This window comes from Kribbella sp. NPDC050124, from assembly GCF_044460355.1.
Classification (GTDB): domain Bacteria; phylum Actinomycetota; class Actinomycetes; order Propionibacteriales; family Kribbellaceae; genus Kribbella.
Genome location: NZ_JBITJU010000010.1, coordinates 166,170 through 222,786 on the forward strand (window position 1 = coordinate 166,170; position 56,617 = coordinate 222,786).

Genomic DNA, 56,617 nt, shown 5'->3' on the forward strand with positions numbered 1-56,617 from the left:
TTCAAGACCTGGACCTTCAAGCTGAAGGACGGCCTCAAGTACGAGGACGGCACGCCGGTCAAGGCGGCCGACATCAAGTACAACGCCGAGCGCTCGTTCTCGGCCGACATGGCCGAGGGTGCGCCGTACGCGCACGAGTACCTCGACTGCCCGGGCTACAAGGGTCCGTACGTCGCCGGCAACAACGGCGGCAAGGGCTGCACCGCGATGGAGGTGCCGGACGACAAGACCATCATCTTCAAGCTGAACCGCCCGGTCGCGTCGTTCGACGGTACCGCGAGCATGAAGGTCTTCTCGCCGGTCCCGGCGGCCAAGGACACCAAGACCGCGTACGACAACCACCCGGTTTCGACCGGTCCGTACAAGATCGAGACCTACACCCGCAAGAAGCAGCTCGTGCTGGTCCGCAACGACCAGTGGGACCAGAAGACGGACCCGCTGCGCAACGCGCTGCCGGACAAGTTCATCTTCAAGTTCGGTGACGCCGAGGCGACCGTCGACCAGCGGCTGATCGCGGACGGCACCGCCGACAAGAGCTCGGTGAGCTTCGCCGGTGTGCAGCCGGAGAACATCGCCAAGACGAACCAGGCGAACGTCAAGGACCGCGTGGTCGAGGGCACCGACATCTGCCGCCGCTACATCGCGTTCAACGAGCAGAAGCCGCTGCTGAAGAACCAGAAGCTGCGCGAGGCGCTGTACTACGGCCTCGACCGCACCAGCTACCGCGACGGTCGCGGTGGCGAGCGGCTCGCCGCGGTGGTCGACTCGATCATTCCGCAGGACATGGAGGGCTACAAGGCGGAGGAGCACTTCAAGGCTCCGCCGGAGGGTGACCCGGCGAAGGCCAAGCAGCTGCTGACCGAGTCCGGTTACAAGGGCGAGAAGCTGGTTCTGGGTACGGCGGACTCCGGTCTGGCCGTCAAGGCTGCCGAGGCCGCGCAGGCGTCCTGGAAGGCCGTCGGGATCAACGTCGACATCCGGAAGATCCCGGGTGACAACTACTACTCGACCCAGCAGCAGGACTCCGGCGCGACCGATCTGATCACCGCGGGCTGGTGCTACGACTGGGCGAGCCTGACGACGATCGTTCCGTCCGTCCTCGGCGCGGACACGACCGCTCCGAACAAGGCCGCGCAGAACAACTACGCGCGTAGCAACGCCGGTTGGGACAAGCTGGCCGAGCTGGCCAAGGAGAGCGACAAGACCAAGATCGAGTCCGGTCTGTCCGACCTGTACGTGGAGATCATGAAGACGGCGCCGCTGGTGCCGACCGTTCAGGACCTCAACGTCTACGTCGTCGGCTCGAACGTCTCCAACGCAGTCGCCGACCCGAACACCGGTGGTCTGCCGGACCTGACCCAGATCGGCCTCAAGCAGGCCGGCTGATCTGAGTCGATCCACAACTGAACAGCAAACCGGAGAGGGCGGTGCCTGGTGGCGCCGCCCTCTTCTGCTGTCCCCGGCCAGCCGCACGGGTCAGTTGTATGGGTCATCTGTATGGGTTGTACCTGGTGACGGACCGTGCCGGGCGAAACAATTTTCTCCTCGAATCCTTGGTGAGGAGTGCGCGATGCCGGTCTACCAGGTCGTCCCGGCGGTGGTCGGGGACGACGCCGCCCCGGAGCTCGTCTGCGACGTCTACGAGCTGGGTGAGCGGCGCCGTACGCCGGTGGCCGTCAAGGAGCTCACCAGCCGTCAGATCGCGATCGGCCGGATGATGTCGACCGGCGCCAAGGACGCGGCGATCGCCCGCGAGCTGGGTCTGTCGCTGCGCACCGTCCGGGCCGAGATCAGCGCGCTGATCGCCGGTCTCGGGGCCAAGTCCCGGTTCCAGGCCGGCTGCCTGCTGGTCCGCCGCTTCGGCTGAGCCCGCGCTCCTGCGCCGGGCTTTCTGTCGGCGGCCCGACGTAGGCTTTCGGCATGAGTGAGCTTCCTGATCGCCGGCTGCTGCTGGTGCACGCCCACCCCGACGACGAGACGATCAACAACGGTGTGACGATGGCGCGGTACGTCGCCGAGGGCGCCGGTGTCACGTTGATCACCTGCACGCTCGGCGAGGAGGGTGAGGTGCTCGTCCCGGAGCTCACCCACCTGGCCTCGGACCAGAGCGACCAGCTCGGTGAGCACCGGATCGGCGAGCTCGCGAGCGCGATGGCCGAGCTCGGCGTCACCGACCACCGGTTCCTCGGCGCGCCCGGGAAGTACCGCGATACCGGGATGATCTACAACTCCGAAGGTAACGCCGACGTCCCGCCGCAGACCCGGTCGGACAGCTTCTGGCAAGCCGACCTGCTCTCGGCGGCGAACGATCTGATCCCGGTGATCCGGGAGATCCGGCCCCAGGTGCTGGTGACCTACGACCAGTACGGGAACTACGGCCACCCCGACCACATCCAGGCCCACCGCGTCGCGACGTACGCGGCGGCGCTGGCCGGTGCTTCGTCATACCGGGAGGACCTGGGGGAGGCCTGGGACATTCCGAAGATCTACTGGAACGCGATGGCCGAGTCGAGCCTGCGGGACAGCCTGCGGAAGCTGCGCGAGTCCGGTGACACCACGACCTTCGAGGGGATGGATCCGGAGGGCCCGCTGGGGCCGTTCGTCACCCCGGACCGGTTCCTGGACTGCGTGATCGACGCCGGGCAGTACATCGACCAGAAGATGAACGCGATGAAGGCGCACGCCACCCAGATCACCGTCGACGGCCCGTTCTTCGCACTGTCGAACAACAACGGCAACGAGATCTGGGGCTCGGAGGCCTACCGCCTGGTCAAGGGCACCGCCGCACCGGGTCCGGACGGCCTCGAGCACGACCTGTTCGCCGGCCTCTGACCCACCGCAGGCACGGCGGCCCGGCGCGGGCCACAGTAGGCTGCTGGGGTGTCGGGTTCGGAGGCGAGTGGGAGCGTGGCGCCTGCGGAGTTCCGTGCGGCGCTGGGCCGGTTCGCGTCCGGCATCACGATCATGAGCACGCTGCAGGACGGCGTCGCGCACGCGATGACCGCGAACGCGTTCACCTCGGTCTCGCTCGACCCGCCGCTGGTGCTGGTCTGCGTCGACAAGGGCGTCCGGATGCACGCCGCCGTACTGGAGTGCGGCTACTGGGCGGTGTCGGTGCTCGCCGGGGACCAGCAGCCGATCGCCGACCGGTTCGCCCGCTCCGGGCGCGACCTTTACACCCAGTTCGACGGCATCGGCACCACGCCCGGCCCGAAGACCGGCTGTCCGGTGATCGAACGCTCGCTCTCCTGGCTGGAGTGCCGGACCTGGGCGACGTACGACGGCGGCGATCACACGATCGTGGTCGGCGAGGTGCTGAGTCTCGGCGTACCAGCATCAGGTGATCACGGAGCGTTGATCTACTACATCGGCGGTTACCGAGAGCTACCGCACGAGTGAGGGCCGGGGCTGCCCCGTGGGTCGGACTGGGCTTCCCCGTCCCGTAGGATGTGCCCTTGTGCCCCGTGCGGGCGCGGCCCGACAACGGCTCGAGCAGGAGGACTTCGTCCGGTGGGGAGACAGCAGCTCGCGGGGATCATCGCCGCGGCGGGGCTTGGTGTGCTCGTGGTGGGCTACGGAGCAGCCTTCGCGTTCGCCGGTGACAGGATCCCGGGTGACACCACCGTGCTCGGCGTCCCGGTCGGCGGGTTGTCCGAGGCTGACGCGAAGACCAAGCTCGAGGCCGGCCTGAAGGACCGGCTGGCCCAGCCGATCACACTGAAGGCGGGCGAGTCGTCGTACAAGGTCGATCCCGTCGAGGCTGGGCTCAGCGTGGACGTGGACGCCACCGTCGACGCCGCGGGCGCGGGGCGCAGCCTGGCCCCGGGCCACATCTGGCATAACCTGACCGGCGGCGACGAGATCCAGCCGGTGATCAAGAAGGACGACGCGAAGCTGCAGGCGGCCGTCGCCAAGCTCGCGACCCAGGTGAACCGGCAGGCCACCGACGGCACGATCACCTTCAAGGGCGCCAAGCCGGTCCAGCACGCGCCGGCCGACGGCCTGCAGCTGGACAACGCGAAGGCGACCAGCACGCTGCTCGCCGCGTACCCCGCCGACAGCACTCCGGCCGAGCTCGCGGTCACCGTGACCAAGCCGCAGGCCGACGCGGAGGCGATGGCGCGGGCGATGACCGAGTTCGCCGAGCCGGCCATGTCCGGCCCGATCCGGCTGACCGTCGGGTCGAAGTCGGTCGAGCTGACGCCGCGCGAGCTCGCACCCGCGCTCGCGGTGAGCGTCAAGGACGGCCAGATCACCCCGTCGCTGAACGCGAAGACCCTCGAGCCGTTGTTCCAGGAGCGGTTCAAGGCGCTGGAGACGCTGCCGAAAGACGCCACGGTGCAAATCGTCGGCGCCGGACCGAAGGTGATCCCCGCTGTGGAGGGCTTGGTCGTGGACCGGGCCAAGGTCGGCCCGGCCATCCTGTCGGTGCTGCCCAAGCCGGTCGGCGAGCGCCGGGCCCAGGTCGGCCTGGCCCCGACCAAGGCCAAGCTGACCACCGAGGCGGCGACCGCGCTCGGGATCAAGGAGAAGATGGGGGACTTCACCACCCAGTTCCCGCACGCGCCGTACCGCAACGTCAACATCGGCACCGCGGCGCGCAAGATCAACGGCACGCTGCTGAAGCCGGGTGACACGTTCAGCCTGAACAAGATCGTCGGCGAACGGACCAAGGAGAACGGGTTCACCGAGGGCAACATCATCAATGGCGGCAAGTTCGTCCTCGACCTCGGCGGTGGCGTGTCGCAGTCGGCCACCACGACCTTCAACGCCGCGTTCTTCGCCGGCCTGAAGGATGTCGAGCACAAGGCGCACAGTGTCTACATTCCGCGCTACCCGGTCGGCCGGGAGGCGACGGTCGCCTGGCCGTCGGTGGATCTGAAGTTCCTGAACGACTCCGGGCACGGGCTCCTGGTGCAGACGATCTTCAGGGCATCCACGCCGGGTAGCCCGGGCAGCATCCGAGTGGTCATCTGGGGCACAAAGGTGTGGGACATCACGGCTGGGCAGTCGGCGCGGTCCAACCCGCGTGCTCCGAAGATTGTGTACAGCACCGAGGCGAACTGCCGCCCGCAGGCTCCGACCCCCGGTTTCGACATCACGATCTACCGGTACTTCTCGAAGAACGGCGTCCGGGCGAAGACCGAGTCGTTCACCACGAAGTACAACGCGGCCGATGACATCCGCTGCGGCCCGAAGCCGGGTACGACGCCACCGCCGGCGTCCACCACCCCGCCGGGCACGGGCAACCCGACCACGACCACCCGCCCGCCCGGTTAACCCCCCAGTTTGTGGAGCTCGGCGGCGACCTGGTTGAACAGGTCCTCGCCGATCACCGCGCCTTCGCGCCGTACCTCGGCCGGGTCGATCCGGAGCACCCGGTCCAGGCGCACCTCGCTGCGGCGACCGTCGCGGTCCCACGCGCCGCCCCCGATGTCCAGCCAGACCCGGCCCCAGCGGGCTTCGTCGGCGGCGTCCCGGTCGTGGTCCTTGCTGGTCAGGATCAGCGCCAGCAGCCACGGCCCGTCCGACCCGACGACCAGCACCGGCCGGTCCTTGCCCCGGTTGTGGTCCTCCTCGAACGGCACCCAGGTCCAGACGATCTCGCCCGGGTCCGCCACCCCGTCGTCCGGGTGCGGCGTGTACTCGACGTGCACCGTCCCCTCAAAGTCCCCCGCGTACTCAGGCCGCTCCGCCACATGATCCGCCATGGGATCCGAGGTTAGCGGTTGGTCAGATAGCGGTAGCGGTAGGCGGGCTGGTAGCCGAGGTGCTGGTAGGCCGTCACGGCGGGTGTGTTCTTCTCCAGGACCTCGAGGTAGGTACGGCGGCCACCGAGCGGCCCTGACCACCGCGCCAGGCCCTGCAGGAGCGCCGTACCGAGGCCACGGCGCCGGTACGACGGGTCCACCCGGATCGCGTCCACACCGAGCCAGTGACCGGTCATCGAGCCCCGCCCGACGGCCACCGCCTTGCCGTCCACCGTGATCGAGGCGAACACGGCCTTCGGTGCGCCCTCCATCACGGTCGGGGCGGGCTCGGGCACCGGCCCGTCGAAGGCGGCCGCGTACCAGGCCGGATCGGGTTGCTCCGCGACCAGTACGTCGTACGCCGGAGCAGCGTTCACGTGGTCGAGCGTGGTGTGCATGACCAGTACGTCGGACTGGCCGGGGCGGGCGTCGATCCACCCGCAGGACCGGAACTCCGCCTCCTCGGGGCTGCCGAGCCGGACCAGCGCCAGCGGCGGCAGTCCGCGCTCGTCGTAGAAGGCTTCAGCGTGCTTGAGCGCCTCGGCCACCGGCATCCCGGGGTCGCCCGCGGGCAGCAGCGAGTTGGCCCGGCCGGTCCAGCCTGACGATGCCCGCAGCAACCACTCCCCGAGGTACGTCGTCTCGACCGCAGGCCGGCCGAGGGCGGTGGTCAGGAACAGCTGCTCCACGTCGACCGGCCGCAGCGGCAGCTCCGGGATCGTTTTCGCCGCCGTCACATCGCTGACACGAATCTCGTGCAGACTGCTGTCAGCGTGCCGAACGACAAGGCCCTCCGGGTCCCCGGACTGGAGGACACCGATCACGTCGGTCAGGCCACCGGGGATCCGGTGCCGGACGACGACACGGTGGCCGATATCACGGGCCCTGAAGCCTGACACGATGCGGACTCCTGGCAGAGTGGGCGAAGTATTACCGTGATACTAGATACCTGCATCACAGCATCGCAGCACCCCAAGACCAGCGCTGCGCTTGCCTGTCATAGGAGGAGTAGCAGTGACCTACGTCATCGCGCAGCCGTGTGTTGACCTGAAGGACCTCGCCTGTGTCGAGGAATGCCCTGTCGACTGCATCTACGAGGGCAACCGGATGCTGTACATCCACCCCGACGAATGCGTCGACTGCGGAGCTTGCGAGCCGGTCTGCCCGGTCGAGGCGATCTACTACGAAGACGACACGCCGGAGCAGTGGAAGGACTACTACACGGCGAACGTCGACTTCTTCAACGACCTCGGCTCCCCGGGTGGCGCGTCCAAGCTCGGCAAGATCGACAAGGACCACCCGTTCATCGCAGCCCTGCCGCCGCAGGAGCACGACGAGTAAGTAATCAGCTACAGAGCGAGGCGGGGCGCCGGTGGTGCCCCGCCTCGCGCCTGTTGGCGGGCGGCTACTGCTCGACGACGTCCACGTGGACGTGGTCGAGGTGGCGGAGGATCGTGGGGTCTCCGGAGCGGGCGGGTGGGGTGTAGTCGCGCCAGCCGCTGTCGGAGCGACGGCCGGCGGTCCAGATCTTGTCGCTGAAGATGACGGTGCGGATGTTCAGCAGCTCCGCGCGGGCGACCAGGTACTGCGCCATCGCCCAGCCCTTGGTCGTGTTCGCCGCCGAGATCGGCCGCACGAACACGTCCACCGCCCGGCCCTCGTAGTGCGCCGAGCCCTCCATGTGCCCGGACCGGATCCCGCCCGGCGCGTACCCGCCGGTCGACAGCTTCCCGAACGTCTCCAGCAGATCCCGCCGTACGGCGTCCGCCCGCGGCGTCAGCCCGTTCCGGCCCAACGTCTCCGCAGCGACCGTGTCGGGGTCGACGGTGCAGCTGAACACAGCCTTCGACTGCCCGGTCAACGCCGAGGCGAGGATCCGCGCATCGGCCTCGTGATCCGCGTATGCGTTCGGGAACGCGCTGCGCTGGACCCGGTCCGCCGCCACCGTCACGGAGAGCGTCTGGTAGTTCCTGATCTTCACCAGCGCGTCGTAGAACTTCCCCGCTGCGTAATGCGGGTCCCGCACCTGGGCCGCCGTACCCCAGCCCTGGGAGGGCCGCTGCTGGAACAGCCCAAGTGAGTCCCGGTCGCCGTGGGCCAGGTTCCGCAGGCCCGACTCCTGGTACGCCGTCGCCAGCGCGATCGTCGCCGCCCGCGCCGGCAGCCCCCGCCGTACGGCGACTCCCGCGATGAGCGCGGCGTTCTCAGCCTGCTCCAGGTCTAGTACGACGGTCGCGCCGCTGACCGTGGCCTCGCACTGCTCCTTCGGCGGCAGCAGCGACGGGAGGTCCTGGTCACCGACCCAGTTGATCGCGGCGCCGACGGCCAGCGCGAGCGCACCAATGGCGCCCACGGCGATGACGGCACCCCGCTTTATCGGCATACCGCTCCCAACGTTCGGGAGCGGGGCCGGGGTTCCTGACGATGGGTCACGAAGTGGTTGACGCGCTGGACCTGCCGCTGGTTCACGCGTTGGCGTGCAGAGCCTCGTTCAGCGTGATGCCCTCACCTGTGCGCGGCCGGGCCTCGACGGCGCCGGTGACCGAGTTGCGCAGGTACAGCAGGCCCGGCTGGCCGGACAGCTCCCGCGCCTTCACCACGCTGCCGTCCGGCAGGGTGACCTTGGTGCCGGCCGTCACGTACAGTCCGGCCTCGACCACGCAGTCGTCGCCGAGCGAGATCCCGGTGCCGCCGTTCGCGCCGAGCAGGCAGCGCTTGCCGATCGACACGACCTGCGTGCCGCCGCCGGACAGCGTGCCCATGATCGAGGAACCCGCGCCGATGTCGCTGCCGTCGTCCACCACGACCCCGGCCACGATCCGGCCTTCGACCATCGACGTACCGAGGGTGCCGGCGTTGAAGTTGATGAAGCCCTCGTGCATCACGGTCGTCCCGGCGGCCACGTGCGCGCCGAGCCGGACCCGGTCCGCGTCGCCGATCCGGACCCCGCTCGGTACGACGTAGTCCGTCATCCGGGGGAATTTGTCGACACTCGTGACGGTCAGGTACTGCCCGGCCGCCCGCGCCCGCAGCCGGACCTGCTCGATCTGGTCGACCGGGACTGGGCCGAGCGACGTCCACGCGTTGTTCGGCAGGGCGCCGAAGATGCCGTCCAGGTTCACGCCGTGTGGGCGAACCAGCCGGTGCGACAGCAGGTGCAGGCGCAGGTAAGCGTCGGCGGTGCTGCCGTCCGGGGCCTCGTCGAGCGTGACCTCGGCCGACACGACCTCACGCCGTACCTGCCGCAGCTCGTCGTTGCCCTCGGCGGCGATCAACTCAGCCGGCGCCTTCGCGTCCGCCGGCTTGGTGCCGAGCTCAGGAGCCGGGAACCAGACATCGAGCACAGACCCGGCAGCAGTGACGGTCGCGAGGCCAAAGCCCCAAGCATGCGTGGCGTTCATACCCCAAAGCCTGCCAGACCCCGCGAAGTACCTGCCAACCAGGCCATTCTGTGGTCCTCCGTTGCCGCCTGGTTAATCGCGGGCGGTGGTGCTGCTGCGTGTGGTCTACTCGGCGGATGCTTCCGAGGTGGCTTGAGGTGGTTGCTGGTCCTTTGGTGGAGGCGACCGAGGCGCCCGCGGTTGGGGCGTTGCATGGGGAGCTGCTCAGGCAGTGGGGGTCGTCGGAGGTTTGGCGGCTGTCTTTCGGGCTGCGGAGTGTGATTGCGAAGCGGGGGACGGACGGGCAAGCCGACGAGGCGCGTGCCTACGAGCGGTTCGTCGTACCGCTTGGTCTGCCGGCGCCTCGGTTGATCCACGAGCATCGCGACGGCGACGCGGGCGTGATGATCCTGGCGGATGTCGGGCGGGTGACGCTGGAGCAGGAGCCGAGTGCCGACGGGTTCGCCGCCGCGGCCGAGCTCCTCGCGACGATCCGCCGGCAACCGGTGGACGGCGCGAGCGAGTTTCCGGCGGAGCGGGTGAAGGAGCTCGCGGACCGGATCGGCCGGATCGAGTTCGACCTCGCGCCGCTGGCCGAGGCGTTGGCCGCGTTGCACCGGGACGCGCCGACAGCGGTCGTGCACGGCGACTTCGTGCCGAAGAACCTGGTGACGGACGGCACGCGCTGGACCGCGATCGACTGGCCGGGCGCCTACCTGGCGCCGCACCTCAGCGACCTCTACACGCTGATCCGCGATGCCGTTGCCCTCGGCCACGACCGCGGACCGATCGTCGCCCGCTACCTCGGAGCCACCGGTGCCGATCCGGCGCTGGTCGACCGGCAGCTGCTCGTCGGCGGCGGCTGCTTCTACCTCATCGCGCTGCGCTTCATCGTCGAGGAGGGCCTGCGAACGATCCCCGAGTCCAAGAACTGGATCGACGGCCTGCTCACCGAGCTGGAAGACGTGGTGGCGCAACTGTCATGAAGCTCCTCGTGCTCGGCGGCACCAAGAACCTCGGCCGCCACGTGGTCGAGACCGCACTCCGCGACGGTCACGACGTCACCCTCTTCAACCGCGGCCTCACCAACCCGTCGCTGTTTCCGGAAGTCCGTCGACTGAGCGGCTCGCGGTCCCAGCCGGGCGCACTGGCGGCGGGGGAGTGGGACGGCGTGATCGACATGTCCGGCTTCCTGGTTCATGACGTACGGCGCTCCGCCGAGCTGCTCCGGGACCGCGCCGGCCACTACACGTACATGTCGTCGATCGCGGTCTACGCCAGCAAGATCACCCCCGGGATGACGGAGGACTCCGCGTTGCTCCCGTGGCCGGACGGCGCGCCAGAGGACCGCTTCACCATGGACCTCTACGGCCCCTCCAAGGTCCGCTGCGAGTCCTTGCTCAACGCCCAGTTCGGCGACCACACCTCAGCGGTCCGCTCCGGGTTCGTCGTCGGCCCCTACAACCCCGACTTCGGCAACTGGGGCGAGGCGCTCGCTCACGGCAAGCCCCTCGGGTGCGCCGCCCGCCCCAACCAGCCCATCCAGTACGTCGACGCCCGCGACCTGGCCGCCTTCCTGCTGCACATCACGGTCAACCGCATCCCGGGCCCGTTCAACGCGGTCGGCCGCTCCACCACCATGGCGGACTTGGCCGACGCCTGGCGTTCCGTCGTACCCGATCCACCCGCGATCGACTGGTCACCGGCCGAGGACCGCTTCCACCTGCCACACGACGGCTCCAACGACGGCACCTTCCAGCTCGACAACTCCCGTGCCCTCGCCGCCGGCCTGACCCTCCGCGCCGACACCGAGATCGCCCGGGACTACGTCGCCTGGGTCCAAGCAGGGAACACGCCGCCCCCACCCCCACACTGATACGTAGCATTGCGCAGGTGATCATCGAGACAGGTGGAGGTCCGGTCGGCGGCCGGACGAGCCCGAGCGGCGTCGGTTTCAGCAGCGTCAACGCGACCCGGTACTCCGGTACGACGGGCGGTCGCCAGGAGGCTGCGCTCCAGGCAGGTGACCACGTGGTGCGGCCGGGGGACCGGCTGCGGTACCTCATCTACCCGGAGCTCGACGTGCAGCTCGAGTACTCCGCGACGTACGCCGCTGTGGACCTGGTCTTCACCGACGGCGGCCGCCTGTCGGAGCTCGGCGTACTGGACCAGTACGGGATGCCGTTCGACGCCGCCGGTCAGGGCACGGCCAAGATCCTGTACGCGAACCAGTGGAACGACGTCCAGGTCGACCTCACCGCGGCCGCCGGGCGCACCGTCGACCAGGTGGTCCTGACTGTCGACGCGCCGGACTCCGGCACGGAGTTCGAGGGCTGGATCGACGACCTGGAGCTGGGCCCGGCGCCGGCGCGACTGGACGGCTCGGACCTGACGGCGTACGTCGACACCCGGCGCGGCACCAACGCCAGCCACGACTTCTCCCGCGGCAACACGCTGCCGATCACCGCCTGGCCGAACGGCTTCAACTTCCTCACCCCGGTGACGGACGCCTCGACCCACCGCTGGCCGTACGAGTACCACCGGGCCAACAACGCCGACAACCGCCCCGAGCTCCAGGGCCTGAGCTTCTCGCACCAGCCGAGCCCGTGGATGGGCGACCGCGACCAGCTGTCGATCATGCCCGTGGCAGCCGCCGAACCGCTCGGCGACCCGGCCGCCCGCGCCGCCGCCTTCAGCCACGATGACGAGATCGCCCGCCCGGATCTCTACTCGGTCCGGCTCGCGAACGGCGTCAGCGCCGAACTCGCGCCGACCGACCACGGCGCGATCTTCCGCTTCACCTTCCCTGCGGACGCCGCCGGACGGCACCTGATCTTCGTCACCATCGACGAGCACGGCTTCTTCGAGTACGACGGAACCGCGCTGACCGGCTGGGTCGAAAACGGCTCGGAGTTCGGGCGCACCCGGATGTACTGCTACGGCGTCTTCTCGCATGCGCCCGCTGATTTCGGTCCGACGGTCGGCGGCCGAGACAACGCCCGTGCGGTCAGCTTCGAGGCGATCGACGAGGTCACCCTGCGGATCGCGACGTCCTTCATCGGCGTCGACCAGGCCGCGCACAACCTCGAGCTCGAACTCGCCGACCGCTCCTTCGACGACATCCGGCAGGCCGCCAACGCCGCCTGGAACGAGCGCCTGCAGGTGATCCGGCCCGAGGGTGCGACCGAGCCGCAGCTGCGCACGGTCTACGGCAGCCTCTACCGCCTCAACCTCTACCCGAACTCCCATTTCGAGAACGCGGGCACTTCCGACCAGCCCTCATATCGCTACGCGAGCCCTGTGGTTCCGGTAGAAGGTACGGCGACCAACCGCGAGACCAACGCGGTCGTCAAGCCCGGCAAGATGTACGTGAACAGCGGCTTCTGGGACACCTACCGCACCGCCTGGCCCGCCTACGCGTTCCTGTACCCGGAGCTGGCGGCCGAACTGGTCGACGGCTTCGTCCAGCAGTACCGCGACGGCGGCTGGATCGCCCGCTGGTCCTCCCCGGGGTACGCCGACTGCATGACGGGCACCAGCTCCGACGTCGCCTTCGCCGACGCATACCTGCGCGGTGTGCCGCTGCCTGACCCACTGGCGACGTACGACGCCGGTCTGCGGAACGCGACTGTCGCCTCCCCAGCGACCGAGGTGGGGCGCAAGGGTGCGGAGACCGGCTTCTTCGCCGGCTACGTCAGCACCGACACCGAGGAAAGCGTGTCGTGGGCGCTCGAGGCGTACCTCAACGACTTCGGTCTGGCCGCGATGGCCTCGCGGCTGGCGGACGACCCGTCCGTGCCCGACGAACGACGGGCCCGCTTGCGCGAGGAAGCGTCGTACCTGCGTCGTCGCTCGCTGAACTACGTGCTGCTGTTCGACCCGGCGATTGACTTCTTCCAGGGGCGGCGGCCGGACGGGCAGTTCGCCAAGACGCCGGACGAGTTCGACCCGTGTGAGTGGGGCGGCGACTTCACCGAGACCTGCGGCTGGAACTTCGCGTTCCACGTCGCCCACGACCCTCGGGGCCTGGCCAACCTGTACGGCGGGCCGCGTGGGCTGGAGGCGAAGCTCGACGAGTTCTTCGCCACGCCGGAGCTCGCGGTGAAGAAGGGCACCTACTCGATCGTCATCCACGAGATGCTCGAGGCGCAGGCCGTCCGGATGGGGCAGTTCGGCTTCAGCAACCAGCCGGCGCACCACATCGCGTGGATGTACAACTACGCCGGTACGCCGCACAAGACGCAGGCGATCGTCCGTGAGGTGCTGCAGCGGCTGTTCGTGGGGGAGCAGATCGGGCAGGGGTACCCGGGAGACGAGGACAACGGCGAGATGTCGGCGTGGTACCTGTTCGGTGCCCTCGGCATCTATCCGCTCCGGGTCGGGGCGCCGGAGTACGCGATCGGCTCGCCGCTGTTCGCCCGTGTAGTGGTGACGCCTCTCGGTGGGAGTCCGATCGAGATCACTGCGGAGAACCACGAACACCCTTACGTGCAGGACGTTCTGGTCGACGGCAAGCAGTTGCCGGTAGCATCAATCAGTGATCTTGAGCTCCGGTCGGCCCGCCGCATCGAGTTCATCCTCGGCCCGGCCCCATCGGACTGGGCCACCTTGGACACCCCGCCGTCCCTGACTACCGACGACGCGATCCCGACCCCATTGGTCGACCTCATCCCACGCCAGGACCACCCGCTGTTCGACGACACCTCCACTACCTCCATGGTCGTGGACAGCCCTGTCACCTGGTCCCTCCCCGAACCCGGCCTGGCCACCTTCTACACCCTCACCTCCGGCGAGACCACGTCCTCACCTCTCGCATGGCGCCTGGAAGCCTCCACGGACGGCACGACCTGGACCCTCCTAGACGAACGCCACAACGAAACCTTCCCCTGGCCCCACCAAACCCGCCCCTTCCAAATCCCCACCCCCGCCCCCTTCACCCACTACCGCCTAACCACCACCCCCACCCCCCTCACCCAACTAGAACTCCTCCACTAACCCCACCGCCAAACAAGCCAGCCGCCACAAGGACACTGCCACGCGGCGGCTGTCCTTGGCCGCCTGCGGCGGGTATGCGCGCACTGGTGTCCCGCGTCGACGTCGTTGGCGCCGGCCACTGTCTGGGGGTTGGCTAGAAGTACATGAGACCGCTGCGCGGCTGCCTCGGTGACTGTGCTCGCGGCAGCGGTTGTCCTTCCCCGCCGTCGCCGCTGGCGGGCTCACGTCAAGCGCGCCCACCAGATCGGTTGTGACAGTTGAACCGCATCGCGGCGGAACCGCACCGCCGCGTGACAGCAGTTCCTCGGACCACCACCGGCCGCGTGTGCACGCACCGGCGCAGTACGCGAACCCACTGAGCAGGCAGGCCCGGGATATGCACGGACACCACTCCGCGGCAGCTATCACCAGCCAGCGTGGTCGGCATCCCATCGACCGAAGGCGAACCCAACGAAGCCTCCGCTCGATGGCACGATGCGCGTATGACACCAGTACTCCGTCAGCGCTGTCCCACCGTTGCATTCAGCAACGACTCCCACGAGCTTGCCGATGAGAGAGCCACATGCCGCGCCACGCCGCACCGGACTAATGCCGCCTCAGCCAAATCGCGCAGAACCAACGGAACTGCTCACATGTGATCTTTCCCCTTGTGGATAAGGAAAAATGAGCCTCGCTGAGTTTGTGTGGCCGCGAGCAGCACGATAAGATCGAACACATGTTCGAAGGAGATCTCACCACCCTCGCGACCGCCGACCTGCTGGCATCGGCCGCCGCGCACCGCGCCGAGGCCAACCGCCTCGACGCCCGCCTCCTCGAACACGCCCAGCTCTACGCCGACCACCACCACCCCGACGCCTGCACACCCCGCCCGACCCGGCACCCCCGCGACGGCCGCGAACGCGCCGTCGTCCTGGGCGGCGACGGCTGCCCGGAGATCGCCGAGTTCGCCCCGGCCGAGTTCGGCGCGGTGCTCGGCATCTCGCCGGGCGCGGCCGCCGACTTCATCGGCCAGGCGCTGGCCCTGCGGCACCGCCTCCCCTTCACCTGGGCTCGCGTCCAGGCCGGCGCGGCGACCCCGTGGCGAGCCCGCAAGATCGCCACCGCCTGCCTCGACCTGCCACTCGAGGCCGCCGGCGCCGTGGACCGCCGCGTCGCTCGCGTCGTCGACTCGCTCACTCCTGGCCGGCTGGACAAGATCGTCGAGGCCGCGAAGAAGCACGCCGACCCCGAGGCCGCCCGGGCCAAGGCCGAGGAGAAGGCCCGCGAACGCGGCGTCTATCTGGGCCGTAGCGACGAGCACGGCACCAAGAAGATCTACATCCGCACCGCCACCGGCGCCGCAATCCGGTTCGATGCCCGCCTCACCAGCATCGCCGAAGCCCTCAAAATCCTCGGCGACACCGCCTCCCTGCAGCGTCGCCGCGCCGACGCGGTCGGCATCATCGCCGACCCCCGCTACACCGAAGAACTCCTCCGCCAAGCCCACCAACTACTCGCCAACACCCCGGCCGCCGCCCCTTCAACGGCCGGCACGACCCCACCCGAACCACCGCCGCCCACCCACACCAACCCACCAGCCGCACCCACCACCCCGACCACCACCCACCGAAGCCCCGACAGCCCCAGGCCGCCCAGCGCCCAGACAACTGGCGCCTCGACTGGTCCGGGCACCGTCCCAGACGCTGGCGCGGGCACGAACCAAAGCACCGCGTCGGGCACCACCCAAACCCCCGGAACCTCGTCCGCCTGGGGTGCCGCCTCGACGGCCGCACTGGCCACTGATCAACGCAGCGCCCCATCTTCCGGCCGCGGCAGCGCGCCCGCCGCTGGCTCGGTGATGGACAGCGAGGTGACGGCCACCGACCAACGCCGAGCCCCGACTACCGGTCGCGGCAGCGCGCAGGCGGCCGACCCGGCGATCGACAGCGAGACGACGACCGCCGACCATCGCGGAGCTCCGACTACCGGCCGCGGCATTGCATCGGCGGTTGGCTCGGTGATCGACGGCGAGGCGACGACCGTCGGCCTGGCTCCTGCTCCGACCATCGCGCCGCCAGCCGAGCCGCCAGCCGAGCCGCCAGCCGAGCCGCCAGCGGCGTCGGCCGCGGCGCCGGCACGCACTGCCGAGCGCCGTGCTGGGCGCAGTGGGCGTGGTGGGCGTGGTGGTTGTGGACGGAGTGGTGACGGCCGGGGTGGCTGGTCGGGTGATGACGGGCTGCTGGTGGACTGGGGTGAGCCGGGGCTGGAGGACGAGGCCGATCGCGATGCGCCGTACCCCGGCGACAGCGACCTGCCTGATCCGCTGGACGTGCCGTTTGGTGAGGTGGTGGAGCCGTTCGAGCCGGGGCTGCGCCTCGACGACGCCGTGGATGGGGAGCCGATGGATGCCGCGGCGCGGCGGGTGCTGGAGGCCCGGCTCACACAGATCCGGCGGGATGCGTATGCCGACCCGGGCTCGGGCCGGGCGACGCGGCCGGGGCAGACCGAGGTCTACGTGCACCTCACCGACCACACCCTCGCCACCGGGACCGGGGTGCTGCGCGCCGAGGGCATTGGCCCGCTGCTCGCGACCCAGCTCGCCGGGCTGGTCGGGCACGGCCCGTACACCGTCAAGCCGGTCATCGATCTCAACGACGCGGTCAGTGTCGACGCCTACGAGATCCCCGACCGGATCCGTGAACGGGTCCGGCTCACCCACCCGGTCGAGCTGTTCCCGTACGGTTCGCGCGAGACGCACCCGGCCATGGACCTGGATCACATCCAGCCCTACGACCCGCTCGGGCCGCCGGGGCAGACCAGTACCACCAATCTTGTTCCGCTGCGCCGGTTCCCACACCGGATCAAGACCCACGGCCGCTGGCAGGTCCGCCGTCTCGATCGCAGAACGCTGGAATGGACGAGCCCGAACGGGTTCGCCTTCCACGTCGACCCGACCGGCACCCACCGAGCACCAGAACCAGGTTCTGAGGCCTGCTAGGCATCAGAACCTGCACGGGAATGACAGCCTCGCCGGTTTCCAGATGGCAACGCTGACGAGATGGATTGGTCCGCTCGCGGTGGCTCGACATCTGAAGCGTTCGTACGCTCGCTGGATCGGAGGGGCTGGTGCCGGCGTGCGTTCTGGGGGCGGGGTGCAGTGGGGACGGCGGCGATGTTTGGCGTTGACGTCGCATGCGCGCGGGGGTTGTCACATTGCAGCAGTCGGTGCATCGGGTGCGGCTACGCGTTGAACGAACAGGATTCGCGGCGTTGCAACGAGGTGGAGCCCGGGAGCCTGTCAGGGCTGATCGAGTACCTGGCCGAATGCAAGAGCATTCGCGGTGAAGGTGGCGCGCACTGTCAACCTGTACGACGATCCGCCGGTCGGCGGCCAGGTGATCTGTGCTGACGTGTGCGGTCTGTTGAACCTGCAACGCCTTCGCGGACGGGGATGGTTACCAACCGCTTGTCCGGCTCGGTGTTCCTGCCGTCCTCGAGGAGATCCGGACCAGCGGGAACTACGGCCGATTGAAGCCGGCCGAAGTTGCCAGCTGGCCGCCGCCCCAAGTGCTCAACGGCAGCGACTACCGCAGCCGCGCTGGCGTGCGGACGGTGATTATTCGGGCGGTGAGATTTGGCCGCCGATGCCGGTTTCGTTGCCGTCGGGGTCGTGGAAGACGTATTTCCAGACGGAGTCGTGCTTCTCGATGTCGACTGGCTCCAGGCCCTGGCCAGAGATTCGGGCCACCTCGGCGGCCGGGTCGTCAACCCAGATCATGCCGACGGCTCCGCCGGCGCGGTCGGTGTCCTGGATGATGTACACGTACTGGTTCTCGGCCACCTGCCACACGGCCTCGATGTCGTTCGGGTAGAAGGCGGGTTCAGCACCGAGCAACCGCTTGTACCACTCCAGGGCGCTGGCATAGTCGCGCACCGGGATGCCCGCAAACAGTTGTACCGCCATGTCCGTCTCCTCGGTCGTAGTCGGCCCATCGGGTCGCCGCCCACGGTAACCCGGGTCCGGTTCTACTTCCGGCGGGCTTTGCGCGGGGCCGAGGTGGCGCGGATGTGGAGCTCGGTGCGGAGGGTGACGGTGGACGGCGGGCGGCCGGGGGAGGCGATGCGGTCTTTCAGGAGCAACCCGGCGGTGCGGCCGAGTTCGTACGTCGGTTGGGCGACCGTGGTGAGGCTGGGTACGACGAGGTCGGCCCACGGGATGTCGTCGAAGCCGACGACGGCGATGTCGGCGGGGGCGCGGACGCCCTTCTTGGCCAGGCACTCGAGGGCGCCGACCGTCATCAGGTTGTTGGTGACGAACAAGGCCTCGGGTGGTTCCGCGAGCTCGAGCAGGCTCTCCATCGCGGCGTACCCGCCGGCCTCGCGGAAGTCCGCGTGCCGGACCAGATCCTTGTCGTACCGGATCCCGCCGGCCCGCAGCGCCGACCGATAGCCCGCCAATCGATCCATCGCCGTGCTGACCTTGCGCGGACCGGTGATGCACGCGATCCGCCGGTAGCCGCCGTCGATCAGATGTTTCACGCCCTCGTGCGCACCGTGCTCGTTGTCGACCAGCACGGTGTCGGCCTCGACCCCGTCGACGCGGCGGTCGATCAGCACCATCGGGAGTTTCGCGTCCGCGAGTTGCAGTACGCCGTCCGCCGTACTGGTCGGCGAGATCACCACGCCGGCCATCTGTTCGGTCAGTACGGCGGAAGCGTAAGCGGCCTCCTTGGCCGGGTCCTCATCGGAGTTGCACAAGACGACGTGATAGCCCTCGGTCTGCGCGACGTCCTCGAGACCGCGGACCAGTGAGGTGAAGAACGGGTTCTCGATGTCGGAGATGACAACGGCCAACAGGTTCGTTCTGGATTTGCGAAGGTTTCTGGCCACGCCGTTCGGCCGGTAGCCGAGCTCGGCCACCGCAGCCCGCACCTTCTCCGACAGCTCCGGGTCCACGTTGCGCCGACCGCTCAGCACCCGCGAGACGGTGGCCGGAGACACGCCGGATCTACGCGCGACGTCGTAGATCGTCGTCATGCCCGCTCCCCGCTGGAGTCCAGTAGATCGTCTGGATCGCACTCTAACTCCGATCCGGGGAAAAGGATCTCACGGACCGACTGGAAAGGCCGCGCCATCCAGCAGGGCGAGGGCGGCGGCGCGGTCCGGGGCCGAGTCGGCGGCTCCGTTGACTGTGGTCGACAAAGCACCCGCTGCATTCGCCAGTCGTACGGCGTCCACCAGCTCAGCACCCGCGGCGAGTGAAGCGGCCAAGGACCCGCAGAACGCATCGCCGGCGCCGACCGTGTCGACTGTCGCCACCTGATGCGGCTCGATCCATACCGCCGCAGAGGACGAGGAGCGGTCGACCACGAAGGCGCCACGCGACCCGAGCGTGACCACGCAACCACGCAGATTCCACTCGTCCGCGAGCTTGCGGGCGATGATCGGCACCTGCGACTCGTCGTCGCAGTCCAGCCCGGTCAATGCGGCTGCCTCGACCTCGTTCGGCACCAGGATGTCGACGTACGACGCCAGCAGCCGATCGACCGGACTGACCGGAGCCGGGGTGAGGATCGTGGTGACACCCGCGGTCGAGGCGAGCCGGAGGGCAGCTCGGCTCGCCTCGACCGGGAGCTCCAGTTGGACGCTGAGTACGGCGCTGTCCGTCAGCACGTCCGCCGCAGCCTCGACGTCGGCAGCCGTGATCGCCGCGTTCGCGCGGGACACGATGATGATCGAGTTGCCGCCGTCCGGCAGGACCAGCGGCAGTCCGACACCGGTTCCGAGCGAAGGGTGCCGGACGACCCACGAGGTGTCGACGCCGTCGGACTCGAGCAGCTCGAGGAACTCCTCGCCGTACCGGTCCTCGCCGATCGTCCCGACGATCGCCGTCCGCGCACCCATCCGCGCCGCCGCGATCGCCTGGTTGACGCCCTTCCCGCCAAGGAACTCGGCGAACCCGGTGCCGTGCAAGGTCTCCCCGGGCAACGGCCGCCGTTCGGCCGAGGCGACCAGGTCCTTCATGAACGATCCGAGCACGCACACGTCGTACGAGCTCATGCGTCTTCCCCCTGCAGTCGCCGGCCGAGTGCTCCCGATGGATGAAACCGGGCGAAGTCGTGGTGACTGAAGTCCCGCAGTACGACGAGCGCGCAGGCCAGCGCGTCACCCATCGCGAGCGCCGCGGTGGTCGACGCGGTCGGGGCAAGATTCAACGGATCCGCCTCGCGCAACACCATCGTGTCCAGTGTGTACGTCGAGATCCGGGCCAGCGTGGACTCCTCGTTGCCCGTCATCGCGATCACCGGGATCTCCCGCTCACGCAGCATCCGGCCGAACGCGCACACCTCCGCCGTCTCGCCGGACGCGGACAGGGCGAGAACGAGATCGCGAGAAGTCACCGCGCCCGAGTCGCCGTGCAGCGCGTCGCCGGAGTGGATGAAGGTCGCCGGCGTACCCGTGCTCGCCAGCGTGGCGGCGATCTTGCGGCCGACCAGCCCGGACTTGCCGAGACCGGTCACCACCAGGTGACCCTCGCAGCCGGCGACCGCGATCAGCACGTCCAGGAAGACCCCGTCCAGCCGGTCCGCCAGCGCGGACACGGCCGCGGCCTCGGTCTCGATCGCGTTCCGCGCCGCCTGCAGCCCCAACGCGACCAGATCCCGTGGCGCCTCGACATCGCCACGGTTCGGCACAACTGGCATCCCGAAGCCCTCTCGTCTCAGAAATCGATTTCCGCAGAGTAGGCAGCGGGATCGGGCAGTGTCAACGTCTGCACCCAGGTCGAAACCCTCACCTGCACGAGGAAAACGGCCGGTTCGATCACATCGAGACCGGCTCGGCCCTTGACCGGCCAGGTCGTCACTCGTAGATTGCGAGAAATCGATTGCCCCGAAAAACCGTTTCACACGGTCGGCCGTACGACACACCCCCTGGAGCACTGATGGCCGCAACATCCTTCCCTGCCACGCCGGTCAGCCGGCGCACGATCCTGCGCGGCGGACTCGGCGCCCTGGCTGCCTCGGCGGCCGGCGTACCGCTGCTGACCGCCTGCGGTGGTGACGAGTCCGGCGGCAACGCCAAGGAGATGTCGTTCTGGAACTTCTACGGACCGTCCGACGATCAGGGTCCGCAGAGCAAATGGTTCGTCTCCGTCGTCGAGGAGTGGAACAAGAACAACGACGTCAAGGTCAAGCTGCGCTACATCCCCGGCAAGGACTACCTGAACGGGACCACGCTGCAGACCGCCTTCCAGTCGGGGCAGGGCCCGGACATCTTCCTGATCAGCCCGGGTGACTTCTTGCGCTACTACAACGGCGGCGTCCTGCAGGACCTCGGATCCGCCTTGTCGGACGAGTCCAAGGCGGACTACCTGCCCGGTCTGCTCGAGGCGCGCAGCGTCGACGGCAAGGTGTACGGCCTGCCGATGGAGATCGAGCCGCTCGCGATGTACTACAGCGAGACCGCGTTCGAGAAGGCCGGGCTGTCCGAGGCGGACCTGCCGAAGACCTGGGACCAGACCCTCGCGGTCGCCCAGAAACTGACCGGCAAGGACCGGTACGGCGTGATGTTCGAGACGCTGCCCGGTTACTACCAGAACTTCACCTGGTACCCGTTCCTCTGGCAGGGCGACGGCACTCCGATCAAGGACGGCAAGGTCGCGTTCGACTCGCCGGCCGCCGTACAGGCGCTGAAGTTCTGGCAGGACACCATCAAGAACAAGGTGGCGCCGCGCAAGGCGCTCGGTGACGGTGGTGGCGACGTGGTGTCGAACCTCGGATCCGGCGCGGCCGCGATGCAGCAGAGCGGCATCTGGGCGGTCGCGGACATGCGCGCGAAGGCGAAGAACTTCAAGTACGGCATCATCCCGCACCCGACGCCGGACGGCGGGAAGCCGGCCACGGACCTCGGCGGCTGGGCGTTCGTCGCCAACGCCAAGGGCAAGAACCCGGAGGCGGCGGCCAAGTTCATCGCCTGGGCGCTCGGCTCGACCGATGCCGCGGGCATCGAACGGCAGCGGCAGTGGAACACCGTGGTGAAGACGAACGTGCCGCCGCGCAAGTCGGTGCAGGAGGCCGCGGACGCCAAGGGCGCCTTCGCCGAGGGTGTGCTGAAGAAGTTCGTCAGCGAGATCGCGCCGACCGGCAAGCCGGAGCCGCGGTTCCCACCGGAGGTGTACCAGCCGATCGCCGACGCCATCCAGGCCTGCCAGCTGAACGCGGCCGACCCGGGGAAGGCGGCGGCCGACGCGGCGTCCCGGATCGACACGTTCCTGAAGACCTACCAGGGCGCGCCCATCAGCTGATGGTCACCACAACTGCTCCGCCCGAGAAGCCCCTGGTGAAGGCTTCGGCAGCGCGCGGCAAGACCGGGATGTCCAGGAAACGGCGCGAGGCGCTGGCGGCGTACGCCTTCCTCGCGCCGGACACCCTCGGTCTGCTGGTCTTCGTCGCGCTGCCGATGGTGCTCGCCTTCGGGGTCGCGTTCTTCAAGGTCGACGGCTTCGGCAACTACCAGTACGTCGGTCTGGCCAACTACAAGCTGATGGCCGGTGACGACCAGCTCTGGGCGTCGCTCAAGGTCACTGCGACGTACGTCGTCACGTTCGTGCCGATCGCGTTCGTGGTGAGCTTCGCGCTGGCGATGCTGGTCCGCAACCACTTCCGCGGGATCGGCTGGGTGCGGTCGGCGTTCTTCCTGCCGCACGTGGTCAGCCTGGTCGTGGTCGGCCTGATCTGGCAGTTCCTGCTGGTCGACAAGCGTGGTGCGCTCTCGAAGCTGCTGGCGCCGTTCGGCTTGAGTGACGTGTCCTTCCTCGGGACCCCGTCGCTTGCGCTCGGCACCTACGTGGTGATCAGCGTCTGGTTCGTGATGGGCTACCAGATGCTGGTGCTGCTGGCCGGGCTCAAGGACGTGCCGAGGGAGCTCGAGGACGCCGCCGAGATCGACGGCGCGAGCACCTGGCAACGGTTCCGGTTCGTGATCTGGCCGTTGATGCGGCCGACCAGCTTCTTCGTCGTGGTGAACTCGACGATCGGCGCGGTCACCGGCCTGCAGGCGTTCGATCTGGTCTTCGTCCTCACCAAGGGCGGTCCGGCCCGGGCCACCAGCACGGTCGTGCTCTACATCTACGAGCAGGCCTTCACCTTCAACAACATGGGGTACGCCGCCGCGCTGACCACCGTCGTGGTCGCGATCCTGGTGGCCTGCACCGGCCTGATGTTCGCGTTCACGAAGGGAGGCCGGTTCGATGAGGAGTAGGTTCGTACTCCCGGCCCTGGCTCACGTCCTGGCGATCATCGCGGTGGCGCCGCTGCTGTGGATCGTGATCAGCGCGCTGAAACCGGTCGAGGACGTGTTCAGCTTCGGCTGGCCGACCCGGTGGACGCTGGACAACCTGCAGTACGTCCTGTTCAAGATCCCGATGCCGACGTTCCTGATGAACAGCGCGATCGTGTCGATCGTGGTGACCGTGGTGGCGCTGTTCTTCCACTCGATGGCGGCGTACGCGCTGGCCCGGCTGCGGTTCCCCGGCCGCGGGATCATCTTCTCCGGCATCATGTCGACGCTGCTGGTGTCGCTGCCGGTGATCCTGGTGCCGCTGTTCCTGGTCGCCAAGCAACTCGGCCTGCTGGACAGCTACGCCGGCCTGATCGTGCCGAGTATCTTCCACGCGTTCGGCATCTTCCTGCTTCGCCAGTACTACCTGAACATCCCGCGTGAGCTGGAGGAGGCCGCCGACCTGGACGGCTGCGGCTACTGGCGGCGGTACTGGAGCGTCATCCTGCCGCTCAGTCGACCGGTGCTCGCCTCGCTGTCGGTGCTGTTCTTCCTGGCCAACTGGAACGCCTTCCTGTGGCCGCTGACCATCACCCGGAACCCGGACCTGCGGGTCATCCAGCTCGGCGTCTCCGGCATGCAGGGGCAGTACGCCTCGGCGTGGAACCTCATCCTCGCGGCCGCCGTGATCGCGGCCATCCCGACCGTCGTGGTGTTCGTCGCGGGCCAGCGCCGTCTGGTCGACGCGATGAAGACAACCGGTCTCAAGTGAAGGCCGGTCTCAAATGAAGGGCTGCGCGATGAAACGTGGGGCTTTGCTTGCCGTGCTGCCGCTCGTCTTCGGCTCGGCGGCGCTCGTGACGGACTCCTCCTCGGAATCCGCCTCTGTGGTTGCTTCGAGCAATTACATTGGTACGGCGCAGGTCGAGTCGAAGGGCACGCCCAGCGCGAGCGACGGCGATCTGTGGCCGTCGTGCTGGGCGGGTAACGACAAGCTGTACACCGCGAACGGTGACGGCAAGGGGTTCAGTCTCGACCAGGACTTCTCCGACATCGCGGTCAGTGAGGTGAGCGGATCGCCGGGGAATCTGGCCGGCGCGACGATCTCGCGCGGTGACCAGGTGGGGTCGATCTGGAGCGGTGGCGGGTACAACCGGAAGCCGACCGGGATGGTCTGCGTCGGCGACACGCTGTACCTGGCGGTCCAGGATCTGGCTCTCGACTTCAACGACGTACCGGCGGCGACGATCCTGAAGTCGACCGACCACGGGCGGACGTGGACGTGGGACAAGCGGCGGCCGATGTTCGCCGACCACGTGTTCACCACGATCTGGTTCGCCGACTTCGGGAAGGGCGGCGCGCTGGCGCCGGACGGGTACGTGTACGCGTACGGTCTGGACGGGAACTGGCGGGACTCGTTCGACGACACCGTCCCGGATCCGCAGAGCGTGTTCCTGGCGCGGGTGCCGAAGGGCAAGGTCCAGGACCGGGACGCGTGGAGGTTCTACACCGGATCCGGGTGGAGCTCGGAGATCGCGGACCGCAAGCCGGTGCTGACCGACCAGCGGCGGCTGTATGCGCAGACGTACGGGACGAACGCGTCGAACCTGAGCGTGATCAGCCAGGGTGGCGTCACGTACCTGGAGAAGCAGAAGCGGTACGTGTACACGTCCTGGACGGAGTACACCTTCGAGTTCTACGAGGCGCCGACGCCGTGGGGACCGTGGAAACACTTCCTCAGCAAGGACTTCGGCGGGTACCCGTGGTCGACCTCGAAGTACGGCGGGTACGGCGTGACCATCCCGTCCAAGTTCGTCCAGCCGGACGGAAAGACGATGTACGTGCAGGCGAACGTCTGCCCGTGTGGTGGCGGCGGGATCGGTACCTCGGTCTACAACTTCAACCTGCGCAAGCTGGTGCTGACGCCGTCCGTGCCGGGTTCAGCCGGCAACTTGCCTGGTGACGCCAACCTGGCGGCGCCGTCGACCGGGGCTGTGGCGATCTCGAAGTCTTCGCAGTCGGGGTCGCTCGCCTTGATGAACGACGGGGCGGTCACCGGAAGCGAGACCGACTTCGACGACGAGGTGAAGGGTGCGTCGTGGTGGGGGTACACGTGGCCTTCTCGTCAGCGGGTCAACCGGGTTGAGTTCACGTCGGGGGCGGTGTCGGCTGAGGGTGGGTACTTCACCGGTCGGCCGCGGGTGCAGGTGAAGGTCGACGGCTCGTGGGTCGAGGTCGGGGCGCAGACGGTCTCACCGGCGTATCCGGGTGACGCGTCCGCGGGGGCCAACAAGACGTACACGATCACCTTCCCGGTGCAGGAGACCGATGGCGTGCGGGTGATCGGTCTGCCTGGTGGGACGCGCAGCTACACCTCGGTGTCCGAGTTGGCGGTTCGGTACGTCGCCCAGCTCGCGGACGGTGGCTTCGAGGGAACAGGTGGTGGGAAACCGGCCTGGCTCTTCGAGGGTACGGCGGCGAACGGCGTCGACCGTGGACTCGGCTTCGCCCACTCCGGCGCCAACAACGGCTGGATCCGCTGCACCTGCAGCGGCTGGAGCGCCCTGTACCAAACCATCCCCGTCAACCCGGGAACGACGTACACCCTCGGCGCCTGGATCAACGCCTCCGCCGCCCTCCCAGCCGACCAGGGCCGCTTCGGCGTCCGCCAAGGCACCCAGGACCTGGCGACGAAGACCTTCGGAGCCGGCACCGGCTACGTCCACCACGAGGTAACTGTCACAGTCCCACCGAACGTCCACGAACTGACCGTCTACGCCAGCTTCAACGCCCCCAACGTAGACACCTGGATCCAGGTCGACGACTTCACCGTGAGCTAGGGCCAGGGGAGGAGTTCAGGCATCGGGCCCTCGATGGGGCCCGGTGCCGTGCGGCCGGCGTACCAGGCGGTTAGGTCCGTCAGTTTGCCGGTCAGGGCTACCTCTTGGCCGGTGCCGTTGGTCCAGGTGGGGCCGTCGGTGGGTTGGAGGGTGAGGTGGACGCCCTCGGGAGTGCGGGGGCGGAGGAAGTCGAGGAGGTGGAGGCAGAACGCCTCCGACCAGCCGGCTGCGGTCGGTCCGAGATCCAGGTCGACGGTGTGTACGGCGAGCTCGCGCCAGGTCGCGTAGATCCCGGCGGCGAGGTTGCTGTTGCGGTGCAGGATCGGGCGTTCCCAGTCGTCGGCGCCGACCTTGTCCCACGCGGTGATCAGCGCGGCGGTGGCCACCCGGAGATGCTCGACGAGCCCGGCCGCTGGGCGGCCCGCGCCGGCCTCGATCCCGGCATCGCGGGCCGGCCGTCCACCGTCGTACACCTCGATCAGGCGGCCCTGAAGCGCCTCGTCGACCTGCCGCGTCATCGCCTCGGAGAAGTTCGCGATGTGCGTGACGACGTGGCCGCGGGACCACCCGGGCAGCCCTGACGGGCCGCGGACGACCGCCTCGTCCGCCGTCGCCACCGTGTCGTTGACGAGTTGAGCAGCCGCCTGCACCTCGGGCCGGATGTCTCGCATGTCGTCACCCTAACCAAACAGGTGTTTGTCGGTCGTCCGGATTAGGGTTGGCGCCATGAGCGTGGCCCAGTTCAAGGACTTGTGCGTGGACGTGTCGTGCCCCAGCGCGATGGTCGCGTTCTGGGGCCGCGTGCTCGGGCTGACCTCACCGGCCGACAATCCGAACGTGCTGGTCGGCGACGTACCGCAGAAGACCATCTGGATGTGCCAGGTCCCCGAGACGAAGGCGGTCAAGAACCGGGTCCACCTGGACGTGCAGACCGGCGCGATCGCGGACCTGCTGCGGGAGGGCGCGACCGTTCAGGAGCCGGCCACGGACGAGCAGCACTGGACGGTGATGGAGGACCCGGAGGGCGGTGAGTTCTGCGGCTTCGTTCGCGATACCGTCCCGGCGTACCGGCTGCTGGAGCTGGTGGTCGACTCGGTCGACCCGGAGGCGCAGGCGCGCTGGTGGTCCGGCGTGGCCGGCGGCGACTTCTCCAGCCGACCGGGCCGGCCGTACTACTGGCTGGAGAACGTCCCCGGGCTGCCGTTCCCGTACTGGGTGTTCGTGCCGGTGCCGGAGCCGAAGTCGGTGAAGAACCGGATCCACTGGGACGTCACCGCGCCCGCGCTGCAGCCGGTCCTGGACGCGGGTGCGACACTGCTGCGGCCCAAGGACGACGAGATCGGCTGGCACGTCTGCGCCGACCCCGAGGGCAACGAATTCTGCGTGTTCCTACCACCGGCAGAGGAATCCTGATGAAGCTCGACCTGTCCGTGCCCGGCCCCGACCTGTGCGAGGCGCTGGTCAACCTGCCGTCGGTCAGCGGCACCGAGGAGAAGCTCGCGGACAAGATCGAGAAGGCGCTGTCGGCGTACCCGCACCTGAAGGTGTTCCGGCACGGCAACACCGTGGTCGCCCGGACCGACCTCGGCCGGGACGAGCGGATCGTGGTCGCCGGGCACATCGACACCGTGCCGCTCAACGACAACCTCCCGGCGCGCCGCGCCGACGGCCTGATCCACGGGCTCGGCGCGTGCGACATGAAGGGCGGTCTCGCGGTCGGGCTGCGGCTGGCGGCGACCCTGCCCGAGCCGAACCGGGACGTCAGCTACATCTTCTACGACTGCGAGGAGGTCGAGTCCGAGCGGAACGGCCTGTTCAAGCTGACCCGGTCGAACCCGGAGCTGCTCGAGGGCGTCTTCGCGGTCGTGATGGAGCCGTCGAACGCGGTCGTCGAGGCCGGCTGCCAGGGCACCATGCGGGTCGAGATCACCACCCGGGGCGAGCGGGCGCACTCGGCCCGATCCTGGATGGGGTCGAACGCGATCCACGCCGCGGGCGAGATCCTGGCGCGACTGGCGGCGTACGAGCCACGCCGGGTGCCGATCGACGGTCTGGAGTACCGCGAGGGGCTGAACGCGGTCGGCATCCGCGGTGGGGTCGCGGGCAACGTCGTACCGGATCTGTGCACGGTGGAGATCAACTACCGGTTCGCGCCGAGCCGGTCGGAGGCGGAGGCCGAGGCGCACCTGCGGGAGGTGTTCGAGGGGTTCGACCTGGTCGTGACGGACTCGGCGCCGGGCGGGTTGCCGGGGCTGGAGCGACCGGCCGCGTCGGCGTTCCTGGAGGTCGTCGGAGGAGAGCCGCAGCCGAAGTTCGGGTGGACCGATGTGGCCCGGTTCTCGCTGCTCGGCGTGCCGGCGGTGAACTACGGGCCCGGTGACCCGCTGTATGCGCACAAGCAGGACGAATTCGTGCCCGAGGCGGACATCGAGCAGTGTGAACAGCGGCTGAGAGCCTGGTTGACGGCGTAGGTACACCTCGTGGCAGGCCTCGCGTCGGCGGGCCTGTTGTCACTGTCCGCACTAATCTGGGAGGCATGGAACAACCCTCGATCCACCCCGACCGTCCGATCGGCCAGCAGCAACGCGGGCCGGTGGTGATGCGCCGCAACCAGGTGCAGCAGTCGACCTCGGAGCAGCGGCTGCTGGACAGCCGCGGGCCGTCCGACTGGGTGCACACCGACCCCTGGCGGGTGCTGCGGATCCAGTCGGAGTTCATCGAGGGGTTCGGCATGCTGGCCGAGCTCGGGGCCGCGATCAGCGTGTTCGGATCGGCCCGGACCAAGCCGGACGACCCCATGTACGTCGCCGCGGAGGAGCTCGGCGGGAAGCTGGTCGGCGCCGGCTACGCGGTGATCACCGGTGGCGGACCGGGCGTGATGGAGGCGGCGAACAAGGGCGCCTCCGAGGCCGGAGGGGTGTCGGTCGGGCTCGGCATCGAGCTGCCCTTCGAGAACGGCCTGAACGAGTGGGTCGACATCGGGATGAACTTCCGCTACTTCTTCACCCGCAAGACCATGTTCGTGAAGTACGCCCAGGGGTTCGTGGTGATGCCGGGCGGGTTCGGCACGCTGGACGAGCTGTTCGAGGCGCTCACGCTGGCCCAGACGCGGAAGGTCACGTCGTTCCCGGTCGTGCTGTTCGGTACGTCGTACTGGAGCGGGCTGGTCGACTGGTTGCGCGAGACGATGCTCGCGGACGGGAAGATCTCGGCGGCCGACCTGGACATGTTCGTGGTCACCGACGACGTGGACGAGGCGATCAGCTACATCGTCAAGGCCGGTGAGCTCGCGGACGCGGCCGCCGAGGAAGCTGCTGCGGCGGCTGCCCGGGACGTGGCGGAGGCGGACAGCCCGGAGGCGCGCGAGCGGCGTGAGGCGCACCGGTTGGGCTCTGACGGGAGCTGAGACTCCGGTTCCCGCTGTTTCTTGCTTACGCCGAGGGCCGAATCGGTGTCCGATTGTGCGGGTGACTTCGTCGGCATGGCACGATCGGTCCCGTGATGTGGTTCTTCGGGCTGATCGTGGTGCTGTTGATCGGGGCTGTCGCAGTCGTGGCCTCGGGTCGTTGGGGTGCCATGAGTACGGCGTACGACGACCGGCCCGACCTCAGCGTCCCGGCCCGGCAGGCGCTCACCGCCACGGACATCGAGGCGGCCCGGTTCGGCGTCGGCCTGCGCGGCTATCGGATGGACGAGGTCGACACCCTCCTCGAACGCGTCGCCCGCGAGGTCGCCGAACGCGACCGCCGCATCGCCGACCTCGAGCGTGCCGTCTCGCCGATCGTCGACGGCCCCGGCTTCGCCTCGGACCCCGACTACGACGCAACCGACTTCGACGACACCGGCACCCAGAAGCCGATCTTGGTCGGCGGCAACTTCCCCGACCCATCCACCGAGTCCCCGACCGACTCCCCGGCCAACTCCCAGCCGTCCGCCCCCGAACCCGCCAGGCCCGAAGCCAGCGGCGCACCTTCCGGGGCTGCCACGCACGAGCCGACCGACGACGACCCGGAGCCAGACACCCAGGAAGTCCCGGTAGCCGAACCCTCCGCCGCGGCCGACGAGTACGAACGCCTCCAAGCAGAGGCCCGAGCCCTCCTAGAAGCCCAATCCCCACCCACTCCACCCCACACACCCCCCGCCCCCCAAGAGCCCCCATCAGCCCCCGAAGCCAACGCCCCGCAACCCCACCCAGCGCCCACTCAGCCCGAGCCCCCGCAGCCACACTCCACGCCCACCCAGGACGACGCACCACACGCGCAGTCCGGCCCCGCGCAGGACGAGCCCCCACAGGCGCACTCCGCGTCTGGGCCGGAGGCTCGTGCGATTACGCCGCAACCGCCGGAGTCGCCGTACGGCGCGCAGGAGCCCGAGTCTTACTCCTCGCAGGAGGCGTACGAATCTCCGGTCTACGCGCAGCCGCAGTCGGACCCGTACATCGCGCAGCAGCCCGAGCCGTGGTTTCCCAACGAGCGTCCAGCAACACCGGCCGACTCCGTAGACCAGCAGCGTGCGGCGGGTCCCGGCGACGGTGAGCGTGCCGCAGGGCAGGCTGAGGCGGCACCCTCGGCCGAGGTGACGCAGGAGTTCCCGGCGGCGCCATCGCAGGACGTGCAGCCGGAAGCTGAGCAGCAGAGCGCGCAGGCATCCGCGCCCCAGTGGGTGCTCCCGGAGCCGGTGCCCCAGTGGCAGCAGCCAGCCGCGCAGGAACCGCCCGCCCAGGCGTACGACGACCACGAGACCACCCCGCAGTGGCAGCCTCAGAGCTCGTCCAGCGAGCAGACGTACACCCCCCTCCCGCCCATCCAGCACCAGCCCGAGCAGTCCTCGACACCGGACCAGCAGGACTCGCAGCAGGAAGAGGACTACCCAACCCGAGAGCAGCAGTACCCGCAACAGATGCAGGAGTACGAGCACCAGCTGCACCAGCACCCGTCGCAGCAGCAGGAGTGGCCTCAGGAGCACCCGCAACAAGTGCAGGAGTACGAGCGGCAGACGCAGGAGCACCCGTCGCAGCAGAACCCTGCTCAGCAGCAGCCGCAGCAGGACCCGGCTCAGGAGGCTTGGCAGTTCTGGCCGCCGGCGGATCAGCAGCCGGTTACGCCTCAGTGGCCGGTCCAGGGCCAGTCGCCGCAGTACGGCGGCTACGCCAACCCTGAGCAGTCAAGCCAGCATCCCCAGCAGGGCGGCTACCCGGCGCAGCAGCAAGGCGGTTACCAGGCTGAGCAGGGTCCGCAGCAGGTTGGGGAGCAGCCCGGCCAGGGTGGCTCTGGGGGGTCTGCGCAGGGGGACTCGGTGCCTCAGCAAGGTGGGGGGCAGCAGGGTGGGCAGGCGGCGGCTGGTCCAGGGGGACAGGGTGGGGCTCCGGAGGCGGGGTACGAGCAGGGGTCGGAGCAGGGTGTTTATCCGCGGCCCAGCTGAGACGGTCGGGGGATGAACACCGAGCGGAGCTGTCATGCCGAGGCGTCGGTGGTGTTGCCGTTGGGGGCGGACGCGGCTTGGGAGCTGGTGGTCGACTGGGAGCGGCAGTCCCGGTGGATGTTGCTGACGCGCGTCTGGGGGACGGAGAACGGCGGCGTCGGCGTGGGCGGTGGGGTCGCGGCGCGGACTTCTGTCGGTGCCTTGGGATTCACTGACCACATGTTCATCACACACTGGGATCCGCCGCGCGAGTGCACAGTGAAACACCTGGGCACCGTGGTCCGCGGCACCGGCACGTTCGCAATCAGTCCCGCACCAGCGGCCGGCGCCACACCAGGGAGTGGTGGGAGCACGTTTACCTGGTCGGAGGATGTGGTGCCGCCGTTGGGGAAGGTGGGGGTTGCGGTGTGGCCAGTGGTGCGGGTGGTGCTCGAGATGACGATGCGGATGTCGTTGCGGCGGCTGGCGCGGGAGGTCGGGCGGTGACGGTGATCGGGCCGGACGGGCGGCCGCGGTGTGGGTGGGCGACATCGGCGCCGGAGTACGTCGAGTATCACGACAAGGAGTGGGGCAAGGAGATCCGCGACGACCTCGGGTTGTTCGAGCGGATGACGTTGGAGGGCTTCCAGTCCGGGCTGTCGTGGATCACCATCCTGCGGAAGCGGGAGAACTTCCGGGCCGCGTTCGCGCACTTCGACCCGGCGGTGATCGCCAAGTACGGCGCCGACGACTTCGAGCGCTTGATGGCCGATACCGGCATCGTCCGCAACCGGCTGAAGATCAACGCGACCATCTCGAACGCGCGGGCGCTGCTGGAGCTGGACGACGGGGAGTTCACCGAGCTGCTGTGGTCGTTCCGGCCGGCCGAGCACAAGGCGCCGAAGACGCTGGCCGACGTACCGGCCACTACCCCGGAGTCCGTTGCGATGTCGAAGGCCCTTAAGAAGAACGGTTTCGTGTTCGTTGGTCCCACCACCGCTTATGCGCTGATGCAGGCGACGGGGATAGTCAACGACCACCTGTCGACGTGCATCGCACGCTGACGAGCGAGGTCTGACCGGCATAGCCCGCTAACCGGAATGTGCACGTTGACTCGGTGCACGTGCAGCTAGCTTGTGCATCTGCATCTTGCACCGAGAAATGTTGAAAATAAGGGGAACACAAACGGCTGAACGAGTTGTGCTCCGGGTGCAGAACGTGATGAGGTATTCACCGGGCTCCCCGGCTGTCAGGTGGTTGTCCGGCCGTGACTCGCCCGGCCGGAAAGCGGTCGGGGGGCCCACCAACGGTTACGGCGCGGTGTTCTCGCCGGCCGAACTGAAGACCGTGCGGAACACGTCCGTGTTCGTCAGACCGTCAGTGAACCCCGCGACGTACACAGCCCCTGATCCGTCGACGGCAACCGCAGCGCCCTTGTCGTTGCCCGTCGTACCGAACTGGTCCCGCCAGGTCAGAACGCCGTCACCGTCGACACGAGCAACGATGATGTCCTTGTCGCCCGCCAACGCACCGGAGAAGGAACCAGCGGTGTAACCCGTCAGATAGACCCCACCAGCCGGATCGCGCGCGAGCCCCCACGCCTCGTCGGACTCAGATGTCCCGAACTGCTTCAACCACGCCGGCGCACCGTCGACCGAGAAGCGCGTGACGAACCCGTCCACACGGCCCGCCGGCGTACCCAAGGAACCAGCCGTCATCCCCGCCAGATACACCGACCCACCGGACACCGCGACCGCCATGCCCTTCTCCTCGCGGGCGCTCCCGACCTGCCGAAGCCACACCTGCTGCCCGTCACTGTCCAGCCGCGCGAGGAACACATCCTTGTCACCGGCATTCGTTCCGCCCAGCGACCCCTTTGTGTAACCGCTGACGAAGATCGCGTCCCCGTCAACGGCCACCGAGTAGCTTCGATCCGCCACACCCGGTACGCCGAACTGCTTCAACCACCGTTGATCCCCGGTCGCGTCGTACTGCACGACGAACGCGTCGTCCGTCGTGTTCCCCGCATGCGATCCGTCGAGATTCCCGGTGGTGTAGCCAGTCACGACAACCCGATCGTCCGAGACGGCCACGCCGTACGCGCGTTCCGTCCCGCTTGTCCCGATCGCACGCGTCCACTCCCGCGTCCCGTCCGGCGCGTACTTGGTCAGCGCGACGTCCTTTCCACCCGCGTACGGCGCCCCGTCCAGCGACCCCTCGATCGCCACGGCCTGGTAAACGTTGCCCGAGGCATCAGTCGCGATCCCGCCGGCGCGTTCCTCACCCGCCGTACCGGTCACTGCGGCCTTCATCGAGACGGCGGGCGGCTTCCCGACGTACTGGAAGATGTACTTCGCGCCCTCCTCGAACGTCGGCCCCCAGACGTCCCAGTCGTGCCCGCCGTCGACGACGCGGAACTCCGAGGTCAGGTTCGGCACCCGGACCGCCTGGTTGAACACGACGTGCGCCTCGAAGTCGAGGTCGTGGGTGTAGTCGGCCGGCTTCGGGTTCTTCCACGCTCGAGTCGGCCGGCGGCAGCGGGAAGTACACCGCCGGGCTCAGCGCGATCGCCGCCCCGAACACCTCCGGGTGCGCGTGTGCGTACCGCGGTGCGCCCGCGCCGCCCATCGAGTACCCGGCCACTGCACGCCCGTTGCGATCGGCGATCGTTCGGTACGACGCGTCGATGTGCGGCACCAGATCGCCGAAGAAGGCCGTCTCGACCGGGCGGCCCGGGTCTGCGCCGGTGTAGGCCGAGTCGACGTAGTAGCTGGCCCGGCTCCCGACCAGGGGGGCGGCGGTCAGGGCAGGCAGCATCAGTTTCCTCACACAGCTGTTTGTAATCGGTTACGTAAACGATTACAAGAGCTCGCGCGCGAGGACAGCCTGAGCCCGCAGCTGCAGGTGACTACCGGCCGTTGAACGTCGGCTTCTGCTTGGCGACGAAGGCGGCGACCGCGTTCCGGTGGTCCTCGGTGTCGCCGGTGAGCTCCATCTTCCCGGCCTCGAACACCAGCGCCTCGGCCAGCGTGTGGGTCGCCGAGTACCCGACCGACTGCCGCACCGCGCCGTACGCGACCGTCGGCCCGGCCGCCAGCTTCGCCGCGAGCTCGCCGACCGCTGCCTCGAACTCGGCCGCCGGTACGACGCTCGTCGCCAGGCCGAGCGTCAACGCCTCGTCGGCGCGCACCGTGCGCGGGAAGTAGAGCAGCTCGAGCGCCTTCGCCTGCCCGATCAGCCGGGGGAGCGTCCACGAGATCCCGGTGTCGCAGGACAGCGCGATCCCGGTGAAGGCGAGATTGAATCCGGCCGCGTCCGACAGCACCCGGAAGTCGCACGCGAACGCCATCGACGCGCCGGCGCCGGCGGCGACGCCGTTCACCGCCGCGATCACCGGCTTCGGCATCTCGGCCAGCGCCCGCGCGATCGGCGCGAAGTGGTCCGGGACGGTGCTCCACAGCGCGGCCGTGTCGTTCGCCTCGAGCAGCCCGATGTGCTCCTTCAGGTCCTGCCCCACGCAGAACGCCCGGCCGGTCCCGGTCAGCACGACGACCCGGACCGCGTCGTCCTCCGCGGCGGCCAGCACGCTGTCGCGGAGCAGGACCTTGGTCGGCGTGTCGAGCGCGTTCATCGCGTCCGGCCGGTTCAGCGTGATGGTGGCTACGCCGTCGGTCACGGTGTAGGTGACGGAGTCACTCATCGTGGTCAGCTCCTTGACAATCGGTGACGGAAATTCAGTGCAGCGTCAGGCAGTCGTCGACGAAACGCCCGGCCGCGGGGCTCAGTCGTTCGGCGTGGAAATCGAAGAACTCGGCCGCCCGCGTCCCGGCCCAGTCGGCCGGCAGCAACTCGGCCGGCAACCCCGGATCCCGGAACAGGAACTTGCGCCACTCGTGCACCAGTTCCGACCGTACGGCGAACGCCTGCTCGTCGGTGGTGTCGTCGCCGGCGCCCTCGACCAGCGCCTTCGCCTCGATCAGCCAGGCGTCGTACGACGCGCCGAGCTCGTCCAGCCGCCAGACCCGGCGAGCGAACTCGACTGCGCCGTCGTCGACCGGGGCCCGGAACCGGTCCGCCGCGATCCCTTCGGCGCCGAGAATCTGGTCCACCTCGGCGTCGTTGCGCAGTCCGACCCAGGCGCCGTCGGACAGCGGAGCCCAACCCAGGAAGGCGAGCTGGCTCGCCAGCTGCTCGCGGCGGCGGGCGTTCGGGACCTCCCGGAGGATGCCGAGGTGCCAGTGCCGGTCCCAGCTGCCGGCGCCGTTGCCGGAACCGTTGCCGCTGGCTCCCTCCGGCGGCGTGCGGTAGATCCGGGCGGCCGCGTCGTCCAGCCGGCGACGCGCCCGGGACGTCAGCTCGTACCCCGGCTGGCCGTCGATCCGGACCGGCTCCAGCCAGGCCTGGCGGACCATCCGCGACACCGCGGTACGCACCGCGGGCGGGTGGACACCGAGCGGCGCGAGCAGCCGGACCAGGGCCGCGACCGGGGCTCGACCACCTCGCGCGCGCAGGTGGTCGCCGTACAGGTCGAAGAGGGCAGAACGGGCGTGCACGTGCCTGAGTCTGCCGTATGGTGCGCGGCTCTGGCCTGTGATCGGGAATAATGGGTTCTGATACACACTGCGATACGCGCCGACGGCGCATCACCGCACGCGCCGGGAACGGTACCCAGTGCGGTGTCGTCGCTCAACACCGACACTGGGAAGGGGTGCGCGCATGGCGGCGATGAAGCCGCGGACGGGCGATGGTCCGCTCGAGGTCACCAAGGAGGGGCGGGGGATCGTGATGCGGGTTCCGCTCGAGGGCGGCGGTCGGCTCGTCGTCGAGCTGAATGCCGACGAAGCGACCGAGCTCGGTAACGCGCTCAAGGCCGTTGTCGGCTGAGCGCTCTCCCCGGGGTGCCCCGCACTCCTTGACATATCTACAACGACCCCGGTGGGTGCCTTTTGTGGCACCGGCCGGGGTCGTTACGGTTGGCCGGGCGTTTCCGACAATTTTTGATCAAACAGTGAGGTCCTCCTAGTGGCTCGCCGCAGCAGCAAGTTCGCGTTCCCCACCCTTCCGGTCGTGGCGTGGCAGCCCGGCCTGCCGCTGCACGGCGCCTCGACCTGGGTGATCGTGGTCGGCGACAGCGGCCTGCCCTCCGCCGCGAAGGACGCCGGCGAACGCCTCGGCGTGGACCTGAGCCGATTGCTGGAGGTGCAGCAGGCGACCGGGTTCAGCCCGACCGCCGGCGCGACCGCGTCGTACCCGCTGCTGACCGGTGAGGTGACCGAGATCCTGCTGGTCGGGGCCGGTGACGGCAGCGCCAAGGACGTGCGACACGCCGGAGCCGCGATCGCGAGATTCGGCCGCGGCAAGGACGACCTCACCACGATAGTTGCCGACGGCATCGATGATGCGGTGCTGCAGGCGTTTGCGGAGGGCGTCGTACTGGGGTCCTTCTCGTACACCCAGAAGACGGTCGATCCGGGGAAGCCGGTGGTGGCGCGGGTGACCGTCACCGACGGGTCCGACGACGATCGGCAGATCGAGCTCGACCGTGGTGCGGTGATCGGTCGTACCGGGTGGCTGGCGCGGCAGTTCGCCACCACGCCGTCGAACGAGAAGGATCCGGCGTGGCTGGCCGCGCGTGCGACTGAACTGGCGGCTGAGTCCGGTCTCGAGGTGACCGTTTGGGACGAGAAGCAGTTGGCTGCGGATGGGTTCGGGGGGATCCTCGCTGTTGGCAAGGGGTCTACTCGGCCGCCGCGGTTCATTCGGCTCGACTATGTGCCGGTCGGCGCGGACGACGACACGCCGTACGTCGTACTCGTTGGCAAGGGGATCACGTACGACACCGGTGGTCTGTCGCTGAAGCCGCGCGAGAGCATGGTGTCGATGAAGCGGGACATGACTGGCGGCGGGTCTGTGATCGCCACGTTGTCCGCTTTGCGGGAGCTTGGCGCTCAGGTGCGGGTGACTGGTTTGATTTGCGCTGCGGAGAACATGCCGTCTGGTACGGCGTACCGGCCGGACGACGTGATCCGGCACTACGGCGGGCGCACTACCGAGGTGAAGAACACTGACGCCGAGGGGCGTCTCGTGCTGGCTGACGGGCTCGCTTATGCGGTCAAGGAGCTCGAGCCGGACGTGATCGTCGACATCGCGACCCTGACGGGGGCGATCAAGGTGTCGCTCGGGTCGATGCTGTACGGCGGGATGTTCGCGACTGACGACGCCTTGGCCGACAACCTGGCTGATGCTGGACGGGTCTCGGGTGAGGAACTGTGGCGGATGCCGCTGGCGCCGGAGTACCAGGAGCTGATCGCGACCCCGATCGCGGACTCCGTCAACAGCTCGAAGGGGCCGGGCTCGATCACGGCCGCCTTGTTCCTGAAGGCCTTCGCCGGCGACATCCCCTGGGCGCACCTCGACCTCTCCTCGATCGCCGAATCCCCGGCCGACCGCCTCGAATACACCCCCGGCGCCACCGGAGCCGGCGCCCGCCTCCTCACCACCTGGCTAACCTCCCCCACCCCCACCGCCGGCATCAGCTGACCCCCCACCCACCCGGCGCCTCTGGTTGGCTGACCCACCCGGGTGTGGGTTCGCACTCCGGAATCCGGTTGGCCAACCCACCCTCGGGTGGGTAAGCCAACCAGAGGGTTATCCACAAGACGGGGAATGGGGAGGCGGAGGAGTGACCGGAGGCGGATGCTGGTTCGGTGAACCCGGAACTGAAGCGGATTGCGAGCGGGCAAGGCGGCGTCGTCAGCACCGGCCAGGCGAGGGAGGCGGGATACACCAACGAGCAGATTCGCGAGCGCCTGGCCGATGGCCGGTGGGAGCGGTTGCGCTTTGGCCAGTACGCCGAAAGGGTCGATCTCAGCGGTTGGGCGCCGTGGGATCGACCGGTCATCCGTCATCGCCGGCTGGTTCACGCCGCGGTGAACTCGATGCGGCCGAACTCAGCGGTGGTGAGCCATCACTCGGCCCTGGCCATGCACGGCGTACCGGTGTGGCTCGCTGATCTCGCCGAGGTTCAGCTGACCCGGATGAGCGGGCGTAGCGGGGTGAAGGCTGGAGTCAGGCACCATCGCGGAGAGCTCAGTTGCCCGGATGTGACCCGGGTGGACGGGGTGTCCGTGACATCGATCGCGCGTGCCCTGGTCGAAACAGCCGCTCGCGCGTCGTTCGAGGCAGCGGTGGTCAGCGCTGACGCGGCCTTGCGGCGTCCCGAAGTGAGCGATGATGATCTGAGCCGCCTGCTCGAGGTGACCGAGTACTGGCCGGGTGGCCCGACGATCCGATCGGCGTTGGCCTTCGCCGACCCGCTCGCCGAATCTGTCGGTGAATCCCGGCTGCGGGTGCTGATGCGCAACGAAGGGCTTCCCGCGCCAGTTCTGCAAGCGGTGTTCAGGGACGACGACGGCTTCATCGGTCGCGTCGACTTCTACTTTCCTGATCACAAGACGGTCGTCGAGTTCGACGGCTTGGTGAAGTATCCCGACGGCTCGCGGGATGCCCTGATCCGCGAGAAGGCCCGGGAGGACCGGCTGCGTGCGCTCGGGTTGGAGGTCGTGAGGATCACCTGGGCCGATCTGGCGCACCCGGCGCGTACGGCGATGCGCATCCGCCAGGCGTTCGACCGGTCCCGGCGCCTGCAGGTTGCTGGCTGACCCACCGAAGTGTGGTTGGCCAACCAGAGTCCGGGATGCTGACCCACACTGTGGTGGGTCAGCCCACCAGAGGTCGTCCACGGGTGGGAAACTCCGTGGACTTGGGGAGGCGTGGGTGGTTTCATCGCGGGTGCTATGACCGACACCGGGGTTGTCACGGAAGCTGACATTGCGGAAGGCCTTGCAGGGTTGGGGCTGGATTCGGGGTCGGCGGTGCTGGTGCATGCTTCGTTGCGGTCGTTGGGGTGGGTTGACGGTGGGGCTGACGCCATCTGCCGGGCGCTGGTCGGGACCTGCGGGACCGTGATGATGGTCGGCGGTAGTTGGGATCTCACTGGCTTGCCGGCTCCGCCGGGGCTGGTTCGGCCGCATAACGCGTACTACAACGCGGAGACCTGGGCAGCGTTCGATGAGGCGGTCGGGAAGGCGGTCCCGTTCACGCCGGATCTGCCGGTCGACGGGTGGCTGGGACGGATTCCCGAGGCGTTGCGGGTGGGGTTTGAGCACGAGCGGGGTACGCACCCGCTGTTCTCCTTCCTTGCGGTCGGGGCGCATGCGCGAGAGCTGATCGAGGCTCAGCGGCTGGACTGGCCGCTCGGGCCGATCGAGGCTCTCGCCGAGCTGGGTGGTGGCCATGTCCTGCTGCTCGGCGTCGGTCATACGTCGAACACCACGATCCACCTCGCCGAGCAGCACCTGGGCCGTTCGCTGTTCTACCGATACGCCAAGGCGGGACCCGGCGCGTGGATGGAGTTGTCGAACGTCTCCGGCGAGAGCCACCGCTTCGACGAGATCGAGCCCGAGCTGCGACCGCACACGCGCGAGGTGCGAATCGGCAACTGCCGCGCCCGCCTGATCGCTGTCGAGGACATCCTGGCCTGCACAACCCGCCTGATCGCCGCCGACCCGGCGGCTCTCCTCTGCGACGACGAGAGCTGCCGCTGCGGAGCGGCTCTTCAACAGCGCCTGGCCGCCGTTCACAGCTCCTGAACGAGTTCATGTAGGCGTGGTGTTGGGGTGGGGGTGGGGTGTAGAAGGTGGGGCATGGTGACGGTGTTCGAGGCTTTGGGTGGGGGGCCGGGGATGTTGCGGCTGGCGGAGGCGTGGCATGCGCGGGTGATGGCTGATGAGGTGGTGAGTCATGCGTTCAGCCATGGGTTTAATCCGGAGCACAGTGAGCGGTTGGCGGCGTACTGGGGTGAGGCGTTGGGTGGGCCGCCGGAGTACAGCGAGGCGTACGGCGACGAGTCGTACGTCGTCCGGTTGCACAGTGGGAACGGGCCGCACGAGGAGATGGATCGGCGGGCGATTGCCTGTTTCGACCAGGCCCTGACCGACACGGGACTGGATGCGGACGAGCGGCTGCGCGCCGTACTGCACGACTACTTCGCCTGGGCGACGACGGTCGCGATGTCGGAGTACCACGCGTCAGCCGATGAGGTCCCGGCCGACCTGTCGATCCCCCGCTGGTCCTGGGACGGCTTGATCGTCGGGTGACTAGCCCAAGAGCGTGTTGTAGAGCGTGACGGTCCGGTCGGCGACGGCGTCCCAGCCGAACTCGGAGACCGCACGTTCGCGGCCGGCCTTGCCCATGGCCGAGGCCTTGGTGGGGTTGTCGATCAGGTCGTTGATTCCGGCGGCGAGGCCGCGTTCGAAGGCGTCGATGTCGTTCTCGTCGTACGGGACCAGGGTGCCGGTGACGCCGTCGTCGACGACCTCGGGGATGCCGCCGACCGCGCTCGCGACGACGGCGGTCTCACACGCCATCGCCTCCAGGTTGACGATGCCGAGCGGCTCGTAGATCGACGGGCAGCAGAACGCCAGCGCGTGCGTCAGCACCTGCCGGACGTCCTCGCGCGGCAGCATCTCGGAGACCACGAACACCCCGTCCCGGGCCGCCTTCAGGTCGTCGATCAAGGCGTCGGTCTCCGCCTTCAGCTCGACCGTGTCGGCCGCCCCGGCGAGCAGCACCAGCTGGACCGACGGGTCCAGTCGCAGACCGGCCCGGAGCAGGTGCGGGACGCCCTTCTGCCGGGTGATCCGGCCGACGAACGTCACGTACGGGCGATTCAGGTCGACTCCGAGCCGCTCCAGCACGCTCGTGGACGGGTCGGGGCGGTAGAAGTCGGCGTCGATGCCGTTCGAGATGACGTGCACCTTGTCGGGGTCGATCGCCGGGTAGCAGTCCAGTACGTCGTCCCGCATCCCGCGACTGACCGCGACCACGGCGTCGGCGGCCTCGTACGCCGTACGCTCGGCCCAGCTGGACAGGGCGTAGCCGCCGCCGAGCTGCTCGGCCTTCCACGGTCGGCGGGGCTCCAGCGAGTGCGCGGTCACCACGTGCGGGACGCCGTACAGGAGCTTGGCCCAGTGGCCGGCCATGTTGGCGTACCAGGTGTGGGAGTGCACGAGCTGCGAGTCAGCGACCGCGGCCGTCATGGTCAGGTCCGTGGACAGGATGCGGAGCGCCGCGTTCGCGTCCGGCATCCGCGCGTCCTCCTCGGAGTGCGCGGTCGCGCCCAGCCGGGGCTCGCCCATGCAGTGCACGTCCACGTCGAGCAGCCGGCGCAGCTCGCGGACCAGAAAGTCCACGTGCACCCCCGCCCCGCCGTACACGTCCGGAGGAAACTCACGCGTCAGGATCGCCACCTTCATGCAGCCGACCCTAGAGCATGTCTGCCGGTCCCGCGCGTGCTGCGCGGCACTCGGCACGGCACCTCGCTGCACTGGAGCAAAGGCCACGATGGCACCACATCGAGGCCTTCGCTCCAGCACACCGAGCTACCGCACCGAGCACCTGCTCGCGACTGCGCGGGACCGGCAGACATGCCCTAGGACATCAGGCCAGATGTGTCGGTACCCAGAAACGCAGCTTTCCGTGTCGCTCGTCTTCCAGTTCGCCGCCGGCGGCCTCGATCACGCGCCGGGAGCCGACGTTGTTCGTGTCGCAGGTGACCAGGGCCGGGTCGATGCCGAGGTTGGCGGCGAGGGGGAGGGACTGGACCAGCATCTGGGTCGCGTGGCCGCGGCGCCGGGCCGACGGGCGGACGCAGTACCCGATGTGGCCGGCCACCTCGAGCAGCGGCGGGGTCAACCAGTGCCGGATCGACAGCCGGCCCAGGAACTCGTCGCCGTCGACGTACCAGAGCACGGTCTGGTGCACGATGCCCGGCGGCAGCTCGGTCGCCGGGTCCGCCTCGGCCTTGATCGCCTCGACCAGCCGGCGGAACTCGGCCGGGTCCGCCGCCTGCTCCCGGGTCCACTCCTCGTCGTCGTCGGCGATCGACTTCGCGCCCATCCAGCGCTCCTGCTCCGGCCCCAGCTCGTCCCAGGTGGCCAGGAACGAGCGGTGAACGGCGACGGTCGGCACGATGAGCATTGGCATCTCCACAGTGTCGCGACACTCGCAAGCACCTTATGCCCCGGGGGATCCCGGACTAAGGTGCGGACATGGCAAAGGCGCCCAAAGTTCTCGGAATCGTCCTGGCAGGTGGCGAGGGGAAGCGGCTGATGCCGCTGACGGCCGACCGGGCCAAACCGGCCGTGCCGTTCGGCGGCAGTTACCGGCTGATCGACTTCGTGCTGTCGAATCTTGCGAACGCCGGGTATCGCAACCTGTGCGTGCTGACCCAGTACAAGTCGCACTCGCTGGACCGGCACGTCACGCTGACCTGGCGATTGTCGACCCTGCTCGGCAACTTCGTCACCTGCGTCCCGGCCCAGCAGCGGCTCGGCCCGCAGTGGTACCAGGGCAGCGCGGACGCGATCTACCAGTCGATGAACCTGATCAACGACCACAAACCCGACATCATCGTGGTGTTCGGCGCCGACCACGTGTACCGGATGGACGCCTCCCAGATGGTCGCGGCGCACCTGGAGCGCGGGAACGGCGTGACCGTGGCCGGGATCCGGGTGCCGCGAGTGGAGGCGACCGAGTTCGGCGTGATCAAGACCGGGCCGGACGGCCACAGCATCGAGGAGTTCCTGGAGAAGCCGGCCGACCCGCCCGGGCTGCCGGACTCGCCGGACGAGACGTTCGCGTCGATGGGCAACTACGTGTTCAGCGCCGACGTGCTGGTGGAGGCGCTGCGCAAGGACGCGGCCAACCCGGCGTCGCGGCACGACATGGGCGGCGACATCGTCCCGATGCTGGTTGCCGAGGGCAAGGCCGGGGTCTACGACTTCAAGGACAACGACGTCCCGGGCGCGCTGGACCGGGACCGCTCGTACTGGCGGGACGTGGGGTCGCTGGACTCCTACCACGAGGCGCACATGGACCTGGTCTCGATCCAGCCGGTGTTCAACCTCTACAACTCCGACTGGCCGATCTTCACCTCGCACCCGCAGCTGCCGGGCGCGAAGTTCACCGACGACGCGACGGTCGGCGAGTCGATCGTCTGCCAGGGCTCGGTGGTGACCGGGGCGACCGTGGAGCACTCGGTGCTCGGGTCCAACGTGATCGTCAGCGCCGGCGCGCACATCGAGCGCGCGGTGATCATGGACAACTGCCGGATCGGCGCGAACGCCGTCCTGAAGAACGTCATCCTGGACAAGAACGTGGTGGTCCCCGACGGGGTCGAGATCGGCGTCGACCCGGACTACGACCGTGAGCGCGGCTTCACCGTGTCCAAGGGCGGCGTGACCGTGCTCGGCAAGGGCCAGGTGATCGAGCCGGCCCGGGCGAAGGACGAGGTCGCCGAGGCGTGAGCGCGCTGGAGGAGGAGGCGCTGAAGCTCGATGCCGCGGACCCCGGGCACCGGGACCTCTTCGACGTACCTCCGGCCCAGGGCGGCGACTACCCGGAGGTCGCCTACTTCGCCGGGAACTCGCTCGGCCTGCGTCCGAAGGCGACCCGGACCGAGCTGCTCGAGGACCTGGACTCATGGGCCGCGCTGGGCGTCGAGGGGCACCTCGACGCGGACCGGCCGTGGCTGCCGTATCACGAGCTGCTGACCGGCCCGGCGGCGCGCCTGGTCGGTGCGCTGCCGAGCGAGACCGTCGTGATGAACTCGCTGACGGTCAACCTGCACCTGCTGATGGTCTCGTTCTACCGGCCGACCAAGTCGCGGCACCGGATCGTGATCGAGGACTCGGCCTTCCCGTCCGACAGCTACGCGGTCCGCTCCCAGGCCCGTTTCCACTCCCACGACGCCGACGACGCGATCATCCGCCTCCGGCCCCGCCCCGGCGAGGACACCCTGCGTACGGCGGACGTCGTCGAGCAACTGGGTGGCGACGTGGCCCTGGTGCTGCTCGGCGGCGTGAACTACCTGACCGGTGAGCTGATGGACATCCCGACGATCACGAAGGCCGGTCATGCGGCCGGCGCGGTCGTCGGCTGGGACCTGGCGCATGCAGCCGGGAACGTCCCGCTGTCGTTGCACGACTGGGGTGTGGACTTCGCTGCCTGGTGCTCGTACAAGTACCTGAACTCCGGGCCGGGCGCGCTGGCCGGCGCCTTCGTGCACGAGCGCCACCTCGCCGGCGACCTGCCGCGGTTCGAGGGGTGGTGGAGCACCGACCCATCGACACGGTTCGAGATGGCCCCGGAGGCGCGCCCGCCCGCGTCCGCGGACGCCTGGCAGGTCTCGAACCCGCCGATCTTCTCGATGAGCCCGGTCCGGACCTCGCTGGAGCTCTTCGACCGGGTCGGCATGGCCGAGTTGCGCGAGCGCAGTCTGCGGCTCACGGCGTACCTGGAGAAGCTGCTGGCCGAGGTGACGATCGGGCGGGTGATCACGCCGACCGACCCCGCGCGGCGCGGCGCACAGCTGTCGTTGCGGATCGGTGCTGCAATGACGGCCGGTGCGCTGGCGAAGCGGCTTCGGTTCGAGTACGGCGTGATCGCGGACTCCCGCGAGCCCGATGTACTGCGGCTCGCCCCGGTGCCCCTGTACTCGACGTACCACGACTGCTGGCGCGCGGCGTCGGCACTGACCCAGGTGGAGCCCGAGTGAAGATCGCGATCGTCGGAGCCGGGCTGACCGGGAGCCTGCTCGCCTGCTTCCTGGCCCGGCGCGGCCTGGACGTGACGCTGTACGAGCGCCGACCGGACCCGCGGACCGGGGCCGCCGAGCGCGGCCGGTCCATCAACCTGGCCATCTCCGAACGCGGGCTGGACGCGCTGCGGCGGATCGGGCTGGTCGACCAGGTGATGGCGGACGCGCTCCCGATGAAGGGCCGGATGATCCATCCGGTCGACGGGCCACTGGACTTCCAGCAGTACTCCGCCGACGGCGACCGGGCGATCAACTCGATCCGCCGCGGCGCGCTGAACAACGCCCTGTTGTCGGCGGCCGCGGCCGCTCCCGGCGTGTCGGTGGTCTTCGAGCATCGGCTGGTCGAGCTCGATTCGGCCGCCGGACGGATGGTGTTCGCGACGCCGTCGGGAAAGGTGGCGACCGAGGCAGACGTCGTACTGGGCGCCGATGGCGCGGGCTCCGCGGTCCGCGAGCAACTGCTCGCCGAGGGCATCGTTGCCGAGGACGTGGACTTCCTGGACTACGGGTACAAGGAGTTGTCGATCCCGGCCGCCGGCGAGGACTTCGCGCTGGACCCGGGCGCCCTGCACATCTGGCCGCGCGGGACCTCGATGATGATCGCGCTGCCGAACCCGGACAAGTCGTTCACCTGCACGTTGTTCTGGCCGGCCGGCTCCTTCGACGCGCTCACCGACGCCGCCGGGATCGAGGCGCACTTCCGCGAGCACTACCCGGATCTGTTGCCGTTGGCACCGGATCTGGTCGGCGACTACCTGAACAACCCGGTCGGCGTGCTCGGGACCGTGCACACCCTGCCGTGGCAGGCGCACGGACGGACGGCGCTGATCGGCGACGCCGCGCACGCGATCGTCCCGTTCTACGGCCAGGGCGCGAACTGCGCCTTCGAGGACGTGGTCGAGCTGGACCGCTGCCTGGGCGACACCGGTGGCTCGTGGGCCCGGGCGCTGCCGCTGTTCGAGGCGCGGCGGCGGGAGAACACCGAAGCGATCGCCGAGATGGCGCTGGCGAACTTCGTCGAGATGCGCGACAAGGTGGCGTCCCCGGTCTTCCGGCTGACCAAGCGGATCGAGCACGCGCTGGAGCGCGCCTTCCCGGGCCAGTACGTCTCCCGCTATGAGCTGGTGTCGTTCTCCACGACGCCGTACGCCGAAGTCCAGCAGCGGGTACGGCGTCAGCACCAGGTCCTGGGAGTCGGCGTCGCGTTCGCTGCCGGCCTGGCCGCCGGGCTGGTCAGAAGGCGGCGGCGATGAACCTCTGGAGCCCCGATCTGCTGGCCGGGCGGGTGTCCCGGCCGGGATTGCTGCGGAACTTCGTCGACGGCTCGTTCGTCGAGGGCGGATCGACGTTCGCGAAGCTGAGTCCGGTCACCGGTGAGCAGATCTTCGATGTCTGCGAGGCGTCCGAGGAGACCGTGGACGCGGCTGTCCAGGCTGCTCGGGCCGCGTTGCGAGGTCCGTGGGGACGGATGAGCGAGCAGGAGCGGGCCGTCGTACTGCGCCGGGTCGCGGACGGGCTCGAGCGGCGCTTCGAGGACCTGGTCGCGGCCGAGGTCGGCGACACCGGCAAGTCGATCAGCCAGGCGCGGACGCTCGACATTCCGCGGGGCGCGGCGAACTTCCGGGCCTTCGCCGACTTCGCGACGACGGTGCCGACCGAGTCGTACACGACCGTCCTGCCGGATGGCCGGCGGGCTTTGAACTACGCCGTACGCAAACCGGTCGGTGTGGTCGCGATCATCGTGCCGTGGAACCTGCCGTTGCTGCTGCTCACCTGGAAGGTCGCACCGGCGCTTGCCTGCGGCAACGCTGTGATCGTCAAGCCGTCGGAGGAGACACCTGCGTCGGCGACCGTGCTGGCCGAAGTGATGGCGGAGGCGGGCGTACCCGCTGGGGTGTTCAACCTCGTGCACGGGTTCGGCCCGTCGTCGGCGGGGGAGTACCTCACCCGGCACCCGGGCATCGACGCGATCACCTTCACCGGTGAGTCCGCGACCGGTACGGCGATCGCCAAGGTGGCCGCGGACCGGGTCAAGCCGGTGTCGTTCGAGCTCGGCGGGAAGAACGCCGGCCTGATCTTCGCCGACAGCGATCTCGACGCGGCGATCGAGGGATCGGTGCGGTCGGTCTTCACCAACGGCGGCCAGGTGTGCCTGTGCACGGAACGGCTGTACGTCGAGCGGCCGGTGTTCGACGAGTTCTGCACCCGGCTGGCGCAGCGGGCGTCCGAGCTGACCTACGGCTGGCCTGCCGACGAGTCGACCATGAACATGCCGCTGATCTCGAAGCAGCACCGCGACAAGGTGCTGTCGTACTACGACCTCGCCCGGGCCGAAGGCGCACAGGTCCTGACCGGTGGCGGCGTACCGAGCTTCGGCGACGCCCGCGACGGCGGCTGCTACATCCAGCCGACTGTGGTGACCGGGCTGTCGCCCGGCGCCCGGACCAACACCGAGGAGATCTTCGGCCCGATTTGCCACATCGCGCCCTTCGACACCGAGGACGAGGCGTACGCGCTGGCCAACGGCTCCGACTACGGGCTCGCGGCCACCGTCTGGACCCGCGACGTCGGCCGCGCCCATCGCGCGGGCTCAGCCCTGGACGTCGGCCTGGTCTGGGTCAACACCTGGTTCCTCCGCGACCTCCGCACCCCCTTCGGCGGCATGAAACTGTCCGGCATCGGCCGCGAGGGCGGCCGCCACTCCCTCGACTTCTACTCCGACCCCACCAACATCTGCGTGGAGCTGTCATGACCGTCGTCCCGGGGAAGGCGGTGCCGCGGGGGCGGTTTCCGCATGTGAAGGTTGTTGGCGGGTTCGCGTATGTGTCGGGTACGTCGAGTCGGCGGCCGGACAACTCGATTGCCGGGGCCTCGGTGGACGCGATGGGCACGGTGAGCCTGGACATTCGGGTGCAGACGCGGGCCGTGCTGGAGAACATCCGGGACATCCTGGAGGCGGTCGGGGCGGGGCTCGAGGACCTGGTGAGCGTGACGACGTACCTGGTGTCGATGAACGACTTCGGGGGGTACAACGAGGTGTACGCCGAATTCTTCGACGAGTCCGGGCCGGCCCGGACGACTGTCGCAGTACATCAGCTGCCGCATCCCCAGCTGCTGATCGAGATATCCGCCGTTGCGGCGATCCCGCGCGAGGAGGAGTAGGACATGGTCAATCTGGAGTCGACGAACTTTCCGCAGTGGATCGAGGAGAACAAGCACCTGCTGAAGCCGCCGGTCGGCAACAAGCAGATGTTCCCGACCGGTGACGACTTCATCACCATGGTGGTCGGCGGGCCGAACCAGCGCACCGACTTCCACGTCGATCCGTACGAGGAGTTCTTCTACCAGATCAAGGGACACCTGCACGTCAACGTGATGACCGAGGACGGGCCGGCCCGGGTCGACATCGACGAGGGCCAGATGTGGGTGCTGCCGCGGAACATGCCGCACTCGCCGCAGCGCGGCCCGGACTCGATCGGCCTGGTGATCGAGCGAGTCCGCGAGCAGGGCACGCTGGAGAAGTTCCGCTGGTACTGCGAGAGCTGCAACGCGATCGTGCACGAGGTCGAGCTGCAGGTGAACGACATCGTCGCCGACCTGCCGCCGGTCTTCAACGCCTTCTACGACAGCGAAGAAGCGCGTACCTGCCCGAAGTGCGGCGCGATTCACCCAGGCAAGGGCTGATGGCTGTTGACGTCCACACTCACCTGGTGCCGAAGGGCTGGCCGGATCTCTCGGTAGCGTGCGGCGGGTCCGGCTGGCCGTGGCTGCGGATCGACTCCGAGCGGGCCGCGATGATCATGGTCGGCTCGGAGGAGTTCCGCCCGATCGGACCGCAGACCTGGGATCCAGCGGTCCGCCGTACCGACATGGATGCCGACGGCATCGATGTCCAGGTGGTCTCGCCGACCCCGGTGTTCTTCGCCTACGACCGGCCGGCCGACCAGGCGGTGAAGGTGGCCCGGATCTTCAACGACCTCACCCTGGAGACCCTTGCCGGCGACAACCGGTTCGTGCCGTTCTGCCAGGTGCCGTTGCAGGATCCGGACGCCGCCTGCGCCGAGCTCGACCGGTGTCTCGCGGCCGGGCACCTGGGCGTGGAGATCGGCAACCACGTCGGCGACAAGGACCTGGACGACGCCGGGATCGTTGCCTTTCTCAACCACTGCGCCGAGACCGGGACGCCGGTGCTGGTGCACCCGTGGGACATGCCGGGTGGGCCGCGGCTCGACCGCTGGATGGCCCGCTGGCTGACCGGGATGCCGGCCGAGACGCATCTTTCGCTGCTGGCGATGATCCTGGGCGGCGCCTTCGACGCGCTGCCGCCGTCGCTGCGGATCTGTTTCGCCCACGGGGGCGGGAGTTTCGCGTTCTGGCTCGGGCGGGTGGAGAACGCCTGGCACCGGCGCGGGGACATCGTGCGTGGTTGCTCCGAGCACCCACCGTCGTACTACCTGGATCGGTTCTTCGTCGACACGGTGGTGTTCGAATCGGCATCATTACGGCTTCTTGTGGATACCGTGGGGGAAGACCGCGTTCTGGTCGGCAGTGACTATCCCTATCCACTGGGTGAGCGGCCGGTCGGGGAGGTGGTACGGAAGGCCGGCTTCCTGACCGCGGACCAGCAGCACAAGCTGCTGTCCACGAACGCCCTGAGTTATCTCGGGAGGTCTTGATGAGCGAGGACCGATCGGTACTGTCGCGCGAGGCGCGCGAGCCGGACGAGCAGTTGCGGTACGGCGACCACGCGGACCAGGTGATCGACTACTGGCACGCCAAGGAGTACCGCCCCCTGGTCGTCTTCGTGCACGGCGGGTTCTGGCGGCCGGAGTACGACCGCAAGCACTCCCGGCCGCTGGGTGAGGCGCTCTCCGACCTCGGCTGGCCCGTGCTCTCGCTGGAGTACCGCCGCGAGCCGGGCAATCCCGACGCCACGACGTCGGACATCCGGACGGCGCTCGACAGCCTGCCCGACCTGGTCGACGTGCACGCCGGATACGTGCTGATCGGCCACTCAGCCGGCGGTCAGCTAGCGCTGTGGGCGGCCGCCACGCTCAACCCGGTCCGCCTGCGCGGGGTGATCGCGCTGGCCCCGGTCGCCGATCTCTTGATGGCGGACCGCCTGGGGCTCGACGACGGCGCCGTACAGGACTTCATCGGCAGCGGGGTGCGCAACGACCTGGACCCGGTGCACCTGCCGGCCCCGATCGCCCCCGTGAGCCTGATCCACGGCACCGCCGACCTCCGGGTCCCGATCACCGTCACCGAGTCGTACTTCGCCGCGCACCCGACCGCACATTTCACCCGAGTCGACGGCGCCGGCCACTACGAACTCATCGACCCCCTCACCGAGGCGTTCCACCAGGTCACAGCCGAGCTCACCCGCCTCATCGGCTGACGTCCGGCGACCATCAGCGGGTGGTGATCCGGCGAGCGCGATGCCAGGCGCCCGGCGAGGTGCCACCTCACCTGATGGCGGTGCCGGCGATGTGGGGGTTGAAGGGCAGGAACGGCGAGTGGATCCGGTATTGCTGAGTGTTCACACTGGCGAAGCCCGCCGACTCGATCGCGCTCGCCAGGTCACGCTCACACGAGCAACCCTCGAACACCCACGCCCAAGGCCGGCGCAGTGCACGCTGCACCCATCGGGTCGGCGTGTGCTCCCTCGCCACGACGTGTTCGGCGAAGCTGAACCGGCCACCCGGCCGCAGCACGCGCCGCACCTCGGCGAGCACGGCGTCCGGGTCTCCCACGGTGCACAGGACAAGGCTGCAGATGACGGCGTCAGTACTCGCGTCCGGCAGGTCGATGCGCTCAGCGACGACATCGCGGATCTCGAGGTCGAGTCCTTGCCGGGCCGCCGCACGCCGGAGCCGGGCGTGCATGAACGGGTTCGGCTCGATCGCGATGAGTCGCGCCCGCGTAGGCAGGTAGCGCACGTTCGCGCCCACGCCCGATCCGAGCTCGACCACGGTCTGCGGCAGTCCGGCGAACACCGCCCTCTTCCGCTTGCGCAGGTGCAGGTCGATGTAGCCGCCCATCGCTGCGAAGAACGCTGAGTTGAACCGGCCGCGAAGTGGATGGGGGTCGAAACCGTCGATCGCAGCGCGATGGACCTCGGAACTCGTCATGGCTCGATCCTGACGCCGCCGCAGCCGCCGGGTCAGCCGTGGAACTACCGCACTTCAACCCGTAGGGTGCGCGGCTGCGTACCAGGCCGCGATCTGCGCCCGAGAGCGGAAACCCAGGCGCAACCGGATCCGCTCGACGTGCGACTCGGCCGAACGTTCGGTGATGACCAACTCCTCGGCGATCTGACGATTCGACAGACCTTGGGCCACGAGCGCCGCGACCTGCCCCTGCCGCGCTGTCAGGGTGGGACGCGCAGTTCGCCGCAGCGGCGGTAACCCGAGACCGGAGCGGATCTCGTTGACGACAGCTTCCACATCGCCGATGAACGGCAGGTGCGCGCGGCCCGGCAACACTTTCAGGGTCGCTCCGGCGATCCCGTCCGCCAACCGCCTGCCCTCGGCGAGCGGCGCCGCGCGATCGTCAGCACGGTGGATCACCGTGGTCCGCGCACGGATGCTGCCGAGATCCTCGCTCACGTCGATCTCGTAACAGGTGGCGAGCAGCCGCCGGGCCGTCGCGGCGGACGCTGACTCGCGTTGATAAGTGGAGAAGACGGCACGGAAACCGGCGTCGGCGTCGGGCGCGAAGATTTCGGTGAGGACATCCGAGCCGAACCCCCAGTGCTGCTCGACCAGCCCGAGCACGTGCTGGCGAACAGCCGGCGCCGCCACCTCATTGCCCTGCACCCAGCCGCCGTACAGCACCAGCCGGTTGACCGACTCAGGGTGGCGAGCCGCGAATTTCACCGCCAGCGGCGCTCCGAACGAAACACCGATCAGATCGAGCGCGCCGATGCCGACCGCTCCGGCGACCGCGCGGATCACCTGCAATTCGAGTTCGATGACATCCGGACGGTCCGTGGTCTCCGACAGCCCGACCCCAGGACGGTCGTAACGGACGAGGGTGCGCCCGCTTGCCAGGCCCTCGTAGAACAGTCGCTCCGCGGGTATCGCCCAACCGAGCTCGAGATGTGACACCCACCCCGGCACGCAGAGCGCGAACGGACCCGAGCCGACCACCGCGAACCGGATCTCGGTCCCGTCGTCCAGCGTCGCCGTGCCGAGTCGTTGCTCCACGGTGAGATTGTGGCACCACTCGCCGGGTCGGTGGCCGCGTCTCTCCGCTGCTCCGGGACGACCCTGGCGCACCCTCAGCTGAGGCGTTTGGCGGCGGTGAGGAGGCCTTCGGAGGTGGGGAGGAGGGCGGAGACGAGGTCGTCGTCGTCGCGGACGGCGCGGAGCAGGTCGCGGAGGGCGTTGGTGTCGGGGTCGCGGCGCGCCGGGTCGGCGACGCGACCGCCGGTGAGGATGCCGGCGAAGGCGACCACACCGCCGGGGCGGAGCAGCCGGAGGGCCTCGTGCAGGTACGCCGTGTTCTCACGCCGGTCGGCGTCGCAGAAGACCAGGTCGTAGTGGCCGTCGGTGAGCCGGGTGACCACGTCCAGCCCGGCGCCGGCGATCAGGCGGAACCGGTTCGACGGGACGCCGGCATCGAGGAACGTCTTGCGGGCGAGCCGCTGGTTCTCGGCGTCGATGTCGACCGTGGTGAGCGTGCCATCGGTGCGCATGCCGCGCAGCAGCGCCAGCCCGGACACCCCGGTGCCGGTGCCGATCTCGACGACCGCCTTCGCGCTCACGCTCGCGGCCAGCAGGCTCAGCGCCGCGGCCGTGCCCGGCCCGATCGCGGCGATACCGCTGTCCTGGGCGCTCGCCCGCGCACCGGTGACGACTTCGTCCTCACCGGTGTAGTCCTCGGCGTATGCCCAGGACGTCGGGTCGATGCCGGTGGCGATGGTGCCCTCCCAAAGATCTGCGGGGTGTTCTGCGGCCGCGCTGGTCATCCTGAGACCGAAGCCTAGCGGCACCAGGTCCCGGATCCGTGTCTCCCACGCTGGGACTGCGCACTCTTGCTCATAAGATGCACTGAAGGATCAGATATGATCGTCTGCAGCAGGCAAAGCGCGGCCCAGTGACGGGAGGTACGGCGGGATGCGGTGTGAACTGAACCTGGATTCAGGCCTGGACGACGTCGATGCCGGCTTCCTTGAAGATCGCCAGCTGGGTCTCGTCGGCCTGGGCGTCGGTGACGAGGGTGTCGATCTCGCTCAGCTCGCAGATCCGGGCGAAGGCGCGCTGGCCCAGCTTGGAGGAGTCGGCGACGACGACCACCTTGGCCGCCCGGCTGACGATCAGCTGGTTGATGTTCGCCTCGCCCTCGTGGTGGGCGGTGGCGCCGGTCTCGTCGATCCCGTCGACGCCGATGAACGCGATGTCCAGCGACAGGTCGGACAGGATCCGGTGCGACAGCGGGCCGATCATCTCGTAGGACTGCGGCCGGGCCACGCCGCCGGTGAGCACCATCTTCACGTGCGGCCGGACGATCAGCTCGTTGGCGATGTTCAGCGCGTTGGTGACGAGGGTGAACGCGGGCTCGCCGTGCTCGGCGGACAGCTCCGGCCGGGTCGCCAGCGTGCGCGCCACCTCGGAGATCGTGGTGCCGCCGTTCATGCCGATCACCATGCCGCGCCGGACCAGCGTGGCCGCGGCCTGCGCGATCCGCTGCTTCTCCGACGCGAAACGCGCAGTCTTGTAACGCAGCGGCAGGTCGTACGACACCGCGTTCGCGACCGCGCCGCCCCGGGTCCGGGTGAGGAGCTGCTGCTTGCCCAGGTGGTCCAGGTCACGCCGGATCGTCGCCGCGGACACGTGCAACTGCTCGGCGAGCTCGTCGACGTCGATGGCGCCCTTCTCGGCGAGCGACTCGAGCAAGGTGTTCAGGCGTTCGTAACGCTTCACCCGGGGCTCCTCCTTCACACAATCGGTCAGCCGGATGGCGGCTGGTTGGACCATTCGATCACGTTTTGAGCAGTTTCGACCATGACAAGTGCGGAGACGACATGACCAACACGCCTTATGTGAGCACTGAGATCGCCACTCAGCCGGACCTCTGGCGGCAGGTCTCGGACGGTTTCGCGCAGTACGGTGGCGCATTGCCCAAGCCCGGTCAACGGGTCGCGGCGGTGGGCTGCGGCACGTCCTGGTTCATGGCGATGGCGTACGCCGCCCTGCGCGAGGACAGCGGTCAGGGCGAGACGGACGCGTTCGCCGGCTCGGAGTTCCCGGCCGGACGCGCGTACGACGTTGTGGTCGTGATCAGCCGCTCCGGTACGACGACCGAGGTGCTGGACCTGATTCGGGCGACCGACCTGCCGACCGTGGCGATCACTGCGACCGCCGGCTCGCCGATCGTCGACCTGGCCGACCACACCATCCTGCTGGACTTCGCCGACGAGCAGTCCGTCGTCCAGACCCGGTTCGCGACGACCACTCTGGCGCTGCTGCGCGCGTCGCTGGGGGAGGACCTCCACCAGGCCGCGGCCGACGCGGAGACCGCGCTCACCGTGGACGTTGACGAGTTGGCGAAGCTGGAGCAGGTCACGTACGTCGGCACGCGCTGGACCGTCGGTCTGGCGCACGAGGCGGCGCTGAAGCAGCGGGAGGCCGCGTCGGCGTGGACGGAGGCCTACCCGGCGATGGACTACCGGCACGGCCCGATCGCCATCGCGCAGCCTGGTCGCGGTGTCTGGATCTTCGGCGAGTCGCCGGCCGGTCTGCTCGCCGACGTCACCGCCACCGGCGCCACGATCGTCCACCACGCCGACCTCGACCCGATGGCGTCCCTGGTGATCGCCCAGCGTGTCGCCGTCGCCAAGTCCCTCGCCCTGGGCCTCAACCCCGACCAGCCCCGCAGCCTGAGCCGCTCCGTCATCCTCGACTGACCGCAGCGGTCATGGGCGAGCTGAGCGTCCAGCCCAGAGCGCTGTAGAGCGCCCGCCCGTCCTCAGTCGCCACCAGTACGCCGGTCGTCGCACCGGCGTACTGGGCAGCGGCCGACAGCGCCCCCATCACAGCCCGTCCGAGCCCACGCCGCCGGTGCTGCGGGGCAGTCTCGATCTGGTCGAACACAGCCCAACTACCGGCGAGCCCCGCCTTCCCACGAGCAGCCACGGAGTCGTCCTCAGCGCGCACGACGACCTGAAGCACACTGCCCTGTTGCGCAGTCTCCAGGCGGTACGAGCTGTCGACCCGCACCGCCGCGTCGGTCAGCTCGGCCGTCATCAGGTACTCCGGCGGCTGCACCTGCCAAGGCGGATCCAGCGGGACCTGACCAGCGATCTTCAGCCAGGTGTCCGGCTGACGCTTTCCGCCGACCAGCTCAGCGTCGTACGTCGGCAGCACGTAGCGCACCTGGTGTCCCGGGAGGCCTACGTCGATGCGATAGCCGTCGCGGAACTCGACCGGGGCTGGCGTGCTGCGGCAGATCGCCCAGCCGTGGATCCAGGCGTCAAGCGGTGTGTGCATGCGTGGGAGCTTTCAGCGAGAGGCGGCCGAGTGCTGCGGCTGCCATGACGGTCAGAGCGATGACGAACAAAGCCTTCTGAGTGCCGATCAGGGGGACGAGTAGGCCGGCGCTGACCTGGCCCAGTGCTGACATTCCGACGCGCAGGCTGGCGGCTGTCGTGCTCACGCGACCCTGCAAGGCATCCGGGCTGTACTGCTGCCGCGCGGCGAACATCGCGGGCAGCATCGGTCCCTCGGCCAGCCCGGCCAGAGCAACAAGCAGCAGCAGTACGGCGAAGCTTGTCGCGAGCGGCCACGTGGTCATCACCAGACCAGAGACGGCAGCGGCAACGATGACGACGTACTCAGGCCGCCAGCGGGTCTGCAGGCGGCCGAGCAGGAGTGCAGTGACGACGTTGCCGATCTCCACGGCAGTCCAGAGGTAGCCGGCAGCGGACTTCGGCATGCCGACCGAAGCCATGTGCAGCGGCAGCGTGATGAGTAGGAGGCCGGAGGCGCCCAGGACCAGCGTGGTGGTGACTGTGGACGCGCGCAGTCGAGGCGTCCGGAACAGGTGGGTCAGCCCGCCGACAACCGCTGGCAGGAAGGGCTCCGCCGCGGTCTGTGCGGGCGGCAGGGCCGGTAGCAGGGAGATCGCGACGATGCTGAGCACGGTCGCGACGACGATGACCAGTGCCGCAGCCTCGACAGACACGATGGACGCGATCGTGGCCGCCGCTGCCGGACCCGTGATCGCGGCAGCGCCGAAGCTGGCCGCCTCCAGTGAGTTAGCCCGGGCCAGCCGGTCCGCAGGGACCAGGCTGGGCAGCATGCTGGTGAAGCCGCCGCTTACCATCGGCAG

The 56,617-nt window shown here is 68.9% G+C and carries 55 protein-coding genes and 1 pseudogene (2 of these 56 only partly in view); 34 read left to right on the forward strand and 22 right to left on the reverse strand.

Annotated elements, in window-relative coordinates; genetic code table 11:
• The 5 genes from ACIBL3_RS23775 to ACIBL3_RS23795 form a co-directional block, all read left to right on the forward strand.
• Nucleotides 1-1,386, forward strand: partial view of an ABC transporter substrate-binding protein gene (locus ACIBL3_RS23775; RefSeq protein ID WP_396355718.1) — the 3' portion only. The gene continues 165 nt to the left of window position 1, outside the view; the window shows 1,386 of its 1,551 coding nt (coding positions 166-1,551); its start codon lies beyond the left edge, outside the window; the stop codon is at nt 1,384-1,386.
• Nucleotides 1,387-1,570: 184 nt separating this feature from the next.
• Nucleotides 1,571-1,867: a response regulator transcription factor gene (locus tag ACIBL3_RS23780; RefSeq protein WP_396355719.1), complete on the forward strand. Its 297-nt coding sequence runs from the start codon at nt 1,571-1,573 to the stop codon at nt 1,865-1,867.
• A 53-nt stretch (nt 1,868-1,920) separates the two neighbouring features.
• On the forward strand, nt 1,921-2,832 hold the full coding sequence (gene mshB, locus ACIBL3_RS23785) for an N-acetyl-1-D-myo-inositol-2-amino-2-deoxy-alpha-D-glucopyranoside deacetylase (protein ID WP_396355720.1): 912 nt from the start codon (nt 1,921-1,923) through the stop codon (nt 2,830-2,832).
• 48 nt (nt 2,833-2,880) lie between these two features.
• Nucleotides 2,881-3,399 (forward strand): flavin reductase family protein, encoded by a 519-nt coding sequence (locus tag ACIBL3_RS23790; protein ID WP_396355721.1) that lies wholly within the window; start codon nt 2,881-2,883, stop codon nt 3,397-3,399.
• A gap of 111 nt (nt 3,400-3,510) precedes the next feature.
• Nucleotides 3,511-5,280, forward strand: coding sequence for a VanW family protein (locus ACIBL3_RS23795; protein ID WP_396355722.1), 1,770 nt, complete (start codon nt 3,511-3,513; stop codon nt 5,278-5,280).
• Here the strand turns inward: ACIBL3_RS23795 and ACIBL3_RS23800 are convergent.
• Both ACIBL3_RS23800 and ACIBL3_RS23805 read right to left on the reverse strand, forming a co-directional pair.
• Nucleotides 5,277-5,711 carry a type II toxin-antitoxin system PemK/MazF family toxin gene (locus ACIBL3_RS23800; protein WP_396355723.1) on the reverse strand — a complete coding sequence of 145 codons (435 nt, stop codon included), beginning with the start codon at nt 5,709-5,711 and terminating at the stop codon, nt 5,277-5,279. The two genes, ACIBL3_RS23795 and ACIBL3_RS23800, sit on opposite strands and share 4 nt — an antisense overlap.
• An 11-nt stretch (nt 5,712-5,722) precedes the next feature.
• Complete coding sequence (locus tag ACIBL3_RS23805; protein WP_396355724.1) at nt 5,723-6,649, reverse strand: GNAT family N-acetyltransferase; 927 nt, start codon at nt 6,647-6,649, stop codon at nt 5,723-5,725.
• 115 nt (nt 6,650-6,764) lie between these two features.
• Here ACIBL3_RS23805 and fdxA point away from each other — a divergent pair, with 115 nt between their 5' ends.
• A complete protein-coding gene (fdxA, locus tag ACIBL3_RS23810) occupies nt 6,765-7,091 on the forward strand; it encodes a ferredoxin (RefSeq protein WP_012923087.1) in 327 nt (108 codons plus the stop codon).
• 64 nt (nt 7,092-7,155) lie between these two features.
• Here the strand turns inward: fdxA and ACIBL3_RS23815 are convergent, their stop codons facing one another.
• Nucleotides 7,156-8,133, reverse strand: a complete 978-nt coding sequence (locus ACIBL3_RS23815; protein WP_396355725.1) for a hypothetical protein — start codon at nt 8,131-8,133, stop codon at nt 7,156-7,158.
• Nucleotides 8,134-8,215: 82 nt separating this feature from the next.
• Nucleotides 8,216-9,151, reverse strand: coding sequence for a 2,3,4,5-tetrahydropyridine-2,6-dicarboxylate N-succinyltransferase (gene dapD, locus ACIBL3_RS23820; RefSeq protein ID WP_396355726.1), 936 nt, complete (start codon nt 9,149-9,151; stop codon nt 8,216-8,218).
• 137 nt (nt 9,152-9,288) lie between these two features.
• On the opposite strand from dapD, the gene ACIBL3_RS23825 reads away from it, so the two are divergent.
• From ACIBL3_RS23825 to ACIBL3_RS23840, 4 genes are all read left to right on the forward strand, one after another.
• Nucleotides 9,289-10,116, forward strand: coding sequence for a phosphotransferase family protein (locus ACIBL3_RS23825; protein WP_396355727.1), 828 nt, complete (start codon nt 9,289-9,291; stop codon nt 10,114-10,116).
• Entirely contained in the window at nt 10,113-11,006 is an 894-nt protein-coding gene (locus ACIBL3_RS23830) for an NAD-dependent dehydratase (protein ID WP_396355728.1), read from the forward strand. The genes ACIBL3_RS23825 and ACIBL3_RS23830 overlap by 4 nt, the downstream gene beginning before the upstream one ends.
• A 17-nt stretch (nt 11,007-11,023) precedes the next feature.
• On the forward strand, nt 11,024-14,125 hold the full coding sequence (locus tag ACIBL3_RS23835; RefSeq protein ID WP_396355729.1) for a GH92 family glycosyl hydrolase: 3,102 nt from the start codon (nt 11,024-11,026) through the stop codon (nt 14,123-14,125).
• Nucleotides 14,126-14,840: 715 nt separating this feature from the next.
• Nucleotides 14,841-17,102, forward strand: coding sequence for a DUF222 domain-containing protein (locus ACIBL3_RS23840; RefSeq protein WP_396355730.1), 2,262 nt, complete (start codon nt 14,841-14,843; stop codon nt 17,100-17,102).
• A 618-nt stretch (nt 17,103-17,720) separates the two neighbouring features.
• Here the strand turns inward: ACIBL3_RS23840 and ACIBL3_RS23845 are convergent.
• From ACIBL3_RS23845 to ACIBL3_RS23865, 5 genes are all read right to left on the reverse strand, one after another.
• The gene (locus ACIBL3_RS23845) at nt 17,721-18,068 is read right to left on the reverse strand and encodes a VOC family protein (RefSeq protein WP_396355731.1); all 348 of its coding nucleotides are present in this window, start codon (nt 18,066-18,068) and stop codon (nt 17,721-17,723) included.
• Nucleotides 18,069-18,130: 62 nt separating this feature from the next.
• Nucleotides 18,131-19,141, reverse strand: coding sequence for a LacI family DNA-binding transcriptional regulator (locus ACIBL3_RS23850; protein WP_396355732.1), 1,011 nt, complete (start codon nt 19,139-19,141; stop codon nt 18,131-18,133).
• 69 nt (nt 19,142-19,210) lie between these two features.
• Complete coding sequence (locus tag ACIBL3_RS23855) at nt 19,211-20,164, reverse strand: ribokinase (RefSeq protein WP_396355733.1); 954 nt, start codon at nt 20,162-20,164, stop codon at nt 19,211-19,213.
• Complete coding sequence (locus ACIBL3_RS23860) at nt 20,161-20,808, reverse strand: SIS domain-containing protein (protein WP_396355734.1); 648 nt, start codon at nt 20,806-20,808, stop codon at nt 20,161-20,163. Before ACIBL3_RS23860 ends, ACIBL3_RS23855 begins: the two co-directional genes overlap by 4 nt.
• A 17-nt stretch (nt 20,809-20,825) precedes the next feature.
• On the reverse strand, nt 20,826-20,969 hold the full coding sequence (locus ACIBL3_RS23865) for a hypothetical protein (RefSeq protein ID WP_396355735.1): 144 nt from the start codon (nt 20,967-20,969) through the stop codon (nt 20,826-20,828).
• 78 nt (nt 20,970-21,047) lie between these two features.
• Here ACIBL3_RS23865 and ACIBL3_RS23870 point away from each other — a divergent pair, with 78 nt between their 5' ends.
• The 4 genes from ACIBL3_RS23870 to ACIBL3_RS23885 are packed head-to-tail and all read left to right on the forward strand — an operon-like array spanning nt 21,048 to nt 26,223.
• Nucleotides 21,048-22,409, forward strand: coding sequence for an ABC transporter substrate-binding protein (locus tag ACIBL3_RS23870; RefSeq protein WP_396355736.1), 1,362 nt, complete (start codon nt 21,048-21,050; stop codon nt 22,407-22,409).
• Between the two features lie 35 nt (nt 22,410-22,444).
• Nucleotides 22,445-23,365 (forward strand): carbohydrate ABC transporter permease, encoded by a 921-nt coding sequence (locus ACIBL3_RS23875; RefSeq protein ID WP_396355737.1) that lies wholly within the window; start codon nt 22,445-22,447, stop codon nt 23,363-23,365.
• Nucleotides 23,355-24,155 carry a carbohydrate ABC transporter permease gene (locus ACIBL3_RS23880; protein WP_396355738.1) on the forward strand — a complete coding sequence of 267 codons (801 nt, stop codon included), beginning with the start codon at nt 23,355-23,357 and terminating at the stop codon, nt 24,153-24,155. Before ACIBL3_RS23875 ends, ACIBL3_RS23880 begins: the two co-directional genes overlap by 11 nt.
• 28 nt (nt 24,156-24,183) lie before the next feature.
• Nucleotides 24,184-26,223 (forward strand): DUF4185 domain-containing protein, encoded by a 2,040-nt coding sequence (locus tag ACIBL3_RS23885; RefSeq protein ID WP_396355739.1) that lies wholly within the window; start codon nt 24,184-24,186, stop codon nt 26,221-26,223.
• Here the strand turns inward: ACIBL3_RS23885 and ACIBL3_RS23890 are convergent.
• Entirely contained in the window at nt 26,220-26,894 is a 675-nt protein-coding gene (locus tag ACIBL3_RS23890) for a maleylpyruvate isomerase family mycothiol-dependent enzyme (protein WP_396355740.1), read from the reverse strand. The genes ACIBL3_RS23885 and ACIBL3_RS23890 overlap by 4 nt on opposite strands.
• Nucleotides 26,895-26,949: 55 nt before the next feature.
• On the opposite strand from ACIBL3_RS23890, the gene ACIBL3_RS23895 reads away from it, so the two are divergent.
• From ACIBL3_RS23895 to ACIBL3_RS23920, 6 genes are all read left to right on the forward strand, one after another.
• Complete coding sequence (locus ACIBL3_RS23895) at nt 26,950-27,636, forward strand: VOC family protein (protein WP_396355741.1); 687 nt, start codon at nt 26,950-26,952, stop codon at nt 27,634-27,636.
• A complete protein-coding gene (dapE, locus tag ACIBL3_RS23900) occupies nt 27,633-28,694 on the forward strand; it encodes a succinyl-diaminopimelate desuccinylase (RefSeq protein ID WP_396355846.1) in 1,062 nt (353 codons plus the stop codon). Before ACIBL3_RS23895 ends, dapE begins: the two co-directional genes overlap by 4 nt.
• Before the next feature lie 65 nt (nt 28,695-28,759).
• Nucleotides 28,760-29,629 carry a TIGR00730 family Rossman fold protein gene (locus tag ACIBL3_RS23905; RefSeq protein ID WP_396355742.1) on the forward strand — a complete coding sequence of 290 codons (870 nt, stop codon included), beginning with the start codon at nt 28,760-28,762 and terminating at the stop codon, nt 29,627-29,629.
• A 95-nt stretch (nt 29,630-29,724) separates the two neighbouring features.
• Complete coding sequence (locus ACIBL3_RS23910; protein ID WP_396355847.1) at nt 29,725-31,644, forward strand: DivIVA domain-containing protein; 1,920 nt, start codon at nt 29,725-29,727, stop codon at nt 31,642-31,644.
• Between the two features lie 12 nt (nt 31,645-31,656).
• Nucleotides 31,657-32,130: an SRPBCC family protein gene (locus tag ACIBL3_RS23915; protein WP_396355743.1), complete on the forward strand. Its 474-nt coding sequence runs from the start codon at nt 31,657-31,659 to the stop codon at nt 32,128-32,130.
• Nucleotides 32,127-32,687 (forward strand): DNA-3-methyladenine glycosylase I, encoded by a 561-nt coding sequence (locus tag ACIBL3_RS23920; protein ID WP_396355744.1) that lies wholly within the window; start codon nt 32,127-32,129, stop codon nt 32,685-32,687. Before ACIBL3_RS23915 ends, ACIBL3_RS23920 begins: the two co-directional genes overlap by 4 nt.
• Nucleotides 32,688-32,933: 246 nt before the next feature.
• Here the strand turns inward: ACIBL3_RS23920 and ACIBL3_RS23925 are convergent, their stop codons facing one another.
• The 4 genes and pseudogenes from ACIBL3_RS23925 to ACIBL3_RS23940 all read right to left on the reverse strand — a co-directional run bounded on the left by ACIBL3_RS23925 (nt 32,934) and on the right by ACIBL3_RS23940 (nt 36,176).
• Nucleotides 32,934-34,082: an SBBP repeat-containing protein gene (locus tag ACIBL3_RS23925; RefSeq protein WP_396355745.1), complete on the reverse strand. Its 1,149-nt coding sequence runs from the start codon at nt 34,080-34,082 to the stop codon at nt 32,934-32,936.
• Nucleotides 34,083-34,107: 25 nt separating this feature from the next.
• A pseudogene (locus ACIBL3_RS23930) lies at nt 34,108-34,440 on the reverse strand (alpha/beta hydrolase-fold protein); the annotation flags it as partial.
• 91 nt (nt 34,441-34,531) lie between these two features.
• Entirely contained in the window at nt 34,532-35,323 is a 792-nt protein-coding gene (locus tag ACIBL3_RS23935) for an enoyl-CoA hydratase/isomerase family protein (RefSeq protein WP_396355746.1), read from the reverse strand.
• A gap of 34 nt (nt 35,324-35,357) precedes the next feature.
• Entirely contained in the window at nt 35,358-36,176 is an 819-nt protein-coding gene (locus ACIBL3_RS23940; RefSeq protein ID WP_396355747.1) for a PaaX family transcriptional regulator C-terminal domain-containing protein, read from the reverse strand.
• A 163-nt stretch (nt 36,177-36,339) separates the two neighbouring features.
• Here ACIBL3_RS23940 and ACIBL3_RS23945 point away from each other — a divergent pair, with 163 nt between their 5' ends.
• The 5 genes from ACIBL3_RS23945 to ACIBL3_RS23965 all read left to right on the forward strand — a co-directional run bounded on the left by ACIBL3_RS23945 (nt 36,340) and on the right by ACIBL3_RS23965 (nt 40,781).
• The gene (locus tag ACIBL3_RS23945; RefSeq protein WP_012923066.1) at nt 36,340-36,507 is read left to right on the forward strand and encodes a DUF3117 domain-containing protein; all 168 of its coding nucleotides are present in this window, start codon (nt 36,340-36,342) and stop codon (nt 36,505-36,507) included.
• A gap of 183 nt (nt 36,508-36,690) precedes the next feature.
• On the forward strand, nt 36,691-38,163 hold the full coding sequence (locus tag ACIBL3_RS23950) for a leucyl aminopeptidase family protein (protein WP_396355748.1): 1,473 nt from the start codon (nt 36,691-36,693) through the stop codon (nt 38,161-38,163).
• Nucleotides 38,164-38,330: 167 nt separating this feature from the next.
• Nucleotides 38,331-39,284 (forward strand): type IV toxin-antitoxin system AbiEi family antitoxin domain-containing protein, encoded by a 954-nt coding sequence (locus tag ACIBL3_RS23955; RefSeq protein ID WP_396355749.1) that lies wholly within the window; start codon nt 38,331-38,333, stop codon nt 39,282-39,284.
• A gap of 135 nt (nt 39,285-39,419) precedes the next feature.
• Nucleotides 39,420-40,274, forward strand: a complete 855-nt coding sequence (locus ACIBL3_RS23960) for an AAC(3) family N-acetyltransferase (protein ID WP_396355750.1) — start codon at nt 39,420-39,422, stop codon at nt 40,272-40,274.
• A gap of 54 nt (nt 40,275-40,328) precedes the next feature.
• The gene (locus ACIBL3_RS23965; RefSeq protein WP_396355751.1) at nt 40,329-40,781 is read left to right on the forward strand and encodes a group II truncated hemoglobin; all 453 of its coding nucleotides are present in this window, start codon (nt 40,329-40,331) and stop codon (nt 40,779-40,781) included.
• Here ACIBL3_RS23965 and glgA read toward each other — a convergent pair whose 3' ends face one another.
• Both glgA and ACIBL3_RS23975 read right to left on the reverse strand, forming a co-directional pair.
• A complete protein-coding gene (gene glgA / locus ACIBL3_RS23970; RefSeq protein WP_396355752.1) occupies nt 40,782-41,939 on the reverse strand; it encodes a glycogen synthase in 1,158 nt (385 codons plus the stop codon).
• Nucleotides 41,940-42,123: 184 nt separating this feature from the next.
• A complete protein-coding gene (locus ACIBL3_RS23975; protein WP_396355753.1) occupies nt 42,124-42,669 on the reverse strand; it encodes a GNAT family N-acetyltransferase in 546 nt (181 codons plus the stop codon).
• Between the two features lie 65 nt (nt 42,670-42,734).
• Between ACIBL3_RS23975 and glgC the strand changes: the two genes are divergently transcribed.
• From glgC to ACIBL3_RS24015, 8 genes are read left to right on the forward strand one after another with little or no spacing between them, the layout of a single operon-like run.
• Nucleotides 42,735-43,991 carry a glucose-1-phosphate adenylyltransferase gene (glgC, locus tag ACIBL3_RS23980; protein WP_396355754.1) on the forward strand — a complete coding sequence of 419 codons (1,257 nt, stop codon included), beginning with the start codon at nt 42,735-42,737 and terminating at the stop codon, nt 43,989-43,991.
• Nucleotides 43,988-45,241 (forward strand): kynureninase, encoded by a 1,254-nt coding sequence (gene kynU, locus ACIBL3_RS23985; RefSeq protein ID WP_396355755.1) that lies wholly within the window; start codon nt 43,988-43,990, stop codon nt 45,239-45,241. The genes glgC and kynU overlap by 4 nt, the downstream gene beginning before the upstream one ends.
• Nucleotides 45,238-46,536: an FAD-dependent oxidoreductase gene (locus ACIBL3_RS23990; RefSeq protein ID WP_396355756.1), complete on the forward strand. Its 1,299-nt coding sequence runs from the start codon at nt 45,238-45,240 to the stop codon at nt 46,534-46,536. Before kynU ends, ACIBL3_RS23990 begins: the two co-directional genes overlap by 4 nt.
• Nucleotides 46,533-48,035: a 2-hydroxymuconic semialdehyde dehydrogenase gene (locus ACIBL3_RS23995; RefSeq protein ID WP_396355757.1), complete on the forward strand. Its 1,503-nt coding sequence runs from the start codon at nt 46,533-46,535 to the stop codon at nt 48,033-48,035. The genes ACIBL3_RS23990 and ACIBL3_RS23995 overlap by 4 nt, the downstream gene beginning before the upstream one ends.
• Nucleotides 48,032-48,445 carry a RidA family protein gene (locus ACIBL3_RS24000; protein WP_396355758.1) on the forward strand — a complete coding sequence of 138 codons (414 nt, stop codon included), beginning with the start codon at nt 48,032-48,034 and terminating at the stop codon, nt 48,443-48,445. Before ACIBL3_RS23995 ends, ACIBL3_RS24000 begins: the two co-directional genes overlap by 4 nt.
• A gap of 3 nt (nt 48,446-48,448) precedes the next feature.
• Nucleotides 48,449-48,967 carry a 3-hydroxyanthranilate 3,4-dioxygenase gene (locus ACIBL3_RS24005; RefSeq protein WP_396355759.1) on the forward strand — a complete coding sequence of 173 codons (519 nt, stop codon included), beginning with the start codon at nt 48,449-48,451 and terminating at the stop codon, nt 48,965-48,967.
• Entirely contained in the window at nt 48,967-49,959 is a 993-nt protein-coding gene (locus ACIBL3_RS24010; protein WP_396355760.1) for an amidohydrolase family protein, read from the forward strand. The genes ACIBL3_RS24005 and ACIBL3_RS24010 overlap by 1 nt, the downstream gene beginning before the upstream one ends.
• Complete coding sequence (locus tag ACIBL3_RS24015; protein ID WP_396355761.1) at nt 49,959-50,681, forward strand: alpha/beta hydrolase family protein; 723 nt, start codon at nt 49,959-49,961, stop codon at nt 50,679-50,681. The genes ACIBL3_RS24010 and ACIBL3_RS24015 overlap by 1 nt, the downstream gene beginning before the upstream one ends.
• 67 nt (nt 50,682-50,748) lie before the next feature.
• On the opposite strand, the gene ACIBL3_RS24020 is transcribed toward ACIBL3_RS24015, so the two are convergent.
• From ACIBL3_RS24020 to ACIBL3_RS24035, 4 genes are all read right to left on the reverse strand, one after another.
• Nucleotides 50,749-51,414, reverse strand: a complete 666-nt coding sequence (locus tag ACIBL3_RS24020) for a class I SAM-dependent methyltransferase (RefSeq protein ID WP_396355762.1) — start codon at nt 51,412-51,414, stop codon at nt 50,749-50,751.
• A 54-nt stretch (nt 51,415-51,468) separates the two neighbouring features.
• A complete protein-coding gene (locus ACIBL3_RS24025) occupies nt 51,469-52,491 on the reverse strand; it encodes an alpha/beta fold hydrolase (protein ID WP_396355763.1) in 1,023 nt (340 codons plus the stop codon).
• A gap of 74 nt (nt 52,492-52,565) precedes the next feature.
• Entirely contained in the window at nt 52,566-53,255 is a 690-nt protein-coding gene (locus tag ACIBL3_RS24030) for an O-methyltransferase (protein ID WP_396355764.1), read from the reverse strand.
• A 172-nt stretch (nt 53,256-53,427) separates the two neighbouring features.
• Nucleotides 53,428-54,210, reverse strand: coding sequence for a DeoR/GlpR family DNA-binding transcription regulator (locus ACIBL3_RS24035; RefSeq protein ID WP_396355765.1), 783 nt, complete (start codon nt 54,208-54,210; stop codon nt 53,428-53,430).
• Nucleotides 54,211-54,311: 101 nt separating this feature from the next.
• Here ACIBL3_RS24035 and ACIBL3_RS24040 point away from each other — a divergent pair, with 101 nt between their 5' ends.
• Complete coding sequence (locus ACIBL3_RS24040) at nt 54,312-55,193, forward strand: SIS domain-containing protein (RefSeq protein WP_396355766.1); 882 nt, start codon at nt 54,312-54,314, stop codon at nt 55,191-55,193.
• Here the strand turns inward: ACIBL3_RS24040 and ACIBL3_RS24045 are convergent.
• Both ACIBL3_RS24045 and ACIBL3_RS24050 read right to left on the reverse strand, forming a co-directional pair.
• Nucleotides 55,180-55,776 carry a GNAT family N-acetyltransferase gene (locus ACIBL3_RS24045; protein WP_396355767.1) on the reverse strand — a complete coding sequence of 199 codons (597 nt, stop codon included), beginning with the start codon at nt 55,774-55,776 and terminating at the stop codon, nt 55,180-55,182. The two genes, ACIBL3_RS24040 and ACIBL3_RS24045, sit on opposite strands and share 14 nt — an antisense overlap.
• Nucleotides 55,760-56,617: the 3' portion of an MFS transporter gene (locus ACIBL3_RS24050; RefSeq protein ID WP_396355768.1), read on the reverse strand. 312 nt of this gene lie beyond the right edge of the window; only the last 858 of its 1,170 coding nucleotides appear in the window; its start codon lies off the right edge, out of view; its stop codon occupies nt 55,760-55,762. The genes ACIBL3_RS24045 and ACIBL3_RS24050 overlap by 17 nt, the downstream gene beginning before the upstream one ends.

Coding starts and splice junctions, on each gene's coding strand:
- ACIBL3_RS23780 (WP_396355719.1), top strand. CDS start 1,571: ATGCCGGTCTACCAGGTCGTCCCGGCGGTGGTCGGGGACGACGCCGCC.
- mshB (WP_396355720.1), top strand. CDS start 1,921: ATGAGTGAGCTTCCTGATCGCCGGCTGCTGCTGGTGCACGCCCACCCC.
- ACIBL3_RS23800 (WP_396355723.1), bottom strand. CDS start 5,711: ATGGCGGATCATGTGGCGGAGCGGCCTGAGTACGCGGGGGACTTTGAG.
- ACIBL3_RS23815 (WP_396355725.1), bottom strand. CDS start 8,133: ATGCCGATAAAGCGGGGTGCCGTCATCGCCGTGGGCGCCATTGGTGCG.
- dapD (WP_396355726.1), bottom strand. CDS start 9,151: ATGAACGCCACGCATGCTTGGGGCTTTGGCCTCGCGACCGTCACTGCT.
- ACIBL3_RS23830 (WP_396355728.1), top strand. CDS start 10,113: ATGAAGCTCCTCGTGCTCGGCGGCACCAAGAACCTCGGCCGCCACGTG.
- ACIBL3_RS23840 (WP_396355730.1), top strand. CDS start 14,841: ATGTTCGAAGGAGATCTCACCACCCTCGCGACCGCCGACCTGCTGGCA.
- ACIBL3_RS23845 (WP_396355731.1), bottom strand. CDS start 18,068: ATGGCGGTACAACTGTTTGCGGGCATCCCGGTGCGCGACTATGCCAGC.
- ACIBL3_RS23850 (WP_396355732.1), bottom strand. CDS start 19,141: ATGACGACGATCTACGACGTCGCGCGTAGATCCGGCGTGTCTCCGGCC.
- ACIBL3_RS23855 (WP_396355733.1), bottom strand. CDS start 20,164: ATGAGCTCGTACGACGTGTGCGTGCTCGGATCGTTCATGAAGGACCTG.
- ACIBL3_RS23860 (WP_396355734.1), bottom strand. CDS start 20,808: ATGCCAGTTGTGCCGAACCGTGGCGATGTCGAGGCGCCACGGGATCTG.
- ACIBL3_RS23870 (WP_396355736.1), top strand. CDS start 21,048: ATGGCCGCAACATCCTTCCCTGCCACGCCGGTCAGCCGGCGCACGATC.
- ACIBL3_RS23880 (WP_396355738.1), top strand. CDS start 23,355: ATGAGGAGTAGGTTCGTACTCCCGGCCCTGGCTCACGTCCTGGCGATC.
- ACIBL3_RS23885 (WP_396355739.1), top strand. CDS start 24,184: ATGAAACGTGGGGCTTTGCTTGCCGTGCTGCCGCTCGTCTTCGGCTCG.
- ACIBL3_RS23890 (WP_396355740.1), bottom strand. CDS start 26,894: ATGCGAGACATCCGGCCCGAGGTGCAGGCGGCTGCTCAACTCGTCAAC.
- ACIBL3_RS23895 (WP_396355741.1), top strand. CDS start 26,950: ATGAGCGTGGCCCAGTTCAAGGACTTGTGCGTGGACGTGTCGTGCCCC.
- ACIBL3_RS23905 (WP_396355742.1), top strand. CDS start 28,760: ATGGAACAACCCTCGATCCACCCCGACCGTCCGATCGGCCAGCAGCAA.
- ACIBL3_RS23910 (WP_396355847.1), top strand. CDS start 29,725: ATGTGGTTCTTCGGGCTGATCGTGGTGCTGTTGATCGGGGCTGTCGCA.
- ACIBL3_RS23915 (WP_396355743.1), top strand. CDS start 31,657: ATGAACACCGAGCGGAGCTGTCATGCCGAGGCGTCGGTGGTGTTGCCG.
- ACIBL3_RS23935 (WP_396355746.1), bottom strand. CDS start 35,323: ATGAGTGACTCCGTCACCTACACCGTGACCGACGGCGTAGCCACCATC.
- ACIBL3_RS23945 (WP_012923066.1), top strand. CDS start 36,340: ATGGCGGCGATGAAGCCGCGGACGGGCGATGGTCCGCTCGAGGTCACC.
- ACIBL3_RS23960 (WP_396355750.1), top strand. CDS start 39,420: ATGACCGACACCGGGGTTGTCACGGAAGCTGACATTGCGGAAGGCCTT.
- ACIBL3_RS23965 (WP_396355751.1), top strand. CDS start 40,329: ATGGTGACGGTGTTCGAGGCTTTGGGTGGGGGGCCGGGGATGTTGCGG.
- glgA (WP_396355752.1), bottom strand. CDS start 41,939: ATGAAGGTGGCGATCCTGACGCGTGAGTTTCCTCCGGACGTGTACGGC.
- ACIBL3_RS23975 (WP_396355753.1), bottom strand. CDS start 42,669: ATGCCAATGCTCATCGTGCCGACCGTCGCCGTTCACCGCTCGTTCCTG.
- glgC (WP_396355754.1), top strand. CDS start 42,735: ATGGCAAAGGCGCCCAAAGTTCTCGGAATCGTCCTGGCAGGTGGCGAG.
- ACIBL3_RS23995 (WP_396355757.1), top strand. CDS start 46,533: ATGAACCTCTGGAGCCCCGATCTGCTGGCCGGGCGGGTGTCCCGGCCG.
- ACIBL3_RS24000 (WP_396355758.1), top strand. CDS start 48,032: ATGACCGTCGTCCCGGGGAAGGCGGTGCCGCGGGGGCGGTTTCCGCAT.
- ACIBL3_RS24005 (WP_396355759.1), top strand. CDS start 48,449: ATGGTCAATCTGGAGTCGACGAACTTTCCGCAGTGGATCGAGGAGAAC.
- ACIBL3_RS24010 (WP_396355760.1), top strand. CDS start 48,967: ATGGCTGTTGACGTCCACACTCACCTGGTGCCGAAGGGCTGGCCGGAT.
- ACIBL3_RS24015 (WP_396355761.1), top strand. CDS start 49,959: ATGAGCGAGGACCGATCGGTACTGTCGCGCGAGGCGCGCGAGCCGGAC.
- ACIBL3_RS24020 (WP_396355762.1), bottom strand. CDS start 51,414: ATGACGAGTTCCGAGGTCCATCGCGCTGCGATCGACGGTTTCGACCCC.
- ACIBL3_RS24030 (WP_396355764.1), bottom strand. CDS start 53,255: ATGACCAGCGCGGCCGCAGAACACCCCGCAGATCTTTGGGAGGGCACC.
- ACIBL3_RS24040 (WP_396355766.1), top strand. CDS start 54,312: ATGACCAACACGCCTTATGTGAGCACTGAGATCGCCACTCAGCCGGAC.
- ACIBL3_RS24045 (WP_396355767.1), bottom strand. CDS start 55,776: ATGCACACACCGCTTGACGCCTGGATCCACGGCTGGGCGATCTGCCGC.